Annotated in this window: 59 protein-coding genes and 1 tRNA gene (2 of these 60 running past the window's edge); 28 read left to right on the top strand and 32 right to left on the bottom strand. The window is 60.1% G+C overall.

The genetic code is table 11. The features are described from left to right. Positions 1-78 carry the final stretch of an NAD(P)H-dependent oxidoreductase gene (locus tag AC1RAC_RS01030; RefSeq protein WP_034127517.1) on the top strand. 561 nt of this gene lie to the left of the window's left edge, so the window shows 78 of its 639 coding nt (coding positions 562-639); the start codon falls outside the window, past its left edge; it ends in the stop codon at positions 76-78. Between the two features lie 156 nt (positions 79-234). On the opposite strand, the gene AC1RAC_RS01025 is transcribed toward AC1RAC_RS01030, so the two are convergent. Further along, positions 235-321 (bottom strand) — tRNA-Leu (locus AC1RAC_RS01025). Between the two features lie 223 nt (positions 322-544). Here AC1RAC_RS01025 and AC1RAC_RS01020 point away from each other — a divergent pair. Continuing rightward, positions 545-1,021 (top strand): hypothetical protein, encoded by a 477-nt coding sequence (locus tag AC1RAC_RS01020; RefSeq protein WP_198861593.1) that lies wholly within the window; start codon positions 545-547, stop codon positions 1,019-1,021. A gap of 133 nt (positions 1,022-1,154) precedes the next feature. Here the strand turns inward: AC1RAC_RS01020 and AC1RAC_RS01015 are convergent, their stop codons facing one another. Beyond that, the gene (locus AC1RAC_RS01015) at positions 1,155-1,682 is read right to left on the bottom strand and encodes a DinB family protein (RefSeq protein ID WP_054897299.1); all 528 of its coding nucleotides are present in this window, start codon (positions 1,680-1,682) and stop codon (positions 1,155-1,157) included. Between the two features lie 124 nt (positions 1,683-1,806). Between AC1RAC_RS01015 and AC1RAC_RS01010 the strand changes: the two genes are divergently transcribed. Beyond that, on the top strand, positions 1,807-2,505 hold the full coding sequence (locus AC1RAC_RS01010; RefSeq protein ID WP_034127613.1) for a tellurite resistance TerB family protein: 699 nt from the start codon (positions 1,807-1,809) through the stop codon (positions 2,503-2,505). On the opposite strand, the gene AC1RAC_RS01005 is transcribed toward AC1RAC_RS01010, so the two are convergent. The 8 genes from AC1RAC_RS01005 to AC1RAC_RS00970 all read right to left on the bottom strand — a co-directional run bounded on the left by AC1RAC_RS01005 (position 2,502) and on the right by AC1RAC_RS00970 (position 10,349). Further along, the gene (locus AC1RAC_RS01005) at positions 2,502-3,314 is read right to left on the bottom strand and encodes a PA4824 family protein (protein ID WP_186527361.1); all 813 of its coding nucleotides are present in this window, start codon (positions 3,312-3,314) and stop codon (positions 2,502-2,504) included. The genes AC1RAC_RS01010 and AC1RAC_RS01005 overlap by 4 nt on opposite strands. A gap of 18 nt (positions 3,315-3,332) precedes the next feature. Then, the gene (locus AC1RAC_RS01000; protein ID WP_003191350.1) at positions 3,333-3,680 is read right to left on the bottom strand and encodes a DUF2493 domain-containing protein; all 348 of its coding nucleotides are present in this window, start codon (positions 3,678-3,680) and stop codon (positions 3,333-3,335) included. A gap of 64 nt (positions 3,681-3,744) precedes the next feature. Next, positions 3,745-6,459: a magnesium-translocating P-type ATPase gene (gene mgtA / locus AC1RAC_RS00995; RefSeq protein ID WP_057975829.1), complete on the bottom strand. Its 2,715-nt coding sequence runs from the start codon at positions 6,457-6,459 to the stop codon at positions 3,745-3,747. Between the two features lie 236 nt (positions 6,460-6,695). Then, entirely contained in the window at positions 6,696-6,989 is a 294-nt protein-coding gene (locus AC1RAC_RS00990; protein ID WP_294204322.1) for a hypothetical protein, read from the bottom strand. 318 nt (positions 6,990-7,307) lie between these two features. Continuing rightward, positions 7,308-7,919, bottom strand: coding sequence for a LysE family transporter (locus tag AC1RAC_RS00985; protein ID WP_054897296.1), 612 nt, complete (start codon positions 7,917-7,919; stop codon positions 7,308-7,310). A 276-nt stretch (positions 7,920-8,195) separates the two neighbouring features. Next, positions 8,196-8,678 carry an arsenate reductase ArsC gene (locus tag AC1RAC_RS00980; protein WP_054919095.1) on the bottom strand — a complete coding sequence of 161 codons (483 nt, stop codon included), beginning with the start codon at positions 8,676-8,678 and terminating at the stop codon, positions 8,196-8,198. An 11-nt stretch (positions 8,679-8,689) separates the two neighbouring features. Further along, entirely contained in the window at positions 8,690-9,973 is a 1,284-nt protein-coding gene (locus AC1RAC_RS00975; RefSeq protein ID WP_089041761.1) for an arsenic transporter, read from the bottom strand. 19 nt (positions 9,974-9,992) lie between these two features. Continuing rightward, positions 9,993-10,349, bottom strand: a complete 357-nt coding sequence (locus AC1RAC_RS00970; protein WP_034127507.1) for a metalloregulator ArsR/SmtB family transcription factor — start codon at positions 10,347-10,349, stop codon at positions 9,993-9,995. Between the two features lie 177 nt (positions 10,350-10,526). Here AC1RAC_RS00970 and AC1RAC_RS00965 point away from each other — a divergent pair, with 177 nt between their 5' ends. The 4 genes from AC1RAC_RS00965 to AC1RAC_RS00950 all read left to right on the top strand — a co-directional run bounded on the left by AC1RAC_RS00965 (position 10,527) and on the right by AC1RAC_RS00950 (position 12,344). Further along, entirely contained in the window at positions 10,527-10,742 is a 216-nt protein-coding gene (locus AC1RAC_RS00965) for a hypothetical protein (protein WP_003191339.1), read from the top strand. 71 nt (positions 10,743-10,813) lie between these two features. Beyond that, on the top strand, positions 10,814-11,509 hold the full coding sequence (locus AC1RAC_RS00960; protein WP_492616015.1) for an AzlC family ABC transporter permease: 696 nt from the start codon (positions 10,814-10,816) through the stop codon (positions 11,507-11,509). Beyond that, entirely contained in the window at positions 11,506-11,817 is a 312-nt protein-coding gene (locus AC1RAC_RS00955; RefSeq protein WP_014718527.1) for an AzlD domain-containing protein, read from the top strand. The genes AC1RAC_RS00960 and AC1RAC_RS00955 overlap by 4 nt, the downstream gene beginning before the upstream one ends. Positions 11,818-11,990: 173 nt before the next feature. After that, positions 11,991-12,344, top strand: coding sequence for a hypothetical protein (locus AC1RAC_RS00950; protein WP_054897292.1), 354 nt, complete (start codon positions 11,991-11,993; stop codon positions 12,342-12,344). 148 nt (positions 12,345-12,492) lie between these two features. Here the strand turns inward: AC1RAC_RS00950 and AC1RAC_RS00945 are convergent, their stop codons facing one another. The 11 genes from AC1RAC_RS00945 to AC1RAC_RS00895 all read right to left on the bottom strand — a co-directional run bounded on the left by AC1RAC_RS00945 (position 12,493) and on the right by AC1RAC_RS00895 (position 22,230). Continuing rightward, positions 12,493-13,197, bottom strand: a complete 705-nt coding sequence (locus AC1RAC_RS00945) for a YoaK family protein (RefSeq protein WP_057975835.1) — start codon at positions 13,195-13,197, stop codon at positions 12,493-12,495. A 69-nt stretch (positions 13,198-13,266) separates the two neighbouring features. Continuing rightward, positions 13,267-14,901: an ABC-F family ATP-binding cassette domain-containing protein gene (locus AC1RAC_RS00940; RefSeq protein ID WP_054897336.1), complete on the bottom strand. Its 1,635-nt coding sequence runs from the start codon at positions 14,899-14,901 to the stop codon at positions 13,267-13,269. Between the two features lie 123 nt (positions 14,902-15,024). Beyond that, positions 15,025-16,074: a DNA topoisomerase IB gene (locus AC1RAC_RS00935; protein WP_034127504.1), complete on the bottom strand. Its 1,050-nt coding sequence runs from the start codon at positions 16,072-16,074 to the stop codon at positions 15,025-15,027. Between the two features lie 74 nt (positions 16,075-16,148). Further along, positions 16,149-17,228, bottom strand: coding sequence for a molybdenum ABC transporter ATP-binding protein (gene modC, locus AC1RAC_RS00930; protein ID WP_492616014.1), 1,080 nt, complete (start codon positions 17,226-17,228; stop codon positions 16,149-16,151). 5 nt (positions 17,229-17,233) lie between these two features. Next, positions 17,234-17,914: a molybdate ABC transporter permease subunit gene (modB, locus tag AC1RAC_RS00925; protein ID WP_003191329.1), complete on the bottom strand. Its 681-nt coding sequence runs from the start codon at positions 17,912-17,914 to the stop codon at positions 17,234-17,236. Beyond that, entirely contained in the window at positions 17,915-18,667 is a 753-nt protein-coding gene (gene modA, locus AC1RAC_RS00920; RefSeq protein ID WP_054919080.1) for a molybdate ABC transporter substrate-binding protein, read from the bottom strand. It abuts the gene before it with no gap. 112 nt (positions 18,668-18,779) lie between these two features. Continuing rightward, positions 18,780-19,844 (bottom strand): NAD(P)H-dependent flavin oxidoreductase, encoded by a 1,065-nt coding sequence (locus AC1RAC_RS00915; protein ID WP_054919079.1) that lies wholly within the window; start codon positions 19,842-19,844, stop codon positions 18,780-18,782. 71 nt (positions 19,845-19,915) lie between these two features. Continuing rightward, positions 19,916-20,989, bottom strand: a complete 1,074-nt coding sequence (ada, locus tag AC1RAC_RS00910; RefSeq protein WP_054919077.1) for a bifunctional DNA-binding transcriptional regulator/O6-methylguanine-DNA methyltransferase Ada — start codon at positions 20,987-20,989, stop codon at positions 19,916-19,918. A 75-nt stretch (positions 20,990-21,064) separates the two neighbouring features. Beyond that, positions 21,065-21,730, bottom strand: a complete 666-nt coding sequence (alkB, locus tag AC1RAC_RS00905) for a DNA oxidative demethylase AlkB (RefSeq protein WP_492616013.1) — start codon at positions 21,728-21,730, stop codon at positions 21,065-21,067. A 3-nt stretch (positions 21,731-21,733) separates the two neighbouring features. Beyond that, positions 21,734-21,901, bottom strand: coding sequence for a hypothetical protein (locus AC1RAC_RS00900; protein ID WP_087149541.1), 168 nt, complete (start codon positions 21,899-21,901; stop codon positions 21,734-21,736). A 26-nt stretch (positions 21,902-21,927) separates the two neighbouring features. Next, entirely contained in the window at positions 21,928-22,230 is a 303-nt protein-coding gene (locus AC1RAC_RS00895) for a DUF1883 domain-containing protein (RefSeq protein ID WP_003191319.1), read from the bottom strand. Positions 22,231-22,443: 213 nt separating this feature from the next. On the opposite strand from AC1RAC_RS00895, the gene AC1RAC_RS00890 reads away from it, so the two are divergent. Further along, positions 22,444-22,794: a hypothetical protein gene (locus tag AC1RAC_RS00890; protein WP_003191317.1), complete on the top strand. Its 351-nt coding sequence runs from the start codon at positions 22,444-22,446 to the stop codon at positions 22,792-22,794. A 145-nt stretch (positions 22,795-22,939) separates the two neighbouring features. Further along, complete coding sequence (locus AC1RAC_RS00885) at positions 22,940-23,170, top strand: hypothetical protein (RefSeq protein WP_034127497.1); 231 nt, start codon at positions 22,940-22,942, stop codon at positions 23,168-23,170. Positions 23,171-23,175: 5 nt separating this feature from the next. On the opposite strand, the gene AC1RAC_RS00880 is transcribed toward AC1RAC_RS00885, so the two are convergent. Together AC1RAC_RS00880 and AC1RAC_RS00875 are read right to left on the bottom strand one after the other, a co-directional pair. Then, positions 23,176-23,457, bottom strand: coding sequence for a hypothetical protein (locus AC1RAC_RS00880; RefSeq protein ID WP_003191312.1), 282 nt, complete (start codon positions 23,455-23,457; stop codon positions 23,176-23,178). A gap of 141 nt (positions 23,458-23,598) precedes the next feature. Then, a complete protein-coding gene (locus tag AC1RAC_RS00875) occupies positions 23,599-23,784 on the bottom strand; it encodes a hypothetical protein (RefSeq protein WP_034127495.1) in 186 nt (61 codons plus the stop codon). Between the two features lie 311 nt (positions 23,785-24,095). On the opposite strand from AC1RAC_RS00875, the gene galU reads away from it, so the two are divergent. Beyond that, positions 24,096-24,935 (top strand): UTP--glucose-1-phosphate uridylyltransferase GalU, encoded by an 840-nt coding sequence (gene galU / locus AC1RAC_RS00870; RefSeq protein ID WP_003173830.1) that lies wholly within the window; start codon positions 24,096-24,098, stop codon positions 24,933-24,935. Between the two features lie 105 nt (positions 24,936-25,040). After that, positions 25,041-26,399: a glutathione-disulfide reductase gene (gene gorA, locus AC1RAC_RS00865; protein ID WP_492616012.1), complete on the top strand. Its 1,359-nt coding sequence runs from the start codon at positions 25,041-25,043 to the stop codon at positions 26,397-26,399. Here gorA and AC1RAC_RS00860 read toward each other — a convergent pair whose 3' ends face one another. Then, positions 26,400-27,407: a DNA-binding protein gene (locus AC1RAC_RS00860; RefSeq protein WP_492616011.1), complete on the bottom strand. Its 1,008-nt coding sequence runs from the start codon at positions 27,405-27,407 to the stop codon at positions 26,400-26,402. It abuts the gene before it with no gap. A gap of 170 nt (positions 27,408-27,577) precedes the next feature. On the opposite strand from AC1RAC_RS00860, the gene AC1RAC_RS00855 reads away from it, so the two are divergent. The 3 genes from AC1RAC_RS00855 to ahpF all read left to right on the top strand — a co-directional run bounded on the left by AC1RAC_RS00855 (position 27,578) and on the right by ahpF (position 30,903). Then, positions 27,578-28,510, top strand: a complete 933-nt coding sequence (locus tag AC1RAC_RS00855; protein ID WP_072446581.1) for a site-specific integrase — start codon at positions 27,578-27,580, stop codon at positions 28,508-28,510. A gap of 133 nt (positions 28,511-28,643) precedes the next feature. Next, positions 28,644-29,207, top strand: a complete 564-nt coding sequence (ahpC, locus tag AC1RAC_RS00850; RefSeq protein WP_003191303.1) for an alkyl hydroperoxide reductase subunit C — start codon at positions 28,644-28,646, stop codon at positions 29,205-29,207. 130 nt (positions 29,208-29,337) lie between these two features. After that, positions 29,338-30,903: an alkyl hydroperoxide reductase subunit F gene (gene ahpF, locus AC1RAC_RS00845; RefSeq protein WP_072446583.1), complete on the top strand. Its 1,566-nt coding sequence runs from the start codon at positions 29,338-29,340 to the stop codon at positions 30,901-30,903. Positions 30,904-31,035: 132 nt separating this feature from the next. On the opposite strand, the gene gloA is transcribed toward ahpF, so the two are convergent. Beyond that, entirely contained in the window at positions 31,036-31,557 is a 522-nt protein-coding gene (gloA, locus tag AC1RAC_RS00840) for a lactoylglutathione lyase (protein WP_054919070.1), read from the bottom strand. A 178-nt stretch (positions 31,558-31,735) separates the two neighbouring features. Between gloA and AC1RAC_RS00835 the strand changes: the two genes are divergently transcribed. Further along, positions 31,736-32,272 (top strand): DUF4946 domain-containing protein, encoded by a 537-nt coding sequence (locus AC1RAC_RS00835; protein WP_054919069.1) that lies wholly within the window; start codon positions 31,736-31,738, stop codon positions 32,270-32,272. A gap of 111 nt (positions 32,273-32,383) precedes the next feature. Here the strand turns inward: AC1RAC_RS00835 and AC1RAC_RS00830 are convergent, their stop codons facing one another. Both AC1RAC_RS00830 and AC1RAC_RS00825 read right to left on the bottom strand, forming a co-directional pair. After that, positions 32,384-32,749, bottom strand: coding sequence for a histone-like nucleoid-structuring protein, MvaT/MvaU family (locus tag AC1RAC_RS00830; RefSeq protein ID WP_014718508.1), 366 nt, complete (start codon positions 32,747-32,749; stop codon positions 32,384-32,386). Between the two features lie 194 nt (positions 32,750-32,943). Next, a complete protein-coding gene (locus tag AC1RAC_RS00825) occupies positions 32,944-34,488 on the bottom strand; it encodes an EAL domain-containing protein (RefSeq protein ID WP_492616010.1) in 1,545 nt (514 codons plus the stop codon). Between the two features lie 295 nt (positions 34,489-34,783). Here AC1RAC_RS00825 and AC1RAC_RS00820 point away from each other — a divergent pair, with 295 nt between their 5' ends. Genes AC1RAC_RS00820 through AC1RAC_RS00800 form a run of 5 tightly spaced genes read left to right on the top strand, consistent with a single transcriptional unit; the run spans position 34,784 to position 40,609 of the window. Continuing rightward, positions 34,784-35,344: a fimbrial protein gene (locus AC1RAC_RS00820; RefSeq protein ID WP_198716175.1), complete on the top strand. Its 561-nt coding sequence runs from the start codon at positions 34,784-34,786 to the stop codon at positions 35,342-35,344. Between the two features lie 45 nt (positions 35,345-35,389). After that, positions 35,390-36,172 carry a fimbrial biogenesis chaperone gene (locus AC1RAC_RS00815; protein WP_034127487.1) on the top strand — a complete coding sequence of 261 codons (783 nt, stop codon included), beginning with the start codon at positions 35,390-35,392 and terminating at the stop codon, positions 36,170-36,172. A 2-nt stretch (positions 36,173-36,174) separates the two neighbouring features. Further along, positions 36,175-38,796, top strand: a complete 2,622-nt coding sequence (locus AC1RAC_RS00810; protein ID WP_492616009.1) for a fimbria/pilus outer membrane usher protein — start codon at positions 36,175-36,177, stop codon at positions 38,794-38,796. Beyond that, positions 38,796-39,545: a fimbrial biogenesis chaperone gene (locus AC1RAC_RS00805; protein WP_054919065.1), complete on the top strand. Its 750-nt coding sequence runs from the start codon at positions 38,796-38,798 to the stop codon at positions 39,543-39,545. The genes AC1RAC_RS00810 and AC1RAC_RS00805 overlap by 1 nt, the downstream gene beginning before the upstream one ends. Positions 39,546-39,562: 17 nt before the next feature. Next, positions 39,563-40,609 carry a fimbrial protein gene (locus tag AC1RAC_RS00800; RefSeq protein ID WP_492616008.1) on the top strand — a complete coding sequence of 349 codons (1,047 nt, stop codon included), beginning with the start codon at positions 39,563-39,565 and terminating at the stop codon, positions 40,607-40,609. On the opposite strand, the gene AC1RAC_RS00795 is transcribed toward AC1RAC_RS00800, so the two are convergent. Further along, complete coding sequence (locus tag AC1RAC_RS00795) at positions 40,600-41,487, bottom strand: LysR family transcriptional regulator (RefSeq protein ID WP_213153044.1); 888 nt, start codon at positions 41,485-41,487, stop codon at positions 40,600-40,602. The genes AC1RAC_RS00800 and AC1RAC_RS00795 overlap by 10 nt on opposite strands. Before the next feature lie 77 nt (positions 41,488-41,564). Between AC1RAC_RS00795 and AC1RAC_RS00790 the strand changes: the two genes are divergently transcribed. From AC1RAC_RS00790 to AC1RAC_RS00760, 7 genes are all read left to right on the top strand, one after another. Then, positions 41,565-42,485: a DMT family transporter gene (locus AC1RAC_RS00790; protein ID WP_492616007.1), complete on the top strand. Its 921-nt coding sequence runs from the start codon at positions 41,565-41,567 to the stop codon at positions 42,483-42,485. A 246-nt stretch (positions 42,486-42,731) separates the two neighbouring features. Next, the gene (gene hppD / locus AC1RAC_RS00785; protein WP_034127483.1) at positions 42,732-43,808 is read left to right on the top strand and encodes a 4-hydroxyphenylpyruvate dioxygenase; all 1,077 of its coding nucleotides are present in this window, start codon (positions 42,732-42,734) and stop codon (positions 43,806-43,808) included. Positions 43,809-44,041: 233 nt separating this feature from the next. Continuing rightward, positions 44,042-44,605, top strand: a complete 564-nt coding sequence (locus tag AC1RAC_RS00780; RefSeq protein ID WP_034127482.1) for a fimbrial protein — start codon at positions 44,042-44,044, stop codon at positions 44,603-44,605. Positions 44,606-44,698: 93 nt separating this feature from the next. Further along, positions 44,699-45,490 (top strand): fimbrial biogenesis chaperone, encoded by a 792-nt coding sequence (locus AC1RAC_RS00775; protein WP_229999370.1) that lies wholly within the window; start codon positions 44,699-44,701, stop codon positions 45,488-45,490. Between the two features lie 68 nt (positions 45,491-45,558). Next, positions 45,559-48,231 carry a fimbria/pilus outer membrane usher protein gene (locus AC1RAC_RS00770; protein ID WP_492616006.1) on the top strand — a complete coding sequence of 891 codons (2,673 nt, stop codon included), beginning with the start codon at positions 45,559-45,561 and terminating at the stop codon, positions 48,229-48,231. Between the two features lie 64 nt (positions 48,232-48,295). Beyond that, positions 48,296-49,330 carry a fimbrial protein gene (locus tag AC1RAC_RS00765; protein WP_080757688.1) on the top strand — a complete coding sequence of 345 codons (1,035 nt, stop codon included), beginning with the start codon at positions 48,296-48,298 and terminating at the stop codon, positions 49,328-49,330. Then, positions 49,327-50,109, top strand: a complete 783-nt coding sequence (locus tag AC1RAC_RS00760) for a fimbrial biogenesis chaperone (RefSeq protein ID WP_052199965.1) — start codon at positions 49,327-49,329, stop codon at positions 50,107-50,109. Before AC1RAC_RS00765 ends, AC1RAC_RS00760 begins: the two co-directional genes overlap by 4 nt. Here the strand turns inward: AC1RAC_RS00760 and rarD are convergent. The 3 genes from rarD to AC1RAC_RS00745 all read right to left on the bottom strand — a co-directional run bounded on the left by rarD (position 50,078) and on the right by AC1RAC_RS00745 (position 52,985). After that, the gene (rarD, locus tag AC1RAC_RS00755) at positions 50,078-50,959 is read right to left on the bottom strand and encodes an EamA family transporter RarD (RefSeq protein WP_034127481.1); all 882 of its coding nucleotides are present in this window, start codon (positions 50,957-50,959) and stop codon (positions 50,078-50,080) included. The genes AC1RAC_RS00760 and rarD overlap by 32 nt on opposite strands. Positions 50,960-50,995: 36 nt before the next feature. Further along, positions 50,996-52,006: an aldo/keto reductase gene (locus AC1RAC_RS00750; RefSeq protein WP_054919046.1), complete on the bottom strand. Its 1,011-nt coding sequence runs from the start codon at positions 52,004-52,006 to the stop codon at positions 50,996-50,998. Between the two features lie 76 nt (positions 52,007-52,082). Then, complete coding sequence (locus tag AC1RAC_RS00745) at positions 52,083-52,985, bottom strand: LysR family transcriptional regulator (protein WP_054898442.1); 903 nt, start codon at positions 52,983-52,985, stop codon at positions 52,083-52,085. A gap of 101 nt (positions 52,986-53,086) precedes the next feature. Here AC1RAC_RS00745 and AC1RAC_RS00740 point away from each other — a divergent pair, with 101 nt between their 5' ends. After that, complete coding sequence (locus AC1RAC_RS00740; RefSeq protein ID WP_198791295.1) at positions 53,087-53,791, top strand: SDR family oxidoreductase; 705 nt, start codon at positions 53,087-53,089, stop codon at positions 53,789-53,791. Positions 53,792-53,839: 48 nt separating this feature from the next. Here AC1RAC_RS00740 and AC1RAC_RS00735 read toward each other — a convergent pair whose 3' ends face one another. Next, on the bottom strand, positions 53,840-55,021 hold the 3' portion of the coding sequence (locus AC1RAC_RS00735; protein WP_198791294.1) for an MFS transporter. 129 nt of this gene lie beyond the right edge of the window; 1,182 of the gene's 1,311 nt are visible here — the last part of the coding sequence; its start codon lies off the right edge, out of view; its stop codon occupies positions 53,840-53,842.

Below are 55,021 nucleotides of genomic sequence, written 5' to 3'. Positions count from 1 at the left end.
GCAGCAGAGTCTGACTGGCTGGTAAACCTGAAAAAAGTACGGCGGTCTCGCGAAAACTTCGTCACTGAAATCAACTAGGGAGACCGTGCAGCCGCCTCACATTGCGGCAGTAGTGGGGTGGCGCTTCATGCGCCGAACGGATTGGGTTCGGTCGGCAGGACGCCGCTGATGAGAATTGCGGAGCAGAAAAGATAAGGGCCTGCCCAGGTTTCCCTGGCAAGCCCTTGATATCTATGGTGCCCGAACCCGGAATCGAACCGGGACGCCCTTACGAGCGGGGGATTTTAAGTCCCATGCGTCTACCAGTTTCGCCATTCGGGCGGTAGCGCGGTGTAACAGGGTTGGGAATATATAGATCCAGCCGCTTCAGCGCAACCTCCCAGCCGGTTTTCCCGCATAAAGATGCGCAGAAAAAAACGTGGCAGATCAGTGATCTACAGGGCCTTTGTACCAAGTCCTGATGAACGCTTGCAACCCAGGAACAAGCCCCATAAATGACAGTCATAGCGATATGCCATTTCGGCATTTCGCAGGGAGTCGTTTGATGCTCAGTATCCGTAAGCAGGCTTGGATCATGGCCGCAGGTGTAGCGGGGTTGTTGGGCACTGGCGCGTTCAGCTCGGCGCAGGCGGGGAGTGCGGTGCAGTGGGGCGAATTTAGTGCGTCGTCTTCAGACAAGTTGACGGCCGGCTCGATGGACGTGGGCGGTGCCTATGTGTTGAAGCCGTCGGGTGTTTCCGTGGGGGATGTCGAGGCGCTGCAAGCTGGGCAAAAACAGAGTCAAAGCGAACTGCAAAGCTTGAAAAGCAAAGTGGAGGGCCAAGAGCGTGCGTTTGATGAGTTCAAGCGCAAGGACGGTTCGAGTGCCAGTAGCAGTGACAGTCAGCTATCGAGTCTCAAGCGTACGGTGGATGAGCAGAAGAGCACGATAGAGCGGCAGAAAAGCGAGATCGACGGTCTCAAGCGCAGCCTGGATGATTTGAAGCGCAGCGTGGAGACCTTGAGCAGCAAGGTGAAGTGACAGCACTGATGCTGTGGGCAATATAGGGCAACTGTGGGAGCTGGCTTGCCTGCGATAGCGATGTGTCAGTCACAGGTATGAACCTGTTACACCATCGCAGGCAAGCCAGCTCCCACATTGACCGTGTCGGCCTTCAGTCAATCAGTGCCAGCAAGTCGGTGACCCCCACGTCCACACCCGCCTGGCTCAGCAGTGTCGTCACCTGGCCGCGGTGATGAGTCTGGTGGTTGAAAAAGTGCACCAGCAAACCGAAGAAGGGTTTCTCGGCGGCCACGCCGCGCATGTTGTGATAACGCAGGCGTTGGTCGAGGTGGGGCTCTTGCAGGCTGTGGGCCCAATCGATGATGAGTTGATCCAGCCAGGCGCGATGGGCCGCTAGTTCGGCAAGACTGGCGAAGGCCAGTTGCTTGAGGTCGCCGGGCGTGGCAACCCCGTTCAGCGGCGCCAAGGCCGCAAAGTTGGCCGGGTGTTCGGCGAAGCGCTTGAGCCAGACGGTGTCACCCAGCATCAGGTGGTTCAAGGTGCCGAAGATCGAACCGAAAAACGCTTGGCGGTCCAGGGTCAACTGCGCGTGCGTCAGGGCGGCGGCGGCGTCGTAGACCTTGCGGTTCATCCATTGGTTATAGGTGGCCATCAGCGCAATGTGCTCGATGCGGTTCACCGCGGTTCTCCCTTCTTGGCGTGATGGCGCCATCATAAAGCTTGCCCGCCCGACGGTCATGGTGTTCCATCGCGGGAGGACTATGTTTGATCAATGCCACTATTGCGCCCCGGAGGGCGACACCATGAATACCAGCGATCTACTGGAACAACTGTTGCGTGCAGGGCAGCAAGGCGGCGGGGCTTCGGGCGGCGGCCTGGGCGGGTTGCTTGGAGGGTTGTTGAAGGGCGCCGGCACCGGCAATGCGTCTGCGGCGGGTGGCGGTTTGGGTGGTTTATTAGGTGGCCTGGGCGGCTTGTTGGGCGGCGCTCCGGCAGGTGGTACCACCCAGACGCGCAGCGGCGGTGGGATGAACTACGCGGCGCTGGCGTCCCTGGGGATGGCGGCCTTCCAGGCGTATCAAGCCTGGCAACGCCAACAGGCTTCGGCACCGCAGCAAGCTATCCAGACCGTTGACCAGCTTGAAGGGCCTGAAGCCGAAGCCCATAGCCACGGCGTACTGCGTGCGTTGATCGCGGCGGCCAAGGCCGATGGCAAAATCGATGCGCAAGAGCAGCAGATGATTTCTGCCGAGATCGGCCGTCATACCGACGACCCACAACTGCAGCAGTGGCTCGACGCCGAAGTCGCCAAGCCCCTGGATGCCGCCGATTTTGCCGAGTATGCCAATGACCCCGCACTCGCTGCGGAGATTTACCTGGCGAGCGTGATGCTGGTCAACGATCAGCAGGACGCCGAGCGCAATTACCTCGACGACCTGGCCGGTCAGTTGCAAATCGATCCGCAATTGCAGCTGCATCTGGAGCAGCAGGCCAAAGCCTAGAACCTCAGCGTCGCCCCAGTGGTCAGCCACTGGGCGCGATCGCCAATCAGGCTGCGCCCGACCAGCAGGTCCACGTCAACACATTCACCAATGTGCAAACGCGGCCCAGCCTGCCAGGCCTGTTCGCCGCCTTCCTGGCCATAACGCTCGCCAATCAGCGTGAGCTTCTCTGCCAACTGATATTCGAACCCCGTGCCCCAGGTCAGGCGATGTTGTTGATCACCGTCGTTGTAGGCGTGGCTCCAGCCGGCGTTCAGGTTCAGGCGCAAGGCATCCAGGGGTTGCCATGTCAGGGGGATGTTCAGGTCTGCGCCGTCAAGCCCGTGATGGCGATCCAGCGCGACATGCGCCCCGACAGCAATCGCCAGTTCCAAGCCCAAGTCTTGCCGTGACAGCACCTGCACCTTGGCTTGCGGGCTGATCTGCGTCTCGCCTTTGCCTGCATCCACGGCCCGTGACAACGCGGCGCCCCATTGCACGGCGGGCATGGCGCTGAACGTGCAGGCGGGCGACAAGGTGCCGTTATGGGTACTGCCCGCGTGCCGCTGGGCGCTGTACCAGGCGTCGACATTGCATTCACCCGGCGTGTTGATCGCGCCGTCGTCAACCACATAAGCGCCGCCTGCGGCTTGGGCTTTTGAAATCAACGCGGCCACCAGGACAAGGCCCAGGATCACGCCGATAAAGATCAGGTTGCGCTGCAATGCGCGGCGCTTTGCTGGCGGCAGTAACAGCAGGGTGTGGCGAGAGTGGCGTGCGCGATATTTGGCAAACCCGTCGCGGCGTGCCGGCGTGTGTTTTTTGTGCATGATGCACCTCGCTTGAGTTCAGCTTTCTACGGTCAGCACCGAAATGCCGCTGGCTTTGGCCTGGCAAACCAGCTCCGAGGTATCGTCACCGCCCGGCAGGGCAATGATCAGATCGGGGCGGCTGTCGGCCAGCATGAAGTGATTGCGCTGGCGTTCCGCCTGTTTGCCATGGCGCTGCCAATTGGGTGGATAACGCACTACGTCGATACCGATTTCCCGGGCCCATTCCTCGATCTCACTGCCCAGGAACTGGTTGCCGCCGTGGATCAGTACCTGCACCGGGCGCAGGCGGTGGTAAGCGTCCAGCACATGGCGGGACTTTTTGGTGTCGGCGTAATGACGACCTGCACAGATCAACACGCGCATGAGCAAATCCTTGTATTGCACGCAGGCGACCGGGCGGCCGCCTGCGTTTGAACGGCGGGGAGGGTCAGTACCACTGTTTGAAGCGGCGGATGTAGATCGTCTTCATCAGTTGGGCGACGCAGCAGTAAGCCAGCAAGGTGCCCACCAGCCATGGGAAGTACGCCAGCGGCAGCGGTTGCAGGCCCACCAGGGTGCCCAGCGGTGAGAACGGCACGTAGATGCCCAGGGCGATCACGATGCAGGTCATCATCAACACCGGCCAGGCGGCCGTGCTCTGGAAGAACGGGATCTTGCGGGTGCGTAGCATATGTACCACCAGGGTTTGCGAGAGCAGCCCTTCGATAAACCAGCCGGACTGGAACAGCGTCTGCATTTCCACACTGTTGGCCGAGAACACGTACCACATCAGCGCAAAGGTGGTGATGTCGAAGATCGACGAGGTCGGCCCGATCCAGATCATGAAGCGGCCGATGTTTTTCGCATCCCACTTGCGTGGCTTGGCCAGGTATTCCTTGTCCATCTTGTCCCAAGGCAGGGCCAGTTGGGAGATGTCGTACATCAGGTTCTGCAGCAGCAGATGGATCGCCAGCATCGGCATGAACGGGATGAACGCACTGGCCACCAGCACCGAGAACACGTTGCCGAAGTTGGAGCTGGCAGTCATGTTCAGGTACTTCATGATATTGCCGAAGGTTTCGCGGCCCTTGAGCACGCCTTCTTCCAGCACCATCAGGCTCTTTTCCAGCAGGATGATGTCGGCCGACTCCTTGGCGATGTCGGTGCCGCTGTCCACCGAAATACCCACATCGGCATCCCGCAGCGCCGGTGCATCGTTGATACCGTCACCGAGGAAGCCGACGGTGTGCCCGTTGGTTTGCAGCGCCTTGAGCACGCGGGATTTTTGCAGCGGCGTGAGCTTGGCGAATACGGTGCGCTCTTCTACGCGGCGCAGCAGGGTGGCGTCGTCCATGGCTTCGATTTCCACACCCAGCAGCGGCTGGCCGGGTTCCAGGCCAACCTGGCGGCAGATCTTGCTGGTGACCACGGCGTTGTCGCCGGTCAACACCTTGATCGCCACGCCAATCTGTTGCAGCGCCGCAATGGCCGGGCCTGCGGTTTCCTTCGGTGGGTCCAGGAACGTCAGGAAGCCCTGGATCACCAGGTTGCGTTCGTCGCTGGTGGTGTACTGCTGGCGTGCCAGCGCTTTAGGGATATTGCGGGTCGCTACCACCAGCACGCGGAAACCGTCTTCGTTGTAATCATTGGCGAGCGCCAGTAGCGCCTCACGACGGCGGTCATCCAGGGGCAAGGCTTCGCCGGCCTCCATGACATGGGTAGAAATGCTCAGCATCTCTTCCACCGCTCCCTTGCATACCAGCAACTGATCACCGGCGGCATCCTTGACCACGATCGACAGGCGACGACGGACAAAGTCGAACGGCAATTCATCGACCTTGCTGTAGGCAAACGGCACCTGGAACTTGGGGTTCTGTTCCGAGAACTGCACCACCGCCTGGTCCATCAGGTTTTTCATGCCGCTCTGGTGAAAGCTGTTGAGCCACGCCAGGGACAGCACGGCGTCATCGCGCTGGCCAAAGGCATTGACGTGATGCTCGAGGATGATCTTGTCCTGGGTGAGGGTGCCGGTCTTGTCAGTGCACAGCACATCCATCGAGCCGAAGTTCTGGATCGCATTGAGGCGCTTGACCACCACTTTGCGCTTGGCCATGGCCGTAGCCCCCTTGGCCAGGTTGGCGCTGACGATCATCGGCAGCATTTCCGGGGTAAGGCCGACGGCTACCGCCAGGGCAAACAGGAAGGCATCGCCCCAATCGCCCTTGGAGAAGCCATTGAGGAAAAACACGATGGGTACCATCACCAGCATGAAGCGGATCAGCAGCCAGCTGACACTGTTCACGCCCCGGTCGAAGGCGGTTTGCACCCGCGAGCCGACAATCGCCTTGGCCAGGGAGCCAAAGTAAGTGCGCGGCCCTGTTGCCACCACCACTGCTTTAGCGCGGCCGCTGACCACGTTGGTGCCCATGAAGCAGATGTTCGGCAAGTCCAGCAGGTTGCCCTGGTCGGCGGCCAGCGTAGAGGCGGACTTTTGCGTGACATCGCCCAGGGTGTCGTACTTCTCCACCGGCAAGGCTTCGCCGGTCAGCACGGCCTGGCTGATAAACAGGTCGCGGGACTCGATCAGGCGGATATCGGCGGGGATCATGTCGCCGGCTGACAGCTGCACGATGTCGCCGGCCACCAGGTCGCGCATCGGCACTTCGCGCAAGACCGGCTGGGCGCCAACCTGCTCGCGGCGCAGCACGGTGGCGGTAGTGCGTACCATGGCTTTGAGGGCTTCTGCGGATTTGGCCGAGCGGTGTTCTTGCCAGAAACGCAGCAGGCTGCTGAGCAACACCATGGTCATGATGATGATGACTTTGGTCAGGTCGACTTCTTCACCTGCCTGAAGTGGCAACCAATAGTCGGTGACAAAGCTGATACCGCCCAGGGTCAACAGCACGTAGATGAAGGGGTTGTTCAGTGCCTGCAGGAACTGGACGATAGCGTGTGGCGGCTTGTCATGGGCCACTTCGTTATAGCCTTCGCGTTGCAGGCGCGCCGAGGCGTCCAGTTCGGTCAGGCCGTCCTGGGTGGCCCGTACATTGGCGAGGGTGGCCGCCAGGCCATTGTGGGCTTCGCGGGCGGCACGCATCGACAGCCTGGTGTCGGGGGCGGTGCCATTTTTCTTGTGCAGAGGCGTGTTTTTTACGGCGCTCATTGTCTGTACTCCTGTCGCCAATTCTCGACAAAACATACCCTCTACTTACCTGCAGACAGGCGAGCGAAAGCATGCCGAGCCGCGGACTTCGCGATCGGTTCAAATAAAGTATTCACATAACTTCTGAAGGGCCCGCTAACAGCAAGTTAGTTAACTAGCGTGCAGCAGGCTACTACTGGACGTGTTCATAAAGAACTCCAGGGTCATCAATAAGAAAGTTGCTGTTTCCAGCGAGGTCAGGCGGCGCGAGTACTCAGGTAGAAACCGAGCATCAAGCGCGCTTGCGCCAGGCAGGAAACCTGGGGTCTCTGCGGGTCTTGAGGGTCGGCATGATCCCAGTGCTGCACCAGGTGGCCGCTTTCAGGGCAGATACGCCAGTGCGCCAGCGGCGGGGCTGGGCGCACTTGAGGGGAGGGTGTGACAAAGGTCGAGCGGCTTGGCGAAAAGCCCGCCGGCGCTCGGCACAGCTTGGCGCGCAGGGCTGCGACCAGTGTGCGCGTATCAGGCAAAACAAGGAGTTGGAAGGTCATAACACACCTCGGGACCGGACGGGCGACCGGTGAGGCAGTTACGGTGGAGCATCAAGCTCTAGCGCAGCTTACCGGACCTGGAACGCGAGTCCTGTCATATTCTGGGTTTGGCGCCCGATGCCCGCAAAGGCGGTGCTCGGACAGCGACTAGATACTGTGTCCATTGGCTTCTTTTGTGAGGTTTAAAAAAGGCCCCAGTTGCGGGCACGGGCAATCTACTCAGGGCGTCAGTGAATGTCAACGTATGATTAATTAAATTAACCAGTGTTCAGAGTTTGTTCAGACAAGAGGCGCGCGTAAGTTGTGGGTTGAATAACTTCATACACCTTGCGCGGCGAGGAGTGCCAGATAGATCAATACTAAACCGCAGGCCGCATAACTCACACGCTGCCAAGTCGGTGATGCGTTCTTGCGTAGCAGGTTCACCAAGGCGGCGGTAAGAAAACACGAGAGTACCGACGCCAGCATGAAGCCGGCAAAAAACATCAGGGTCTGTCCGTGACTGGGGGTGGTGCCGACAATCCCCGACAGTGCGCTGCCCAAGGCGCCCCAGTAGACGATGTTTTTCGGATTAGCCAAGGAAATCGCCGCGCCCACCGCCAACGCATTTTTGCCTGAGCTGGCAGGGGCATTGTCCATTGCCGGTAACTGCCAGGCATCAATCAGGCTGCGAATGCCCAGCCAGGCCAGGTACAGCGCGCAGACGATTGTAAGTGGAACCCGCACTGCATCATGCTGGATCAGCAGTGCGATACCGGTGAGGCCAATCACGGCCCAGACGGCGTCGCCCACCAGTGAGCCGAACTGCACCAGCAACGCCGGCGTGAAGCCATGGAGCAAGCCGCGGCGCAGAGTCTCTGCCAGCACGGCGCCGGGGGAAAGGCAAAATACAAAACCGAATACCAGCGCATAGACAAAGATCGACAGCATGCTCAGTTCCTTTCGAGAAAGTGCCAGAGCATACGTCAGTCCGGGAGAGGGATACCACGCCCTCTGTAGGAACGCCCGCGATGGCGGCGCGTCAGCGACTGAATCTTCAACTGAACCACCGCTATCGCAGGCAAGCCAGCTCCCACACTGGCCGTGTATTGCCCACAGGATCAGCGCCCCCTGTAGGAGCGAGCGTGCTCGCGAAAAGCGTCAACGATAACGTGCGTTTCCTGAATGACCGCGGTGCCTATGAGTTTTTCGCGAGCAAGCTCGCTCCTACACAGGCTGCGGCGTTAAGGCAATGCGATGGAGTTCAACCTTCAATTCATCCGGCGATAGACGTGCAAAGGGCAGCGCAAAAAACGCCTCGCAGCGTGCGGTGATAATGTCGAGGGTGGCCTTGAATGCAGCCTCTACTTGCGCCTCGTCACCCTGCACTTCGGAAGGGTCCTCCAGGCCCCAATGCGTCTTCACCGCTGGGCCGAAATATACGGGGCACGCTTCACCGGCTGCTTTATCGCACACGGTGATGACCACATCCGGCGGGCTGTCTTGAAAGGCCTCATTGCCCTTGCTGTACAAACCTTCGATGCTGATGCCCGCCGCCTGCAGCGTGCTCAGGCTACGGGGCAAGACCTGGCCCTTGGGAAAACTGCCGGCGCTGATCGCTTCAAAGCCCGGCGGCGCCAGGTGGTTGAACATCGCTTCGGACAAGATGCTGCGGCAGCTGTTGGCGGTACACATGAACAGCACTTTCATTGCAGTCTCCATTAGACGCTCAGGCGCAAGGCGAGGGCGGCGAGGGTGATCAGCAGGACGGGCAGGGTCAGCACGATCCCGACCTTGAAGTAGTAACCCCAGGTGATGGTGATGCCTTTGCGTGCCAGGATATGCAACCACAACAAGGTGGCCAGGCTGCCGATGGGGGTGATTTTCGGGCCCAGGTCGCTGCCGATCACATTGGCGTAGATCATCGCGTCCTTGACCACGCCCACGGCATGGCTGGACTCGATGGACAACGCGCCAATCAGCACGGTCGGCAGGTTATTCATGGCTGATGAGAGCAGCGCTGTCAGCACCCCGGTGCCCATGGCCGCGCCCCACACACCATAGGTGGCGAAGGTGTCGAGCCAGGTGGCCAGGTAGTCGGTCAGGCCGGCGTTACGCAGGCCATAGACCACCAGGTACATGCCCAGGGAAAAAATCACGATCTGCCACGGGGCTTCCTTGAGGACTTTACGCGTGGAAATCTGATGACCTTTGGCTGCAATCACCAGCAGCAGTACCGCACAGAACGCGGAGATCGCACTGATGGGAATGCCCAATGGTTCCAGAGCGAAACAGCCGACCAGCAGAATACCGAGTACCCACCAGCCGGCACGAAAGGTCGCACGGTCATGGATGGCACTGGCGGGGTCTTCCAGGTCGGACGGGTTGTAGGTCTGCGGAATATCCCGGCGGAAAAACCACAGCAGCACCGCGAGCGTGGCGGCGACACTGACCAGGTTCACCGGCACCATCACCGCGGCGTATTCGTTGAAGCCAATCTTGAAATAGTCCGCCGAGACGATATTCACCAGGTTCGACACCACCAGCGGCAGGCTCGCCGTGTCGGCGATAAACCCTGCGCCCATGACGAAGGCCAGCGTCGCCGCCGGGGAAAAGCGCAAGGCCAGCAGCATCGACATCACGATAGGCGTCAGGATCAACGCCGCACCGTCGTTGGCAAACAGCGCCGATACCAGCGCACCCAGCAACACCATATAGGCAAACAACCGCCGGCCGCGGCCACGGCCCCAGCGCGCCACATGCAGCGCCGTCCAGGCGAAGAATCCGGCTTCGTCCAGCAACAGGCTGATGATGATCAGCGCGACGAAGGTGCCGGTGGCGTTCCAGATGATCTGCCACACCGCCGGGATGTCCGCCAGGCTGATCACCCCGCAGGCCAGCGCCAGGATCGCGCCCAGTGTGGCACTCCAGCCGACGCCCAGGCCCTTGGGTTGCCAGATGACCAGCACGATGGTGACGAGGAAAATCGCAATTGCGACAAGCATGAATAAACGCTCCGATGGCTCAGCAGCAGGTGCTGGCCCGTTGTGGTCTGTCGCCCATTGCATTCAGACGCAGTGCGTCATCCTGCAACCATGGCTGGTTGGCTTGCAGAGTGGTGTCCAGCACCTGAGTAACCCAGGCGGGCAGTGCCGGATTGATGCGGTAGTAGATCCATTGCCCTTGACGTCGGTCCACCAGTAGCCCGCAACTGCGCAATTGCGCGAGATGGCGGGAGATTTTTGGCTGGCTGTCGTCCAAGGCATGGATCAACTCACACACGCAAAGTTCGCCCTCGCGCAGGATCAGTAAGGTCACCCGTGCACGGGTGGCATCGGCCAGGCACTTGAACAGGGTGGGAGGAGAGAAGAGGTCTGACATGGTCAAGGACTTTTCAAGTGGATATATTCGAATATACGTATTTCCATATATAAAGGTCAAATCTTGTTTCAATTGATATGGATCAAATCCCTTTGAAAGCGCCACAACTGTTTGAAATTAAAATGAAACACAAATGTCCTAACGTGCCTGCCCATTGCTGATGAAGGAAGACCCCGCGTGACCCGAGCCACCCGCAACCTGCGCAAGACCCTGGATTCCGTCGCGGAAAATAACGAAACCGCGGCCTTCGACCTGATGCGCGCCGTGGAAAAACTCGGCGATGAAGTGCTGCGCCAGCGCCTGCTCAATACCATCCACCGGCTGAACCAGGATGCGTATGAATTGCGCGAAGCCCGGGATTCGGTGGAGCAGGTTTCGGTAAAGCTCGCCTGAGCAAGATCGTTCAAGACAAGATTTCGTTCGTGCTGGCATGCTTGTCGACTGTCTGTCGATGAGCCGCTTCCATGCCCACTGCATTACCTCATTACGCCTTCACCCGCGGCGCCATCGCCGTCATTCCCTTATCCCTGGCCTGTGCGCCCTGGGGGTTGCTGGCCGGCTCCATGGCCATCGACGCGCAATTTACCCCGCTGCAAGCCCAAGGCTTGTCTGCCATTGTGTTTGCCGGTGCCGCACAACTGGTGGCCATCGGCATGGTCAAGAGCGGTGCCAGCCTGATTTCCATCGTGCTGACCACCTTGCTGCTCACATCCCAGCATCTGCTCTATGGCATGCACATGCGTCCTACGCTGTCTTCGCTCAACACCCGTTGGCGCATGAGCCTGGGGTTCTTGTTGACCGATGAATTCTTTGCCCTGGTCAACCACTACGACCGCGAGACCTTCAATCGCTGGTACGCCTTGGGCGTCGGCCTGACGTTTTACCTGATCTGGAACCTCTTCACCCTCGCCGGCATTGTGCTGGGCAAAAGCATTCCCGGCCTTGATCAATTGGGGCTGGAGTTCTCGATTGCCGCGACCTTTATTGCCTTGATCACCCCCGTGGTGCGCGAAGTGCCCACGGTGGTATGCGTTGCCGTGGCACTGCTGAGCTCGGTCTGGTTGAGTTATCTGCACTGGGAGTCGGCGGTGGTGGTCTCGGGTGTGTTGGGGATGAGCGCGGGGTTTGCCTGTAAACGGCTGGGAGTGGGGCAACGATGATTTACCTGATGATTGTGGCCATGGGCCTGGTGGTGTTCTTCAACCGTTACCTGTTTATCGAGCCGCGCTTGCCAGTACGGCTCAATCGCGGTGCGCGTGAATTTCTGGGCTTCGCCGTGCCGGGCATGCTCACCGCGATCTGCGGGCCGATTATTTTCCTGGCTGACCATCGGCTCAACCTGAGCCCGAGCAACCCTTATCTGCTGGCCGGCATCTGCGCCGTGGCGTTGATGTACTGGACGCGCAGCGTGTTGACCACGGTGCTATTGAGCATGGCGCTGTTCTATCTGTTCCGTTGGTGGTTTTGACACCCGGGCAAAAAAAAAGCCCGCGGGGTGGCGGGCAGAAGGGAGACTTCTAAAAAATGAGCCTGGCCACTATAGGCGGCGTGTTTGCCCTTCACAGTGAAACAAAGTTCATGGGCGCGTCAGTTGGCAGACGCACAGTGGTAGAGTCACGGTTTTTCCAAGGAAGCAATGGCATGCACAAAGTGGTAATGGGCGCATTGATACTGGCGGCACTGACCGGTTGCGCCGGTTCGAAGATGAAGGAAGCGCGCGCAGGCAGCCCCTACAAGACCCTGGCATCAGACAAGGCCACTCTGGTCGTTGCCCAGTGCATCCAGTTCGGCTGGCAGGATGAAAGCGTGTTCGGCGTCGATGCTGGCGGCTTCAAGGAAGCGACCGAGGCGGGTGGTTTTACGGTGTATACCACCGGTGGCGATTACTTTGTCGATGTACTCAGCACCGGCGCGGGTTCTACGGTCAACTACTATGCAGCACAGGACAATATGCCGGCCAAACGTCGCCTGGCAGCACTGGCCACTTGTCTGTAAGTCGGTTGCCTTAGCCATATTCCGAAATGCCTGGCGGGACAGCCGCTGGGCATTGGCCTATGATTCACTTGCTCGTTCGACGTGATGGCTCTTTACCGGTACACGGATGTCGAGGCTTAAACGTCGAACGAGCTCCTCCACCCCAACCTCACCGGGGCATGAAACCCAAGTGCCAGCGTCGCGGAATCAACAGTGTCGCCACCCCCAAGGCCGCAGCCAACGCACCACTGACCCACAATGCGCGCAGGCCCATCTGCTGTTCCAGCAGTGCACCGATCACAGCGCCAATGAACATCCCGCCCCACGGAATCAATTGCACGCGCCAGCCATTGCGGCGCTCCCCCAATAACCAACGGCCGAGCCCGCGACCAAAGCGTGACAGCGCTCCGGTGACGTAGGTCAGCCCCACCGGCAGCCCGTTCACTTCCTCGACGGCCGCGTTGAGCATGCCCATGGCAATGATAGCTGCGAGCAACGCGGGCAAGGTGTCGGTCGATGGCCACAACGCCGCAGCGCAGAGCAAGGCGCCGATGCACAGTAATAAGGGCAACGCATGGCGCTTGCTGAAACGGCTGACCAGCACGCCCAAGGCATTGCCGACCACGAAGGTGGTGACCAGCAATACCAGGCGCCCGGTGAGCCCCAGGTCGCCCGCACTGATGGCCACCGCCAGGCGCGTGGTGTTACCACTCATGAACGAGACGAAATCGCCGCTGGCCATAAAACCGATCGCATCGGTCATGCCCGCCAGCACCGACAGGCAGGCCACCAGCATCAAGCCCACGCGCCCGCGCCAGCGCTGACGACGGGCGAGCGTGGCATTGGTGTAAGGCTTGCGGGACGAAGGCAGCATGGGGCTGGTTTCCTCGGTGAGATTATCCGGCCACTACCGTAGGGCGCTTTGCCTGTCCGCGCAATGACCTCAGACACGCTCCAGTTGCCAGCCGGTGGCGTGCCACGTCAGATGGTGAGTCGGCTCGATCGCCTGCAAGAATGCCTCGTCGTGTGATACGGCCAGCAGCGCGCCGGTAAACCCCTTCAAAGCCTGCTCAAACGCTAGCACTGACTCCAGGTCCAGGTGATTGGTGGGTTCATCCAACAACAGTAATTGCGCCGGTGTATCACGCCACAAGGCCAGGGCCATCGCGGCTTTCAAGCGCTCGCCGCCGCTGAGTTGCCCTGCCGGCTGCGTAACCCGCAGCGCGTCCAGCTGCAAAAACGCCAGACGTGTGCGCAGTTCGGCTTCGGCCAGCGGCGTGTCGAGCAGGTTGAGTTGCTCGACAAGGCTGCGCCGGTCGTCCAGCAGCGCCAGGTGCTGATCAATGTACGCACTGGGCACCGCTACGCTGCACTTGCCACTGACCGCCTGCCAGTGGCCGGCCAGCAGTTTGAGCAAGGTCGATTTGCCGCAACCGTTCGGCCCACGCACGGCAACGCGAGCCGGACCTGTCAGGTTTAGCGTCAGGTAGCTGACGGGCGCCAGGGGATCGAGCCAGGGCAATTGCGCCTGCTCCAGCACCAGTACCTGGCGGCCATTGGGGACCGTCGAGCCTGATAATGCGAGCAGTGTGGGCGTCTCATCCGCCACGCGCTCGTAAGCCTGGCGCACCTGGGCGTCGAGTTGGTTTTTGCACGCATGATGGGCGCTACGCACGCTGCTGACGATCTCCTTTGCTGCGCTTTTCCAGCGCGCCTTGGTAAAACGGTCGACGTTGGCGGTCTCGGCCTGTTTACGTGCGCGTGCGGCATGGCGCTGCAGGTCGTCGTGGTCTTTTTGCAGACGCCGACGCTCACGGCTGCGGGCCAGACGCGCCTGTTCCCACGCAGCAATCGCGGCCTGCTGGTGAGTATCGCGTTGCTGGCGATAGGCGTCGTAGTTGCCGCCGTAGACCTGAATGCCAAGGGGCGAAAGCTCAATGATGCGACCCATGACGTTGAGCAACTGTCGATCATGGCTGACCACCACCAGGCCACCTCGCCAATCGCGCAACACACGCAACAGCCAATCGCGCCCGGCAGCATCAAGGTGGTTACTGGGCTCATCCAGAATCAGCAACTGCGGCGCAGCCAACAACGCCCCGATCAGCGCGACCCTGGCGAGTTGGCCACCGCTGAGTTGATCGGCCGGGGTACTGGCACTGAGGGTCTGCAAACCCGCTGCATCCAGTGCCTGGCGCAGGCGCTCGGCGAGGTCCCAGCGATCGTCGATCAGTTCCAGGTCACCGAGGCGTGCATCGCCCTGGGCCATACGTGCAAGGGCAGCCAAGGCTGCGGCAGTTGCGGTGATATCGGCGATGGTTTGCCCTGGTTGAGCCGTGATGGCCTGGGGCACATAGGCAACGTGGGCCGGTTTTTTCAACGTGCCGGAGGAGGGCAGCAGCACGCCGGCCATCAACTTGGCCAGGATACTTTTGCCCCGTCCATTGCGCCCGACGATACCGGTAGGCGTTTGATCAATGGACAGGTTCACGTCGGCCAGCAAGGTTTCGCCATTGGCGAACTGGAAAGACAGGTGTTGCAGGGAAACAAGAGCGGGCAGCCGTTTGACGTCAGTCATCAGCACCTCCAAAAAAATGTCGAACAGGCCAACAAGCGCGCCAGCGGCTCGTTGCAGATACATTTTGGAAGGCTTAGATGTTCACGTCGGCGGTCATCCCGTGAGTCAGAAGGGAGGCAGAGCCTAACCCACCTTAACTTTGTGCGGCAAGTCTTCGGCCAGTTTTTCCAGGAACATCGCCAGCGCGACTTCTTCGGCTTTCAAGCCTTTGCGCACCCGCGGCTTGGGCAACTTCGACAATTCGCCGAGGCTGAAATGCTCGAGCACCGCCGGGTGGATATAGCACTTGCGGCACACCGCCGGCGTATTGCCCAACTGCCGGGAGACATCCTTGACCATCGCCACCACATGCCGCTTGGCGTCGGATTCGGGCTGCCACGCCAACTCGCGCAACACCGCCAGCGCCATTGCTGTACCAGCCCAGGTGCGGTAGTCCTTGGCGGTAAAGTCTTCGCCGGTCAGGCTGTGCAGGTAGTCGTTGACATCCTGGGAGCTGACGGTATGCCGCTCACCGTCTTCGTCCAGGTACTGGAACAGGTTTTGCCCTGGCAATTCCATGCAACGCTTGACCACCCGGGCCAGGCGCCGATCCTTGACGCTGACTTGGTGCTCCACGCCACTCTTGCCACGAAACTGGAACTGGATCTCACTGCCCTTGATGTCCACATGGCGGTTGCGCAAGGTGGTCAGCCCGTAGGATTTGTTTTCACGGGCATATTGGGTATTGCCGACGCGGATCAGCGTGGCGTCCAGCAACATCACCACCGTGGCCAACACCTTTTCGCGGGTAAACCCCGGCTCGGCGATTTGAGCTTCGAGCTGTTTGCGCAATTTGGGCAACGCGGCGCCAAAAGCCTGCAAGCGCGAGTACTTGTCGCTGTCGCGCACCTCGCGCCAGCGTGGGTGGTAACGGTATTGCTTGCGGCCACGGGCGTCGCGGCCGGTGGCTTGCAGGTGGCCGCGAGGGTCGGCACAGATCCACACGTCGGTGTAGGCGGGCGGCACCGCCAAGGCGTTCAGGCGTTTTATTTCGTCCGCGTCGGTAATGCGCTCGCCCTTGGCGTTCAGATACTGGAACTTGCCTCGCACTTTTTTACGGCGGATGCCGGGCTGGGTGTCATCCACATAATGCAGGTCGCGGGGCAGGTCGGCGGGTAGCGAAGAGTCAGGCATGGGGCGGGTTCCTTGGCAACAAATCAGGCCGGTATGTCTGATTGACCGCAGCACCCTGCGGTCGTGCCAAATGGTTAAGCCAGCACCGCCACCGCCTTGATTTGCGCCCACAGTGTCTGGCCCGGATGCAGTTGCAACTGGTCGTGTGAGAAGCGCGTGATGCGTGCCAGCAAGGGCGTGCCGCCGGCGTCGAGGCGCACCAGCACGTGGGCGCTGTTGTCCGCGCCAATAGTCTGGGTGACGGTCACCGGTAAGCGGTTGAGGATGCTGCTGTGTTCCTGGGCCTGCAGGCTCAGGCTTACATCCCGTGCCTGGACCTTGACCCGCAGCGGGTTGCCCACCGCCAGCGGGACATGGGCCACGCGCATCTGCAACGGGCAATCGGGTAACTGCAGAGTGAGCAACTGATAGTGCGCGTCGTAGGCAACGACGCTGCCGGCGATCACCACGCCGGCATCGTCGCCCAGCGCCAAGGGCAGGTCGAGGCGCGCCAGGGTCTCGCCGATCGGGCCGCTGGCCAGGGCCTTGCCGTCGCTGAGCAAGACAATATGGTCGGCCAGTCGCGCCACTTCGTCCTGGGCATGGCTGACGTACAGCACCGGGATATCCAGCTCGTCGTGCAGGCGTTCCAGGTAAGGCAATATCTCGCTTTTGCGCTGGCTGTCCAGCGCCGCCAGCGGTTCATCCATCAACAACAACTTGGGGCTGGTGAGCAAGGCGCGGGCGATGCCGATGCGTTGGCGCTCGCCGCCGGACAAGTGTTGCGGGTGACGCTCAAGCAAGTGCCCGATGCCCAACAGTTCGGTGGCCTGGGCCAAGTCCACGCGCTGTTGCGGGCGCGGAATACGTTTGAGGCCGAACTCCAGATTGGCGCGCACCGACAGGTGCGCAAACAGGCTCGCCTCCTGGAACACATAGCCCAGGGCGCGTTTATGCGGCGGTACAAACAGCCCTTTGCTGCTGTCTTGCCAGACCTCGCCGTTGACTTGTACAAAACCGTGTTCGGCGCGTTCCAATCCGGCGATGCAGCGCAGGCACGTGGTCTTGCCGGAGCCAGAATGCCCGTACAGCGCGCTCACGCCACGGCCGGGCAATTGCAGGTCAACATCCAGTGTGAAGGCGCAATACTTCAGGTGCAGGCGTATATCCATCATCGCGATCAGCTCCAGCCCATCTTGGTTTTACGGCTGGAATAGAGCGCCAGCAACACGAGGAAGGCGAACACCACCATGGCGCCGGCCAGCCAATGGGCCTGGGCATATTCCATGGCTTCGACGTGGTCGTAGATCTGCACTGAGACGACACGGGTCTTGTCCGGGATATTGCCGCCGATCATCAGCACCACGCCGAACTCACCGACAGTGTGGGCAAAGCCGAGGATCGAGGCGGTGATAAACCCAGGGCGTGCCAGCGGCAGGATCACCGTGAAAAACGTGTCCCACGGGTTGGCGCGCAAGGTCGCGGCCACTTCCAGCGGGCGCGTGCCGATGGCAGAAAACGCGTTCTGCAACGGCTGCACTACGAAGGGCATGGAGTAGATCACCGAGCCAATCACCAGCCCGGCGAAACTGAAGGTGAGGGTGCCCAGGCCCAGCCATTGGGTGAACTGGCCGACGTACCCGTTGGGCCCCATGGCCAACAGCAAGTAAAAGCCGATGACCGTTGGCGGCAACACCAACGGCAGTGCGACCACTGCGCCGATGGGGCCGCGCCACTTGGAACGGGTGCGTGACAGCCACAGGGCGATCGGTGTGCCGATGATCAATAGGATCAGGGTGGTCAGTGAGGCCAGTTTGAGGGTTAACCAGATCGCAGAAAAGTCAGCACTCGACAGGGGCATTTACAGCTCGTAACCGTAGGATTTGATAACGGCAGCCGCTTTCGGGCCTTTGAGGTAGTCCACCAGTGCCTTGGCGGCGGCGCTGTCCTTGCCCTTATTGAGGATTACGGCGTCCTGTTTGATCGGGTCATGCAGGGAGGCCGGAACAACCCACGCCGAACCGCCGGTGACTTTGCCGTCCTTGTAGATCTGCGACAAGGCCACAAAACCCAGCTCGGCGTTGCCGGTGGAAACAAACTGATAAGCCTGGGTGATGTTCTGGCCCTCGACGAGCTTGTCCTTGACCTTGTCGCTCAAGCCTTCCCTGGCCAGCAATTGGGTGGCGGCCAGGCCGTAGGGCGCTGTTTTGGGGTTGGCGATGGACAAGTGCTTGAATTGGTTTTTCTTCAGCACATCACCCTTGGCGTCCACATAGCCTTCTTTGGCCGACCACAGCGCCAGGGTGCCGACCGCGTAGGTGAAGCGTGAACCCTTGACGGTAGCGCCTTCGCTTTCGAGTTTTTGCGGGGTGGTGTCATCGGCGCTGAGGAACACCTCAAATGGCGCGCCGTTCTTGATCTGAGTGTAGAACTGCCCGGTGGCACCGTAAGCCGCGACCAGTTTATGGCCGGTGTCTTTCTCGAAGTCGGCGGCAATCGCCTGGATCGGGGCGGTGAAGTTGGCGGCCACGGCCACCTGCACTTCATCGGCATGGGCCGTACCCAAGGCAAAGGCGGCAAGCAGGGGGGCCAGGCGCGAAACGCGGGTCATCATGAAGCAACTCCTTGAAGGTGTACGGCAGGTTGTAGGTAAAGAGGCTTACCGCTATGTATGGGAATATATAGCGGTAGGCTATTGCCGGTACAGCATCAAGTTGCTGCGCAGGTCAGTCGCGGGTGAATCGGGTTATCGCGTGCTCGGCCAGTTCGCGGGTCAGGTCATAGGTGGACAGGTCTTTGCCCAGCCTCAGGGCCTGGCCTGCCCACAGGTTACTGAAACCGGCTTCATCCTTGGCCTTGAGCGGCATTAATGCGCCTCCGGCTTTGGGGAATGCCGGCGCCGCCGGGTTGATTGCGCCGAGTTCACGCATTACGCGGTTGACGATGCCCCGCGCCGGGCGGCCGGTAAACAGGTTGGTCAGCGCGGTTTCGCTAGCCTGGGCATGGCGCAGCGCGTGGTGATGGGAAGCGCTTACAGTGGCTTCGGGAGTGAACAGGTAGGCCGTGCCGACCTGCACGGCCGAAGCGCCGAGTGCAAAGGCGGCGACGATGCCGCGCGCATCGCCGATTCCGCCCGCAGCAATCACCGGCACGCTGACCGCGTCGACAATCTGCGGTAGCAGCGCCATCAAGCCGATCTGGCTGTTGAGGTCATCGCTGAGAAACAGGCCACGATGCCCACCAGCTTCGATGCCCATGGCGATAATCGCGTCGCAGCCGTGCTGTTCCAGCCACACGGCTTCCTCGACAGTGGTGGCCGATGACAGCACCTTGGCACCGGTGGCTTTTACCCGGTCCAGCAAAGACTTCTCTGGCAGGCCAAAATGAAAGCTCACCACTTCTGGCCGAAACGCTTCCACTACCTGGCAGGCTGCGTCATTGAACGGCGCGCGGTTGGACACCGGGGTTGGCGCATCGAAGTCGGCGCCCAGCTCATAGTAGTAAGGTTGCAGCAAGGCCTTCCAAGCCTGGTCCCGCGCGTCATCGGCATCGGGGGGTTGATGGCAGAAGAAGTTGATGTTCAGCGGCGCATGACTGGCCTGGCGAATGAGAGCCAAGGCATCGCGCAGTTGCTCCAGGCTCAGCGCCGCCGCAGGCATCGAGCCCAGGGCGCCGGCCTGCTGGGCGGCGATGACCATGGCGGTGGTCGTCGCGCCAGCCATCGGCGCCTGGATAATCGGCACCTCAATGCCCAACAGGTCAAGAATGCGGGTGTCTGGCCAGGTGCTCATGGGGTGCTTCTCCAGCGTTAGTAGGGCTTTTCGCTGTTTTAGCAGGGCAATCAGCACCCGGCCAGTCTGTTTTATTCACTGGACGGAAGCGGCGTTTTGTGGCGCTGGGTTTCGCGCTCGAGTAACTGGCGCTTGCGCTCTACGCCCCAGCGGTAGCCCGACAGCTCGCCACTGCTGCGCACCACGCGATGACAGGGAATCGCCACCGCCAGGTGGTTGGCACCGCAAGCCTGGGCCACGGCGCGAAAGGAGGAAGGTGCACCGATACGCTCGGCAATCTGCGCATAGCTGGCGGTGCTGCCCGCAGGGATTTCGCGCAACGCCTGCCACACCCGCTCCTGAAAGGCCGTGCCGCGCAGGTCCAAGGGCAAATCCAGGCCCACGGCAGGGGCCTCGACAAAGCCGACGACGTGGGCCACCAGTTGTTCGAAACCCTGATCCGCGCCGATCAACTCAGCCTTGGGAAACTGGTCTTGCAGGTCGCGCACCAGTTTGTCCGGATCATCACCCAATAAAATCGCACACACGCCACGTTGGCTTTGCGCCACCAGAATCGCCCCCAGCGAGCACTGGCCAACGGCAAAGCGGATGGTGTTATTGGCGCCGCCGCCTTTGTAGTCTCCAGGTCTCATGCCGAGCACTTGGTCGGCGGCTTCATAAAAGCGGCTATTGGAATTAAAGCCCGCGTCATACAGGGTGTCCGTCACCGAATGCTGGCCCTTGAGGCCGTCGCGCACTCTGCGCGAACGCAGGGCGCTGGCGTAACCCTTGGGGGTCAACCCGGTGTTGGCTTTGAATACGCGGTGGAAGTGAAAGGGACTCAGCCCGGCGCATCGGGCCAGCACATCCAGGCTAGGCGGAGTTTCGGCCTGCTCGATTTGCCGGCAGGCCTCGGCCACCAGTTGCCCATGGTGAGCGGCCAACTGGGTCTGGTCGCCGGCAGCGCGTTTACTGGGACGATAACCGGCGGCTTCGGCCTGCGCCGGCGTGTCGAAAAACTCGACATTCTCCGGGCGCGGCAAACGCGAAGCGCTGCTGGGGCGGCAATACACGCCGGTGGTTTTCACGCCGTAGACAAACAAGGCGTCGGCCTTGGCATCACGGGCAATAATGGCAGCCCAGCGCGGATCGTGTTCGTTGTTCATGGCCTGCACTCTTGACGGTTCAGGAGCAGATTAAGCCTGCCGCTCGCAATCGACACTCCGAAGCTTGCGGTCAAATTAACCGGCGGTGCGAAAGGTCAGGTTGATGCGCTGCGGGCCCATGACCGGATGCACGCCGTCCTTGATCGGCATCACGCCATGAAAGCGCAGGCGATCCACGCCGCCCCACACCACCACATCACCATGAAACAGCGAGACCTTTTGGGTGTTGTCGCTGCGCGCATGCCCACCGAACAGGAAAATCGCCGGCAGCCCCAGGGACACCGAGACCACGGGCGCGCTGTAGTTGCGCTCGTTCTTGTCCTGGTGCAGGGACATCTTCGCCCCCGGTACGTAACGGTTGATCAGGCAGGCATCGGGTTGAAAACCGCCAAAGCCGGCCTCGGTAGCCGCAGCCACCGCCAGTTGGCGCAATGTGTCGGGCATGACGGGCCAAGGTTGCTGGCTGCGCGGGTCGAGTGGGCTGTAGCGATAGCCATGGGCGTCGGTGGTCCAGCCCAGCTCGCCGCAACTGCTCAGCGCCGCAGACATGGTAAAGCCGCCGGGGGTGACCATCTGCCGAAACGGTGATTGAGCCAGGACACGCCGCAGTTCAGGCAATAACCGCTCGATCCAGGGCAGGGCATAGCCCCTTAGTACATAGGACTCTTCGCCAATTTGCTCGCGCCCGGCAGGCTGTTGCAGGGCCTCGTCGGCAAACAAATCGGCGGTAGGGCCAGGCATGGCTTACAGCGCCTTGCTCACGTTGATGTCGGTGATTTCGTCGCTGGCATCATGAATTTTTGCCAAGGCTTGCTTGGCTTCTTCGATGCTGTTGTTTTGCAACTGGGCAAATTCAAAGCGGCGTTCGCCGTTGAGCTTGTACTTGATGACGTATTTGGTTGTGGTGGTCACAGCTTTTTTCCTGTCAGGTGTTCAGGTCAGCTCAGCTTGCTGCTGGTACGACGAACGATACGGATCTTGTGGGACAACGCAGGTTTGCGGGTCACGCTGATGGCGCGACGGGTCACCACATCCAGGGTGATGTTCCAGAACCCGGTGCTGGGCGCGGTGATCTTGGCCGGGAATTTATCAAATGCGCCGCCGTGGTAGGTATGGCGGCCGCCATTTTTGAAGCTGCGAAAGTTCGCATCGCTCATCAGGCGAATATTGCAGGTCTGCGAGCATTCGATGACGACAATGTCTCCCTCGTTGAGGTGCTCACGCTGGTGGATGAATTTCATGGGGGTGTCTCCAGAAGGGCTTTTTCTGAAAAATCAGAACGATACGTAGGTTAAGATGGAGTTTATCAGCCCCAGCGCGTTTATTATCGGGCCGTCGTCGACGACTTCGACAATTTAAAACAGTTATTTACCGAGTTATCACAGATAAATCCTACGTTGGTGGGAGAAAATTACCATCCCCGCTGTCGTAGGGTCTTTATCGGAGGTTTTTGTATGAAGTGGAGTGTGTTGGTGCTGGCCTTGGCAATAGGTGGGTGTGCTTCGGTTGCAGATATCAAGCAGACCCCGCCAACATTGGTGGTCATCTCAGGGAAGAAACCGCAGGAATATGCGGCGTGTGTGGTACGCAAATTGGAGGCGACCCGTCGGCCGCCGCAGATCGAACCCCATAAAGACGGCATTCAGGTGATCGTGCCGCAGAAGTTTTCGGCAGACCCGTCGGCGATCTTTGAAATCGAAGACCGCTCCAGCGGTAGCAGCATCAAGCTTTATGAAAGCATGTCCAATGTGCCGATCCGCCCGGGCGACGTGAAGAAGGCTGGGGAAGAATGCATTTCCGGTTGAGCTCCAGACTCATCCCTCACACCCGATAAAAAAAGCCCTTACCCTGCAGGGACGGTATGCATCCGTTAAACTGTCGGGCATTCACTATAAAGATGCCGCTCAAACCCGGGGTTTGAGCGGCATTTGTTTTTCTGGAAAGCCGGTTATGAAACGAGAACACGTCAAAGCCCGCCATGCCGAAGGGCAGATCTCGGCCACCCATGTCATCCAGAACCCCGCCGATCTGGGCGAGTGGATCGTATTTTTCAAGAAGAGCGGCGGGCGCAGCTACTTCCTGGTGGACGAACAGGATGAGGTCGAATCATTTGCTCGCCTGGATGACTTGATCGAAATCCTGCGGGGCCTGGGGATCAAGTTCGCTGAAGTGCACTTGTAGCAACGTTACTTGCAGACCACCACCACGCTGCGGCCTTTGAAGTTGCCCACGTCCTGGCCCAGGGTCTTGTCGCTTTCCTTGAGTGCCGGCGTGCCATTGGTGCCGACGATGCGGTAACCGGTGCCCGCGCAGGAGGCGTCCGCCTTCTCGTAGCAACTGGCCCATGAATTGGCCTCGCCCGAGCAGTCGATGGTCAGGCCTTGCTCGCCATTTTTCAGCAGGGTGTCGGAGGCGGTGGTGCAGCCGGCGAGTGCCAGTACCGCGGTCAGTGCCAGGATTTTTTTCATAGAGGGGGTCGTCATCGAGGGTATTGGAAGGGCGCGCTGACACTGTCGTGGCGTTGTTGAAGATTATAGCGAACTGCCATCTAGGTACAGACAAACAAAAAAGCCCCGTTTAACGGGGCTTTCAAAGCAGTGCAAAGAGGCTTACTTGGTTTTCGGCCGCTTGCTCGATGCATGGCCTGCCTCATCCACAAACACTTCGGCGACGGCGATCGCCATGCTTTCGGACTCGAATACGCCGGCAACGCTGTCACCGTGAAAATTGATCAAGTGCCAGCCGTCTGCTCGCTTAGTGATCAGGTAGCCGTTTACACCTTTTGGTTCTGACATCTGTTGGCAATCTCGTGGTCTTGGTTCAAGGCGCCCATGATAGCGCCAAATGCCGGGGCAGGGCGCAAGTTGTTGCGGGTCAGTGCCAGGGGTGCAAAAGCGTGCTAAAACCATTGCAGCCCTTTCAAACAAGGGGTCGACGCGAGTTCTGACCAACCGTTGGTGACACCCATTGCAGGATCAGCGGAACTTACGCCGACATTTTTTCTCTATGATGACATCGCAACGCCAGCAGGACCCCATTGTAAGGTGACTGCGGCCTGATTAGACTGCGCCGAATTCCGTACGCACAGCCCTTTGTAAGGACTCATATGATCAAGAAATGCTTGTTCCCAGCAGCCGGTTACGGCACTCGCTTCTTGCCAGCGACCAAAGCCATGCCCAAAGAAATGCTGCCAGTGGTGAACAAGCCACTGATTCAGTACGGTGTGGAAGAGGCTCTGGATGCCGGTTTGAACGAGATCTCCATCGTCACTGGTCGTGGCAAGCGCGCGCTGGAAGACCACTTCGACATCAGCTATGAGCTGGAAAACCAGATCAAGGGCACCGACAAGGAAAAATACCTGGTCGGTATCCGCAAGTTGCTCGACGAGTGCTCGTTCTCCTACACCCGTCAGACTCAGATGAAAGGTCTCGGCCACGCCATCCTTACCGGTCGCCCGCTGATTGGTGACGAACCCTTCGCCGTGGTCCTGGCGGACGACTTGTGCGTCAACCTGGAAGGCGACGGTGTGCTGACCCAGATGGTCAAGCTCTACCAGAAATACCGTTGCACCATCGTTGCGGTGATGGAAGTCAACCCAACCGAAACCAATAAGTACGGTGTTATCGCCGGTGACGATATTGGCGATGGCCTGATCCGCGTACGCGACATGGTCGAGAAACCAGCGCCGGAAGACGCGCCATCGAACCTGGCGATCATCGGTCGTTACATCCTCACGCCGGACATCTTCAAGCTGATCGAAGAAACCGAGCCAGGCAAGGGTGGCGAGATCCAGATCACCGACGCTCTGCTCAAGCAAGCCAAAGACGGCTGCGTGATTGCCTACAAGTTCAAGGGCCAGCGTTTCGACTGCGGCGGCGCTGAGGGCTACATCGAAGCGACCAACTTCTGCTACGAGCATTTCTACAAGACGGGCAAGGCTTACTGATCCACGCTTGCCGGCACGTTTTAAGCGAAAGCCACCTTCGGGTGGCTTTTTCGTTTTTCAGCCCCATGTAAGTCGGTATGCTGGTGTACTGCCGAGGAGAGTGAAATGGCCTACGATTTTGACCTGTATGTAATTGGCGCCGGTTCCGGCGGTGTTCGCGCGGCGCGCTTTGCCGCGGGCTTTGGCGCCAAGGTGGCTGTGGCCGAGAGCCGCTACCTGGGCGGCACCTGTGTGAACGTCGGCTGCGTGCCAAAGAAGCTGTTGGTGTACGGCGCGCATTTTGCCGAAGATTTTGAACAGGCCAGCGGCTTTGGCTGGTCCCTGGGCGAGGCGAACTTTGATTGGGCGACCCTGATCGCCAATAAGGATCGTGAGATCAACCGCCTCAACGGTATCTATCGCAACCTGTTGGTCAACAGCGGCGTGACCCTGCATGAAGGACATGCACGCCTGGTCGATGCCCATCAGGTGGAGATCAACGGTGAGCGTTTCACTGCCAGGCACATCCTGATCGCCACCGGCGGCTGGCCGCAGATCCCTGAGATTCCAGGGCGCGAGCACGCCATTGGCTCGAACGAGGCGTTCTTCCTTAAAGAGCTGCCCAAGCGCGTGCTGGTAGTGGGTGGTGGTTATATCGCCGTTGAGTTCGCGGGCATCTTCCACGGCTTGGGCGCGCAAACCTCATTGCTGTATCGCGGTGACTTGTTCTTGCGCGGCTTTGACGGTTCGGTGCGCAAACACCTGCAAGAAGAGCTGACCAAGCGTGGCCTGGACTTGCAGTTCAATGCCGACATTGAGCGCATCGACAAACAGGCCGACGGCAGCCTCAAGGCCACTTTGAAGGATGGCCGCGTGCTGGAAGCCGATTGCGTGTTCTACGCCACTGGCCGCCGTCCAATGCTGGATAACCTGGGCCTGGAAAATACCGGGGTCAAACTGGACGGGCGCGGTTTCGTCGCGGTGGATGATCTCTATCAGACCGCCGAGCCGTCGATCCTGGCGATTGGCGATGTGATTGGTCGTGTGCAGCTGACGCCGGTGGCCCTGGCTGAAGGCATGGCCGTGGCGCGGCGGTTGTTCAAGCCCGAGCAATACCGCCCGGTGGATTACGCCAATATCGCGACGGCGGTATTCAGCCTGCCGAATATCGGCACAGTCGGCCTGACAGAAGAGGATGCACGCAAAAATGGCCACAACGTGCAGATCTTTGAAAGCCGGTTCCGGCCGATGAAGCTGACCCTGACCGATTGCCAGGAAAAGACCTTGATGAAGCTGGTGGTCGACGCCGACACCGACAAAGTACTGGGTTGCCACATGGTCGGCCCGGATGCGGGTGAGATCGTGCAAGGGCTGGCGATCGCGCTCAAGGCGGGCGCGACCAAGCAGCATTTCGATGAAACTATCGGCGTGCATCCTACGGCGGCGGAAGAATTCGTCACCATGCGCACGCCTGTAGCGGACTGATCAGGTTGGCTCTGCTGCCTCTGGCGCCGTTGCAACGACGGTCGCCAAGCGCAGGGCTTCGATGCTTGCCTGGGCCTTGATCAGGTCCAGCTCAAGCGCCTTGTTGTGCTGCTGATACTCCAGCAGTGACGCTTGGCGCGATTGGCTGTCCAGCACGGCAACCCGTAGGCGCTCCTGGAGCAGGGTGCGCTCGCTGTCGATCTGGCTGAGCTGCTCCTTGAGTTTCAGCTGTAGCCCCTGGTCCTGGCGAGCTTGCTCCTGCAGCGTATTCAATTCCTTGGTTGTCACTCGCTGCTCACTCAGCAGGCGCTCGTTGTCGCGATGCAGTTGGGTGATTTCGTCCTGGCGCACCAGAGCGCTTTGCTGTGCCTGACGCAATTCGGCCTGTACCTGTTGCAACTGGCCCTCATGGCGACGCTGTTCCTGTTCACGCTGCTCCTTGATGGCAGTGCGGTAATGCTCAAGCGCATCGCGGGCGTGCAGGTGTTTTTCTTCCAGTGAGCGAATCTGCTCGTCTTTGTCGTTGAGCCTTAGCTCGTAGTCGCTGCACGCCTGGCTCAGCCCGGCGTTACGGGTTTGCTCGGTCTGCAGGCTGGTGCTGGCGGTTTGCAGCGCCGCGCTTTCTTCAGCGAGGGCAGCGGCCTGGATATCAAATTGCTGTTTGAGCTGGGTGTGCGCTTCTTCCAGGGTTTCTACCTGGGCGAGCAGGGCGGCTTTTTGTTGCTCGAATTGCGCCAGGGCCAGGTCGATCGGCTCTTGGGCCTTCTCTTTCAGGCGTTGGGACAGGCGTGCAACTAGCTCGCCCAGCTCATCATCAATCGGTGCTTGGGTGATGGTCTGGCGCGTCTCGCTTTCGTCCAGCTCTTTCAAATAGCGATGAATGGTGGTTTTCGAGCCGGTATTGCCCATTTCGATACGCACCGCATCGATGCTGGGGTTTTCGCCACGGGCGAGGATCGCCAGGCGTGCCGTTTGCACTACTGCTTTGTTTATGCCGCCGCGAGCCATGGGGTCTCCGTCGATTTAGTACTGTGGTACATAGTATGTATATACATACTATATCATGATTGAAATCTGGTTGAAATTCATGATTTAACAGATGGGATATTGGCGTATTATCCCGTGTCATAAGCATTTTCATCAGCCATCCACCCCTTCAGCAGTACGAAAACACGCCTATGAGCGACCTCGACCGATATCTCAACGCCGCCACTCGCGACAACACGCGCCGCAGCTACCGCGCGGCGATCGAGCATTTCGAAGTCAGTTGGGGAGGGTTCCTGCCGGCCACCAGCGAGAGTGTGGCGCGCTACCTCGTGGCGCATGCCGGGGTATTGGCAGTCAACACCTTGAAATTGCGGCTCTCGGCCTTGGCGCAATGGCATACCAGCCAAGGGTTTGCCGACCCGACGAAGGCGCCGGTGGTACGCAAGGTGCTCAAGGGCATCCGCGCCGTGCACCCGGCGCGGGAGCGGCAGGCCGAGCCTTTGCAGCTCACGCAGTTGGAGCAAGTAATCGCTGCTTTGGACATTGAAGCCAAACAGGCCAGCGAGCGTCACGACCAGCCGCGCTTGCTGCGGGCCAAGCGCGACGCTGCGCTGATTCTGCTGGGCTTCTGGCGCGGCTTTCGCAGTGATGAGCTGTGCCGATTAAGCATTGAGCACGTGCAAGCCGTGCCAGGCGCAGGCATCAGCCTGTACTTGCCACGCAGCAAAAGTGACCGTGACAACCTCGGCAAAACCTACCAGACCCCAGCGTTGCTGCGGCTGTGCCCGGTGCAGGCTTATAGCGAGTGGCTCAGCGCCTCGGCGTTGGTGCGCGGCCCGGTATTCCGTGGGATTGATCGCTGGGGCAACCTGGGTGAGGAGGGCTTGCACCCCAACAGTGTGATCCCGTTATTGCGCCAGGCCCTTGAGCGCGCAGGCATCCCCGCCGATCAATACACCAGCCACTCCCTGCGTCGGGGTTTCGCCACTTGGGCGCATCGAAGTGGTTGGGATTTGAAGTCGCTGATGAGTTACGTCGGCTGGAACGACATGAAATCTGCGATGCGCTATGTTGAAGCGACGCCGTTTCTAGGCATGACCCTGGCAACACAACCGCTGATTTGAGATTTTTTCTATTAATAGCGTCACCTGATAGAGAAACCCAATCGTCAGCATCAGGTTTGCCAATGAGCCATCGACCGAGAGAGCCGGTAGGATTCACCTCATCAACTTCTTAACCCCTGACGGAGAGTCAACGATGCCTATCATCAACAGCCAAGTAAAACCGTTTAAAGCCACCGCTTTCAAAAACGGCAGCTTCGTCGATGTGACCGACGCTGACCTGAAAGGCAAGTGGTCGGTTGTCTTCTTCTACCCAGCCGATTTCACCTTCGTCTGCCCGACCGAACTGGAAGACCTGGCTGACAACTACGCCGAATTCCAGAAGCTGGGCGTCGAAATCTACAGCGTTTCCACCGACACCCACTTCGCCCACGCTGCCTGGCACAACACTTCGCCAGCCATCGGCAAAATCCAGTACACCATGATCGGCGACCCAACCCTGACCATCTCCCGCAACTTCGACGTACTGATCGAAGAAGCTGGCCTGGCAGACCGCGGCACCTTTGTGATCAACCCAGAAGGTCAGATCAAGATCGTTGAACTGAACGATGGTGGTGTAGGCCGTGACGCTTCCGAGCTGCTGCGCAAGATCAAGGCTGCTCAGTACGTTGCCGCCCACCCGGGTGAAGTGTGCCCAGCCAAGTGGAAAGAAGGCGAGGCCACTCTGGCGCCGTCTCTGGATCTGGTCGGCAAGATCTAAGTCTGTGAACGCGTATCAAGGGCGGGTATCCGCACTTAAGTAAGCTGCATCCGCCCTCAAAACGCCCGGGCGAGATTCGCTCGGGCGTTTTTTTGTCTGCAATAAACCGAATGAACAGGAAATCGCCCGTATGTTGGACGCCAATCTTAAAGCTCAGTTGAAGTCATACCTGGAACGGGTCACCCAGCCGATCGAGATCGTCGCCTCCCTCGACGACGGTGCGAAATCCCAGGAAATGCTTGCTCTTTTGCAGGACGTAACCAGCCTATCCACGCTGATTACTCTGAACACCGATGGCAATGATGCGCGCAAGCCATCGTTTTCCATCAACCGCCCGGGTGCCGAGATCAGCCTGCGTTTCGCCGGTATCCCCATGGGCCATGAATTCACTTCGCTGGTGCTGGCCCTGCTGCAAGTCGGTGGCCACCCGTCGAAGGCCAGTGTCGAAGTGATTGAACAGATCCGCGCCCTCAAAGGCGAGTTCAGCTTCGAGACTTACTTCTCGCTGTCGTGCCAGAACTGCCCGGACGTGGTTCAGGCGCTGAACCTGATGGCCGTGCTGAACCCGAACATCCGCCACGTTGCGATTGATGGCGCGCTGTTCCAGGCTGAAGTCGATGAGCGCCAGATCATGGCGGTCCCGAGTGTCTACTTGAACGGGGTCAACTTTGGCCAAGGCCGTATGGGCCTTGAAGAAATCCTCGCCAAGCTCGACACCAGCGGTATCGAGAAAGCCGCGGAGAAAATCAGCGCCAAGGATGCCTTCGACGTCCTGGTAGTTGGCGGTGGCCCGGCCGGGTCTTCGGCTGCCATCTATGCGGCACGTAAAGGTATTCGTACCGGTGTGGCGGCTGAACGCTTTGGTGGCCAGGTGCTGGACACCATGTCCATCGAGAACTTTATCTCGGTACAGGAAACCGAAGGGCCGAAACTGGCCAGCGCACTGGAAGCCCATGTGCGTCAGTACGACGTGGACATCATGAACCTGCAACGCGCCAGTAGCTTGATTCCGGCAAAAAATGCCGGTGAGCTGCACGAAATTCGCTTCGAAAGCGGTGCGACCCTCAAGTCCAAGACCGTGATCCTGGCCACAGGCGCGCGCTGGAGAGAGATGGGTGTGCCCGGTGAGCAGGAATACAAGGCCAAGGGCGTATGCTTCTGCCCGCATTGCGATGGCCCGCTGTTCAAGGGCAAGCGTGTGGCGGTGATCGGCGGCGGTAACTCCGGCGTAGAAGCGGCCATTGACCTTGCCGGTATCGTCAGCCATGTCACCTTGCTTGAATTCGACAGCAAGCTGCGCGCCGATGCCGTGTTGCAACGCAAGCTCTACAGCCTGCCGAACGTGGATGTGATCACCAGCGCGCTGACCAGTGAAGTCAAAGGCGATGGCCAGAAAGTCACCGGCCTTGCCTACAAGGACCGCGACACTGGTGAGTTCAAGACCATCGACCTGGAAGGCATCTTTGTGCAGATTGGCTTGCTGCCCAACACCGACTGGCTCAAAGGCAGCGTAGAGCTGTCGCCGCGTGGCGAGATCATTGTCGATGCCCGTGGCGAGACTTCACTGCCTGGCGTGTTCGCCGCCGGAGACGTAACGACTGTGCCGTACAAGCAGATCGTGATAGCAGTAGGCGAGGGCGCCAAGGCTTCGTTGAGCGCGTTCGATCACTTGATCCGCGCCTCTGCTCCGGCGTAATCCTGGGCTGCAAATAAAAAACCCCATGAGCGATCATGGGGTTTTTCTCGTTCCCACGCCCGGCGCGGGATTCTCGTTCCCACGCTCCGCATGGGAATGCATCCGGTGACGCTCCCCGTCACGCAGTGCTTATTACATCGGCGCCGGCTGGATGATCTCCACCCAATAAGCATCCGGGTCTTTGATGAACGCGAGGCTCTTCATACGGCCATCCGTCAGGCGTTTCTGGAAGTCGCAACCCAAGGCTTCGAAACGTTCGCACGCCGCGACAATGTCCGGCACCGAGATGCAGATATGACCAAAACCACGCGGGTCGGTGTTGCCGTTGTGGTAGGCAAAGTCGGCATCGTTTTCGGTGCCGTGGTTGTGGGTCAGTTCGAGAATGCCCGGAATCGACTTCATCCACTGAGTGCGCTCGGCCGCGTCGGCCGGGATCTGGGCCTTGTCCACCAGGGCCAGGAAGTACAGGCTGAATTCGGCTTCCGGGAAGTCACGTTTCTCGACCAGGGAGAAACCCAGGATGCGCGTGTAGAAGTCCAGCGACTTGGTGATGTCCTTGACCCGCAACATGGTGTGGTTGAACACAAAGTTCGCCGTGGCGCTGTCGGGTTGGGCAGTGACGCCCGGGAAGGTGTTCAATTCGTGCAGGCTCATGGGCCCTCCAGAAAAAATGTGAGATGAGCGGTCCATTGGCTTGCGGCCTGCGTCCATGCAGGCGGGCCATGATACGCAAGCCGCACCGGGTGCGCCAAATGTAAAAGCGCGCCCAACCCTTGCAGTCAGCGCGTGCCGGGCCGCACACTTTGCCGCTGGAACCTTGGGTGTTTTTGCAATGATCGAGTTTCGTAGGCCACTGTTGAGTGCTGTGTGCGTGTTGTTGGGCAGCCCGTTTGTGCTGGCCGCCGAGCCGGAAGTCCATTGGCCCAGCGGTTGGCAGGTCGAGGAAGTAGTGCCTGACGGCGAGCTCCTTGCCAAACCCCAAGCAGTGTCCCGGCAGCGAGCGATCAAGAATGATGAAAATGGCGCCACGTTGATGGTGATGGAGTTGACCGGAACGCCGATTGAGGCCGGCCATAAAGTTAATCTTCCCGGCGTGTTGCTGGAGATGCGCAAGTCGATCCAGAAAGACTTTGCCCGTGGTGGTTATCAAAGCGTGTGCAGCAAAATGCACCCCACGACATTGAGTCGTCTTGATGCGCTGGAAACTACCTGTGTGATTACCGAGAACGGTCGACACGTATTGTCGCAAACATTAGTCGGTGCGCTGGATGTCGACAAAGCCTATGTTTTTTCATACGCAGGCCAGGCGCAAGCGTACGAGGCGAGCAAGGAGGAAGTCAGTCTGGTGCGCAACAGTCTGAAACTTTGACAGGTTCAAGCTGAGCGAATTTGAACAATACGAACCCTGAGTTAAGTTCGATTCCGAACCGTTAGAGCAAAAAAAGCCCCGCGTATGCGGGGCTATTTTTTAGTACATGTTTCAGCCACGAAGCCAGGAGTCTACAGTGGCGGCGCCGTACTGCTCTTTCCAGGCTTTGAGGCCGCGGTGGTTGCCACCTTTGGTCTCGATCAGCTCGCCGGTGTGCGGGTTGTGGTAAACCTTGACCACCCGTGCGCGGCGCTGTTTTGGCGCCGCGGCGGCCGGTGCGCCGCCTTTGCGTGGCGCTGGATCGAGGATGGCGATCACATCGCGCAGGCTTTTGTCGTATTTGCCCATCAGCGTCTTGAGCTTTTCTTCGAATTCGATTTCTTTCTTCAGGCCAGCGTCGTTCTTCAAGGATTCCAGCTGGGCAAGCTGCTCTTGAAGGGCTTTTTCTGCTGCGCGAAATTCGGCGAGTCTGGACAAAATATATACTCCAATAATGTAGTTGCTGATATCAACTGCAGACAAAGCTATAAGCCAAGAACGTTAAGCCACGTCAACGAAAAAGACCCTTCTGCGAGTTCTGCACAGGCAGAAAAAATTGTAGTAGTTAATTCATCTCGAGTAAATCATGTCTTTTAAAGAAAGACCAATCTTTCATGGTAGGTGGTACGCAGCTATTCAACGATACCCAACGATTTAATGAATTCATCGCAGGGTAATGGTCGACCAAACAGGTAACCCTGTAGGAAATCCACGCCCTGGGCAACGAGGTATTCACACTGTTGGGCTGTTTCTACGCCTTCGGCAACAATGCCTAGATCCAGCTTGACCGACAACTCTATGATGCTGTCTAGAATATGCCGCGACAGCGCATCCGCACCGATCATGGCGACAAAGCTTTGATCGATCTTCAAGTAGTCGACATTGAAATTGCGCAAATAGCCCAAGCTGGAGTGGCCGGTGCCGAAGTCATCAATGGCGATCATGACCCCCATTTGATGCAGCGCCTCGAACAGGCGGCGGGTGGTCTCGGTGGGTTCGATCAGTTCCCGCTCGGTCAACTCCAGCACCAGGGTGACCTGGCCGGGTGGGAACGCGGCGAGGAATTCCCGGCAGTCCTGCACCAGCGCCATGTCCTGGCAATGGCGGGCTGTGATGTTCACGCCGATATGAAAGCCAGGGCTGAAGCGTGCGGCATGGGGCGCCAATTGCACGGCGGTCTGGCGCAGCAGGGCACGGGTCATCGGCACGATCAGGCCAGAGTCTTCGGCCAGGGGAATAAACAGGTCCGGGCGCACCAGGCCTTCTTTGGGATGCTTCCAGCGCATCAGGACCTCACAGCCGGCCCATTGGCGTGTGTCACCCCGTATCACCGGTTGGAAATACGGGATGAACTCATTGGCTCCCAAGGCGCGTTGTAACTCGTGGGTCGGCGCGGACGAGCGTTTTTGCAGCCAGTGAGCGAGCAGCCCCGCCAATATCCCGAAGAACACCACCAGGCTGAACAGCGCCGGATACCGCGCCTGCATGTAGCGCCAGACTTCACCCTCGGGCATCCCGGCCTCGACACTGTATTGATAGCGCTCGGAAGCCAGGCGTTGTGGCGCCACGGCAAATACCGGCAGCGCGCCTTGATGCACCTTGCCGTCGGCACCCAGCCAGTTCGGGCCGACGTGCAGTACCAAGTGCGCGTAACGGCTGATCAGGCGCAAGGCGTTGGTGAGGTGGTAACCGTCAACCGAGGCAAACGCGCCTTGATCGCCTTCCACCAGGCGATACACCAATAGCGCGGTATCGGGTGTAACGGGGTTGCCATTCATCAACCACAGGCGCCCATCGACATAGTCGTCCGGGTTGACGGGCGATTGGTAGCGACCGCCAAACAACGAACTGCAATAGATGTTTTTCTGCCAGGACAGCGTCGTGGCCCGCACAAACGGCCGGCGCGTGACTTGTTCACGTAGCGCCAACTTGGCGACGCTGTCACAAGGTTTACCGGCCAGCGGCAGCAAAGCTTGGGCAGCGATGGCGGTATTGTCCAGCATCAGGTCGAACTGGCGCACCGCTTCTTGAGCGGTTTGCGCTGTGCTTTGCTCGAGCGTGCGTTCGGCTTGCCAGTAAAGAATTACCACCCCCAACAGAATGGGCAGCAGCCCGCACAGGGTGCTGATGAAATAGCGTGCGGCTCGGCTTCGTGGGCCTTTGACGGTCAGGGGCATGGGAGCAGTCAATCGTGAAAAAGAGAGTGGACTCTGCCGATGATAGATGGCATTGCACGGGGCTGCTCACTTGTTTAACGCCTACTGACCTAGCCGTTCGGTCAGTTGTGGCGGGCACTTCAACTTGGCAACATAAACTTCATTGCAAAACGTAAGAGACTCGGTAGCCCTTAATCCCTACAGCCTCTTTCATAGCCGCTCAGCCCAATTTTGGCGGGAGGGCCGCGTCTCGCCCTTCGATTGATGAGTCATGGCTTGCAACTCTTTCACTGACATTCACGAGGAAGTATCTGTAATGAAAACTATCGCATTGGCCGTTGTATTTCTGGCGGTCACCGGCGTTGCCGCTCTGCCTGCTGTTGCCGCAGACGGCAAGATCACCTTGACCGGTGAAATCACCGGCACCACTTGCAGCATCAGTGGTGGCACGGGCTCTGCGCCCGGCACCAGCCCGGACTTTTCGGTGCCACTCAACAAGGTCCAGGCCAGCGCGCTCAAGGCGCCCGGCCAGACTGCCGGGGCGAAACCCTATTACATCCATGTCGGTTCCTGCCCGAAGGATACGACCGTCGCCGTGATGTATGAGAGCAGCAGCCCCGCGATCAATCCGGCGACCGGTAACCTGGTCAACCAGGCACCCGCCAAGCCGACGCCTGCCACCCTCGTTGAGGTGCAACTTGTGGATGGCGTCACCCACCAGCCCATGGATTTGCGCCTGGGCCAGAACTCCAGCCCCGCGAAAGTCCCGGCAAGCGGCGAGGTGTCGCTGCCCTTTGCTGCCCAATACATTGCCACGGGCACTGCTACGCCAGGCCCGGTCAGTACGCAAGTGCTGTATTCGGTGACGTTCCCCTGATCGAGGCCCCGTTGCCTGGCCGTGCGCCAGGCAAGGACAGACGAAATGCTTGCCCGGACATTGCTAGTGACCCCCCTGCTGAGCGCACTGCTGACCAGTGTCGGGTTGCTGTCCGCCGCTCACGCCGGCGTAGTGATCGACGGCACGCGGCACATCTATCCGCAGCAGCGTCGAGAAATCACGCTGCGCCTGACCAATGACGATCAGCGAGCGCCGCGCCTGGTCCAGGTGTGGCTGGACCAGGGCGACCCGGCGCAAGACCCCACCGGCAGCGACGTGCCGTTCAGCCTGTCGCCGCCTGTGTTTCGCATGGACGCGGGCAAAAGCCAGGTAGTGCGACTGGTGTATACCCAGGACCCACTGCCGGATGACCGCGAATCGTTGTTCTGGCTCAACGCCCTGGAGATACCGCCCAAGGTCAACGTGGCACCGGGCAGCCCGCAAGAGGCCCCTTCGAACCACCTGCAGTTCGCTTTTCGTATCCGCACCAAAGTGTTTTTCCGCCCGGCCCAATTGCCGGGCTCCGCGGACGAGGCGCCCACCCACTTACGCTGGACCCTGCACCGGAGTGCCCAGGGACCGCTACTGGAAGTGCACAACCCATCGGCTTATCACGTGACCTTCAATGAGGTTGCCTTGGCCATGGGCTCGGGCCCGGGTGCTCGCCTGTTACCGGCGGGAGAGGGCATGGTGCCCCCCGGCGGCAGCCTGAAGCTGCCCGTCAAGGATGTCGCACAAGCAATACCCGCCGACGCCCAGGTGCATTTCAAATACATCAATGATTACGGCGCATTCTCCGTGCCGCAGCGTGCTCCCCTGAAGTTCTGATCATGTATGCCTTATTGCAAATACCCGTTCACCGCTTTACGGCCTGGCTGTTTGCCAACCCCAACTTACTGCTGTGGCTGGGCCTGCTCAGTACCTTATTGATGTCGGCAGAAGCCGCGCCACTGGTGTTTGACATCGAGGCGTTCGCCAGCGGGCTGTCCTCTTCGGCAGATATCTCACGCTTCAATACCAGCAACGTGTTGGCGCCAGGTGTCTACCGCGTAGATGTGATGCTCAACGGGCAATCGATGGGACGCCGCGAGATCACCTTCGTCCCCCTTGCCGGACAGGACGACGCCCAGCCTTGCCTGAACGCTGCCGAGCTTGGCCAACTGGGGGTTTCTGTGCAGGCGCTGGCGGATAACACCGAGCATGCCTGCCGGGATTTTGCCGAGTGGATACCCATGGCCAGCAGCCGCGTCGATATCGAGACCCTGACCCTGGATGTCAGCATCCCGCAGATCTATATCAACCGTTCCGCGCGCGGCTCCATTGACCCGTCTGAATGGGACAATGGCATTGACGCCGCGCTGCTCAACTACAACTTCAGTGCCGCGACGGCGACAGCGGGCGCCGGTGAGGATCGTGGCTACCTGGGCCTCAACGGCGGTCTCAACCTGGGCGACTGGCGACTGCGCCATCAGGGTGGGCAGGCGTGGGCATCCGGTAGCGGCCTGGCGCGTTATCAACACACCGCCACCTACCTGCAACGGTCCCTTGCCGCCTGGCGTTCACAACTGACCGTCGGTGACAGCTTCAGCAGTGGCCAGATCCTCGACGGTGTGCGTATACGCGGCATCACCCTGGCCACCGATGACCGCATGCTTGCCCAGTCGCAACAAGGCTATGCGCCTCAGGTGCGAGGCATTGCCGACAGCAATGCAACGGTGACAGTGCGCCAGAACGGCTACACCCTTTACGAAACCACAGTGGCCCCGGGGCCGTTTGTCATCGATGACCTGTACCCCACCGGGTATGGCGGCGACCTGCACGTCAGTGTCACCGAGGTCGACGGCCGGCGCAGCAGCTTCGTGGTGCCTTACGCCGTGGTGCCTTACCTGCTGCGTGACGGTGCCAGCCACTACAGTGTGACCTTGGGGCAGTTGCAGCAATACGGCGTCAGCGATGCCAGCCCGCTGATCTTGCAGGGTACGCTGCAGCATGGCCTGGGCGATCGTCTGAGCGCCTATGGTGGCAGTACGCTTTCCCAAGGCTACGGCCAGGCCAAGGCCGGCCTGGCGATGAGCACTCCGATTGGCGCGTTCTCCCTCGACAGCACCTACTCGCGCACTCAGGTTCGGGGGCTGGGCGTAGTCGGCGGGCAAAGCTGGGGCCTGGCTTATAACAAGAACCTGCCGTTCTCGGGAACGCACTTTGCGCTGGGCGCCTATCGTTTCTCCACGGACGGGTACCTGAACCTGCCTGATGCGCTCAATGTGCGGGAACTGGCCCGCCAAGGCGGGAGTATCAACAGTTACGCGAGGCAGAAAAGCCGCCTCGACCTGACAATCAGCCAGCAGTTGGGCGCAGGCTCGCTGAGCCTGTATGGCAGCTCCATCGACTACTGGGCGGGCCGCCAAGGGCGCCAGACATCCTTCACCCTCAGTTATGCGGCTAATTGGAAGTCACTCAACTGGAACCTTTCGGCGCAGCGCTCGCGTGTCAGTGAAACCCATCAATTGAACGATCACGAGCGCAGCGACGAAATCTTTTTTGGCCGGTCGGCGCAAGCCGGGCGCGTGGATAATCACCTGGTTCTGACACTGTCCATGCCATTGGGCGCAGGAACGCGTGCGCCAACCCTGAGCAGCAGCCTGTCGCACGATGCTGGCGATTCACGCGGCAGCCAGCATCAGGTGGGAATCAATGGTTTGCTGGGTGACACCGGTGAAGCCAGCTACGGGCTGACTGGCAGCCGTGGCACGGGCCACCAGCAAGGCTCCAGCTTCAATGCCTACGCGGGCTATCGCAGCCGGGCTGCGAGCCTGCGGGCCGGCTACGCCCAGGCCCGCGACAGTTCGCAACTATCCATGAGTGCCGATGGCGGGCTGATAGCCCACGAGGGTGGCGTGACCTTCGCGCAAAACCTCGGTGAAGCCTCGGCACTGGTGTATGCGCCGGATGCACAAGGTGCCCGGCTCGGCAGCAGCGGGGCGCGTATCGATAAGCAGGGTTATGCGGTGCTGCCAGCCCTCAGGGCTTATCAGCGCAATGAAGTAGATATCGATCCCGAGGGCATGCCCATGGATGTCGAACTCAAGGAATCGAGTCACGCCGTGGTGCCGACGCTGGGAGCCGTCTCACTGGTCAGGTTCGAGACCGTCAGTGGCCGTGCCGTGGTGATCAAGGCCACTCATCTGGGTGGCAAGCCGTTGCCATTTGCCGCGCAAGTGTTTGACGAGCGCGGCGTCGAAATCGGCGTGATCGGCCAGGCTGGCAAAGCTTTTGTGCGCGGGGTTGCCGACCAGGGGCGCTTGACGGTGCGCTGGAATGCAGGGGCGGCTGACCAGTGCTTCATCCATTACCGTCTGCCGCCGCGCAGGCCCGAGCAACGCCAGGAAAGCGCGGACCAGTTGGTCAGTCAATGTGCCGACCATGGTGATGCGGACGAGGAGCGCAGTTGATGACTCATCGATTGCTCCGCGTGCTGCTTGGCCTGGCCCTGGCGGTGCAGACAGTATTGGCCCATGGGGAAATCGTCATTGACCGCACGCGCATCATTTACCCGGCCAGCGCCGCTGGGGTAACGGTCAACCTGCACAATGAGGCCGACGGCCCGCGATTGGCCCAGGTGTGGATCGATGCGGGGGACCCGCAGGTCGCGCCCGAGTCCAGTGATGTGCCCTTTACGGTGACCCCGCCGATCCTGCGCCTGGATGCCGGCAAGCACCGCGCATTGCGGGTGATGTATCACGCGACCCAAGACAAGGCCATGGCCGTGCCTCAGGAGTTGGTGTACTGGCTGAATGTGCTGGGGATCCGCCCGTCTGTCGACACCGGCAACCAGCTGCAATTTGCCTTTCGCACACGGATCAAGCTCTTCCTGCGCCCGGACGCGTTGCCAGGCCAAGCGCAGCAGGCGGTGGATACGTTGCAGTGGCGCCTGGCAGGCGACGGCCCGGTCCTGCAGGTGCGCAATCCCAGTGCCTTTCATGTGACGCTTTCCAGCGTGTTGCTGACCGTCGATGGCGTCGAGTACCACAGTGAGGCCCCGCCGATGCTGTTGCCGCGCTCGGTTGCCCGCATCGTGCTGGAGGGCCCGGCGCCGTGGGGGCAGGGTACGGTCGCGCTGCGATTTACCACCCTGGATGACCATGGCATGACGCGTACGCACACAGTGTCTTTGGGGCACACGAAGGATTTGGCGATATGAACGGTGTCCGGCAATTTATGTTCAGGTTTTTACAGATTGGCGTGTGCTTGAGTATTTGCGCAGTCGCGATGGACGCACAGGCGCATTTCAATGCGGGCGTCTGTACCCCCCAAGCCCCGGTGACGCTGTTCGTCCCGCCCATCACCCTGCCTGACAACCTGCAGGTGGGCGAGGCGATTGGCTACCCAAGTGGCTATGACTTCGCCGGCAATGGCTTTGTCATGCGGTGCCGCTATACCGACTGGCCATTGTCGCAGCCGGTGTCGGCCAACCTCAGCGTGGTCAATTCGCAGGCAACCGGCATGACGTTCAACGCAAATGGGCTGACGTTGCCCGTCTATGCGACCAGCTACCCTGGCGTCGGGTTCGTCATGATGGCCGGGGATCCGTCCCAGCATTTGAAGGTCATCACCCACACCGGCGTCACGCTGTTGGACACCAAGCACAACAAACCCAATGGCTGGGGCCTGCAAGGGCGCGTGTATCTGGTGGCGACGGGCCCGATCACCTCGGGCACCATCCCTGGGAACACAGTCGCCAGGTATATGCTGACCAATGTCAATATCGAAAGCCCCGGCGCTGCCTCGGTCAACTTTGCCGATACGGTGATATTGCCGCCGAAAAAGCCAACTTGCCGGGTGACCACGCCGTCGCTTGCAATGCCGCTGGGGCAGGTGCCCAGCCGTGATTTCAAGGGAGTCGGCAGCAGCGCCGGCAGCGTTAGTCGCGACATAACCCTGGACTGTGCCGGCGGCACCGGCGGCATCCTGGATGTATGGATCACCGTGACTGACCAGACGGAACCCGGCAACCGCAGTAACCAGTTGTCCTTGACCCGCAACTCGCACGCCCGCGGCGTCGCCCTGCAATTGCTCAGTGGCGATCGGTTGGTAAGCTATGGGCCCGATTCCTCCGGCGTGGGCAACCCGAACCAATGGCAGGTCGCAAACACGGGCAACGGCACCCTGACGATTCCCTTGACCGCCCGTTACGTTCAGACCGCGTCGACCATCAAGCCTGGGACCGCCAACGGCCTGGCCTCGTTTACCCTGAGTTACCGGTGAGCCCCGGGATCAGGGTAGAGCGTTTGCGCCAGTGCGATAAACGCCAGGGTTGCGGGAGAGGCCTGGCGGCGATCCAGCACCGCCAGGCCTATGCGGCGCGGTACGCCCGGCGACAACGGACGGGCAACGTAGCGCTGGTCGGCATCGGCCGGCAGTGAGCCCTGGGCCACGATACTCAGGCCGTCGCCGCGGCTGACCGCCTCCAGGGTAGTGAGTAGCTGGGTACAGCGATAACGCACTTTAGGTTGCAACTGCGCTTCACCAAACAAACGCGTGACCAGCTCTGCTGAGCCTGCCTCGGTCAGGATGAACGGGTCATCGCACAACGCTTTCAAAGGTACCGCCATGCTTGCCGCCAAGGCATGGCCGACCGGTATCAGCGCCACCAGTTGGTCTTCGAGCAGGGCCACGGTGTCGAAGCGTTCCTGCTCCAGTACCACGAAGCCCACATCCACCCGGCGCTGATCCAGCCATTGAATGACCTGCCGGTCCGGCCCTTCGTCTACATGCACCTCGATACCCGGATAGTCCCTTCGAAAGTGGCTGAGAATGGTTGGTAGCAAACGGTTCGAAGCGGTGGGGCCGAACGACCCTATACGCAATGTACCGCGCTTCATCCCGCGGGCATCGGCGGCTTCCTGCTGCAAGGTGTTGGCCAGGCCCAGCATGCCCCGTGCGCGCCCAAGTAACTGCGCGCCGATATCGCTCAGTTCCACCAGGGTCTGGTGCCGGCGAAACAACTCTACCCCCAGTTCCTGCTCCAGGGCCTTGATCGCATGGGACACCGCCGATTGGCTGATGCCCAGGCGATGCGCCGCACTGGTGAAGCCTCGGAGTTCGGCGACCAGGGAGAAGATTTCCAGCTGAGTCAGGGTCATGAGTAAAGCCTTGTTTTACGATGACAGATCATTAGTAAAAGAATAGTCCCATCCTTTCTCACGTTGAGCACATTCTTATGCATGCCCGCGAAGGCCTCACTTACCTGAAGCTGGCGGCTGTCACCATGATCTGGGGCGGGACCTTCGTCGCCGGGCGCTTTCTGGCCGATCACGTGGACCCGCTGCTCGCGGCCTGCCTGCGGTTTATCCTGGCCAGCCTCGCGTTGCTGCTGTTCCTGGCCTGCGCGCGCATCCCACTGGCGCGCCCAACTACAGGGCAAATGGCGCGGCTGGTACTGCTGGGCCTATGCGGCATCTTTTTCTACAACCTGTGTTTTTTCTATGGCCTTCACTACATCAATGCGTCGCGGGCCTCGTTGATCGTGGCATTGAACCCGGCAGTGATCGGCCTGGCGTCCTGGTTGTTGTTCAAGGAGCGCCTGGGCCGGGCCAAGTGGCTGGGTATCGGGCTGTGCCTGCTGGGGGCGGCTGTGGTGATCGTGAGCCGCAATCCCAACCTCATGCAGGGGGCCCGCAACGCTTGGATCGGTGACCTGTTGATCCTGGGCTGCGTAATGGCCTGGGGGGCCTATTCGCTGCTGTCTCGGGAACTCAACCAGACGTTGGGGCCGGTGCAAACCGTCACTTGGTCGGTGCTGTGGGGTACGCTGATGTTGACCCTTGCCACCCTCGCCACCGGTCGGCTGACGCTGCAAGGTTTCAGCGCGCTGCAGCTGGCGCAGTGGTACAGCCTGCTGTACCTGGGCGTGCTGGGTTCGGCCCTGGCCTATATTGGTTACTACGACGGCATCCGGCGAATCGGCGCGACCCGCTCCGGGGTGTTCATCGCCCTCAACCCGCTGACAGCGGTGATATGTAGCGCGTTGCTGCTGGACGAAGCCTTGACGGTGCCGATGCTGGCGGGTGGCGCGGTCATCCTGTTGGGCATCTACCTGTGCAACAAACCCCTTGCGCGGGGCAGGGCAATGGGGATTTGATAAGAGTACGGACAAACCTGGTTACGCTGTGTAGAATCAGTTTACGCATACAAGAATATGGACTTGCGCTCACGCAAGCCTCGGCCGTCAGAGACTGATGACACCATGAAGCTACTTGGCTCCCCCCTCATCTTTGGTGACTTCCTCGCCCGCAGCGTGCGAGGCCTTTCTTGTGCGCCACCCTCCAGCCTCATCCTTGCTTGCAACTAAACAATTGCTACCCACAAGAATGATGAGGCACCGAACATGACCGACCAACTCGACAACCCAATGGGCCTGATGGGCTTTGAATTCATCGAATTTGCATCGCCCACCCCAGGCACGCTGGAGCCGATCTTCGAGATCATGGGTTTCACCAAAGTGGCGACCCACCGTTCCAAGAACGTGCACCTGTATCGCCAGGGCGAGATCAACCTGATCCTCAACAACGAACCCGATAGCCTCGCTTCTTACTTCGCGGCCGAGCATGGCCCGTCGGTGTGCGGCATGGCGTTCCGCGTCAAGGACTCGCAACAGGCCTACAAACGTGCCCTGGAGCTGGGCGCCCAGCCGATCCACATCGACACCGGCCCGATGGAGCTGAACCTGCCGGCGATCAAAGGCATTGGCGGTTCGCCGTTGTACCTGATCGACCGGTTCGGCGAAGGCAACTCGATCTACGACATCGACTTCGTCTACCTCGAAGGTGTTGATCGCAACCCGGTAGGCGCTGGCCTGAAGGTCATCGACCACCTGACCCACAACGTCTATCGCGGGCGCATGATCTATTGGGCCAACTTCTACGAGAAGCTGTTCAACTTCCGCGAAGCGCGTTATTTCGATATCAAGGGCGAGTACACCGGCCTGACCTCCAAGGCCATGAGCGCGCCGGACGGCAAGATCCGTATCCCGTTGAACGAGGAGTCGTCCAAGGGGGCCGGGCAGATCGAAGAGTTCCTGATGCAGTTCAACGGTGAGGGTATCCAGCACGTCGCGTTCCTCACCGACGACCTGGTCAAGACCTGGGATGCACTGAAGAAGATCGGCATGCGCTTCATGACGGCGCCGCCAGACACGTATTACGAAATGCTCGAAGGCCGCCTGCCGAACCACGGTGAACCAGTGGACCAGTTGCAATCGCGCGGCATCCTGCTGGACGGCTCGTCGATTGCCGGTGACAAGCGTCTTCTGTTGCAGATCTTCTCGGAAACCCTGATGGGCCCGGTGTTCTTCGAGTTCATCCAGCGCAAAGGCGACGATGGGTTTGGCGAGGGCAACTTCAAGGCACTGTTCGAGTCGATCGAGCGCGACCAGGTGCGTCGTGGCGTATTGACCGCCGACTGATCCATGTGAGGCCGGGCAGGCTGTTCCGGCGCTTCACGCACAGGCTCCGTATCGAAAGGTACGGAGCCTTTTTTTGCCTGCCAAACAGGTCTGACCGATCTTGTAACAGACAAATCCTCGGGGCAGGGGAACGGAGTCGACATGGCTTCCACTCAGGAGTGACGCAAGAGCTGATCTTCTCCTGTGTCGCAACCTTGCGTTTCGCGAACCCCAATTGTGAGGAAAGACTGATTATGACAAAACAAACTCTGGCGGCTGCAGTGCTCGCTTTGTGCGGCTTCGCTGCCAGCTCCGCGCATGCGGCAGACGGTACCATCACGATCACCGGCTCGGTCAGTGGCACCACCTGCACCATCAGCGGCGGTACCGGGGCCTCGCCAGGCTCAGGCGCCAACTTTCCGGTAGTGCTTGACCGCGTACAAACCTCGGCTCTCAAGGCAGCAGGCGATACGGCAGGCGCCAAGCGCTACTTTGTGTATGTGGGCGGCTCGGGCGGGTGTCCGGACGGTACCAAGGTCGCCGTACGTTATGAACCGACCAGCCCTGGCATCAACCCGGCAACCGGCAACCTGCGTAACACGGCAACGGCGACACCCGCCTCCCGGGTAGAGGTACAAATTCTCGATGGGGCTTCCAACACGCCAATGGACTTGCGCACAGGTAATAACTCGACCGTTGCCACCGTTACCAGTGGTCTGGCGACCTTGCCGTTTTACGCACGCTACATCGCCAACGGCGGAGCGGCAGGCGCGGGCAATGTCACCAGCAGCGTGCAGTACTCGGTCACCTTTCCTTGATGCAGCCAGGCTGATGACCACTGCGTTTGTTGCCTGAGATCCTCGCTCGACCCAGTGGTCGGGCGCAGGACAACCGTTTTCAAGGATTACCTGATGCAGGATTTACTGATGATCTTGAGTCGTCGTGTGGTGCGGGTCGCGCTGAGCCTGGCCTTGGGGATGGCATCGCACACGGTGCACGCGGGAGTGGTTATCGACGGTACGCGACAGATTTACCCCGAGCCGCGACGTGAGGTCACCGTGCGAGTAACCAATGATGACAAACACGCGCCCCGCCTGGTCCAGGCGTGGCTGGACGCGGGTGACGCGCAGGAAGCGCCGACACTGAGCGATGTGCCTTTCGTCCTGTCTCCTCCGGTATTTCGCCTGGACGCCGGCAAAAGTCAGTCCATGCGCCTGTCCTACACCAAGGCACCGCTGCCGACGGATAGAGAGTCGCTGTTCTGGTTGAACGTACTCGAAGTGCCTGGCGCTGCCAGTGAGTTTGACCCCACGCTTGAAGACAGCCAGCGGAATCACTTCAAGTTCGCGTTTCGTATCCGCACCAAAGTGTTTTTTCGTCCGGCGCAGTTACCTGGAACACCCGAGGAGGCGCCTGGGCTGTTGCGCTGGTCCGTGGAACGGGGCGCCCAAGGCAGCGTGATACAGGTGCATAACCCCTCGGCGTATCACGTCACCTTCAACGACATTGTCCTGCTCATGGGCTCTGGTCCCGAAGCGGAAAAACTGTCCCTGACGGAGGGCATGGTGGAGCCAGGAGGCACGTTGAAGGTGCCGGTGCCGAAAGCCGCGAAGGTAATACCCGCCGATGCGCGGGTGGATTTCACTTACATCAACGATTTCGGCGGCTTTTCATCCGCGCAGCCTGCTGTATTGCACCGCTGAACGCGGCCCCTAAACGTTGCTGATGGCAAGCAAACGTACATTTCTCAGCGTCCACTGAAGTCATAACTATGCCTAGTCACATCCAAGTACGGGTGCATCGCTGCGCCCCGATTTTGCCATTCCAGCATCGCACGATAATGCTGGGCGGTTTGATGAGTGCGGCCGTGATCGCCAGCGATGTCGCGCTTGCGTCTGAGTTGAGCTTTGATCTGAACGCATTCTCCAGTGGCCTGGCGTCATCGGTTGACACGTCACGGTTCAATACCAGCAACCAGATGAGCCCTGGCATATACCGCGTAGATATCGTAGTCAACGGCCAGACCCTGGGGCGCAGGGAGGTGGAGTTTGTTGCGGCCCATGCAAAGACCGGGGCGCAGCCGTGCTTGAGTCGTGAAGTATTGGAAAAAATCGGTATCGCGATGGATAAAGTCGATACTGATGCCCATGGGCGCGAACTCTCGAACCCTGCCGCCGCCGGCCAGTACTGCGGCGACCTGGGGCAGTGGATTCCGATGGCATCCAGCACGTTCGATCCGGGTGCACTCGAGTTGGCGGCCAGCGTGCCGCAGGCCTACATGAAGCGTTCCATGCGCGGCTACATTGACCCCGAGTTGTTGGATGAGGGCATTGCCGCCGGGCTGCTCAATTACAACTTCAGTACCAATACGGTCACCGCAGGTGAAGGTGACGGTCGTACTTACCTGGGCCTCAATGCCGGTATCAACCTGGGTGCATGGCGCTTGCGACATCAGGGCGCCCAGGCCTGGGGCAACCGCACTGGCTTTGAGACTTATCAGAACACGTCCACTTATGTACAGCGCAGCATCATCCCCTGGCAGTCACAACTGACCCTCGGAGACACCTTCAGCAACGGACAGATTGTCGACGGGGTGCGCGTGCGGGGCGTCACTCTGGCCACCGACGACCGGATGCGCCCGCAGACGCAGCAAGGTTACGCACCGCAGGTTCGGGGGACGGCCGACAGTAATGCAACGGTCACGGTCAGCCAGAACGGCTACACCATTTATGAGACCACGGTGCCGCCCGGCCCCTTTGTTATCAGTGACCTGCATGCCACCGGCTACGGTGGTGATTTGATCGTCAGCGTGACCGAAGTCGACGGGCGTCGGAACACCTTCGTCGTGCCGTACTCGGTGGCCCCGCAGTTATTGCGCGCCGACGCGACAAAGTACAGCGCCACCTTGGGTAAGGTGCAGCAAAAGGGCGTTGACGCGAAGGGCGCCAACGTCTTTCAAGGCACTTTGCAGCACGGTTTGACCGATGATCTGACGGTCTACGGTGGCGGTAGTGTTTCCAAAGGCTATGAACAGGGAAAGCTCGGTATCGCGTTGAATACGTCCTTCGGTGCGTTCTCTCTGGACACTGCCACCTCCCATACCGAGGTGCCCGATCATGGGCGCCAGTCCGGGCAAAGCCTGGGGCTGGGTTACAACAAAAGCCTGCCGGCCTCGGGTACGCATTTTGCGCTGGGTGCGTATCGGTTCTCCACCGAGGGTTACCTGAACCTGCAGGATGCACTGAATGTGCGCGAAATCGCGAGCCGGGCAGGTGACATCAACAGCTATGCCCGGCAAAAAAGCCGGCTCGACATGACAGTCAGCCAGCAGTTGGGTATCGGCACCTTGAGCTTGTACGGCAGCTCCGTCGACTATTGGGGAGGACAGGAAGGGCGCCAGGTTTCATTCACCGCCAGCTATGGCTCGACCTGGAACAAGGTCAACTGGAACCTGTCGGCACAGCGTTCCAGGGTCCAGGACACGCGACAACTGACCCAAAGCGAGCTCAGCGACGATGTGTTTTTCGGGCGTATCGGCCAACCCGGGCGTATCGATAACCGCTACATGCTCACACTGTCGATGCCGCTGGGGGGCGAATCGCGAGCGCCGACGATCAATACTTCGTTCTCCCGGGACACCGGTGATACACGGGGCAGCCAGCAGCAGGTGGGCATCAACGGGTTCCTGGGCGAGGACACCGCGCTCAACTACGGTGTTTCAGCCAGCCGCGCAACCAGTGAAAGCACGCACACCGGCCAGTTCAACACCTATGCCGGCTATCGCACGGATGCCACCCAACTGCGTGCCGGATATAGCCAGAGCCGCGATAGCTCGCAGCTTTCGTTTGGCGCCGATGGTGGGGTGGTCGTTCATGCCGAAGGTATCGCGTTCTCGCAAAGCCTAGGCGAAGCCTCGGCGCTGGTGCATGTGCCAGGTGCAGAAGGGGCCAGGCTCGGGGGGAGCAGCGGTGCACGGGTCAACAGCAGCGGGTTCGCTGTCGTGCCCAATCTGACGGCGGTCCAGAATAATACGGTGGAAATCGATCCGGAAGGCATGTCGATGGATGTAGAGCTCCAGGAGTCGACGCGCAACGTCGTACCGACCTCGGGCGCAGTATCGCTGGTCAAGTTCGACACGCTCAGTGGTCGGGCGGTACTGGTCAAGGGCGTCCACGAGAATGGCAGCCCGCTGCCATTTGCAGCACAGGTATTTGATGCGCAAGGGCGTGAGGTAGGCGTGGTGGGGCAGGCCAGTAAAGCCTTCGTCCGAGACATCCCGCAGGAAGGTCGTCTGACCGTCAAGTGGGGCAGCAAAATCGCCGAGCAGTGCGATATCTACTACCACATGCCGCCAATCACCGAGGGCCAACGACAGGCCACTACCGATTACCTTCAGGGGGTGTGCGTGGCAAGCCAAGGGCGCCAGGTTGCGGGGCAGCTATGAGTGAGTGCCGATGGATGACTGTTGCGGCGCATGACTTATTCGATATGACAGAGGTGTTGTTTTCATGACTAGGTTTTCACTTGCCAGCGTGGTGCTGGGAGGATGGATGGTGGCGCTGGAAGCTCAAGCGATCACCTGTGCCCCCGGCCCGGCGGTGAATATTTCCATTCCCCCGATCACGGTTGCGGCCGGGCAGCAAATCGGGCAGGTGGTCGGGTCCGCCAATGGCTATCGCTTCGACAGTCCTCCATCGTCCGCGCTTCGGTGTACCACACGAATTGCTTTAGGGGCACAGGCCAGGCTGGCACTGGTCAATAGCACGCCGACGGGCCGGACATTTTTCGCTAGCGGGCTTTCAATGCCAGTGTATGCCACCAATGTGCCTGGGGTGGGGTTTGCCCTGATGGCGAGGGACCCGAACCGGCCGTTCATGGCCATCAACACGGCAGGTGTCACACTCATTGTTGGAGATGCCAGAGCAAGGCCCATCGTCCTTGGGCTTGATACCCGAATTTATTTTGTCGCCACAGGCGCCATAACGGGTGGCACGATCACCGCCAGAAACATTGCAAGGTATACGATCACCGGCACGCCCATCACCGGCGCTGGCTATTACGCAGTGAACTTCTCCAACGTCACCATCAATGCGCCACGAAAACCCACCTGCAGGGTCTCAACACCTTCGGTCGCCATGCCTATGCCGGCCGTGGCTGCTCGTGATTTTCGCGGCGTGGGCAGCTTCGCCGGCAGCGTGACCCGCAATATCACACTGTCATGTGCGGGTGGCATCGGCGGGGCAACGCGTGACGTATTTGTGACGGTGACAGACCAGACCGTGCCGGCTAATCGCAGCGATGTACTGTCCTTGACCCGTACCTCTATGGCCAGTGGCGTTGCTCTGCAATTACTACGGGGGAACACGCTGGTGCGCTACGGGGCTGACTCCACGACGATTGGGAACCCTAATCAGTGGCTGGTCGGCAGTACTGGCAATGCGACTGTCCAGATCCCTTTGACCGCACGTTATATCCAGACCGCCTCCTCGATCCGTCCCGGCAGCGCGAACGGGTTGGCGTCATTCACAATGAGCTACCGATGAGCAGCGCGCTTTGGCGCGGGGGCCTGGGCGTGCTGATGAGCTTGCAGGCAATCGCCGTGCAGGGCGAAATCGTGATTGACCGCACGCGTGTCATCTACCCGGTTACCGCGCGCACGGTGGTGGTCAATCTGCACAATGAGGCTGACGGTCCGCGCCTAGTGCAAGCGTGGATCGATGATGGCGATGCGATGGCGGCACCCGAGAACAGTGATGTGCCGTTCACGATTACGCCACCCATCGCCCGTATGAACGCGGGTACCGGGCGCGCCTTGCGGATCATGCATGATCAAACGCCAAAACAGGTGGCAGACCGGGAGTCGGTGTACTGGCTGAACGTACTGGCAATCAGACCGAGCGTTGAGGCATCCGATGAAACCAACGCCCTGCAATTTGCCTTTCGTACGCGGATCAAGCTTTTCCTCCGGCCCGCCCAATTGCCGGGAAAGGTGCAGGACGTGGTTCATGCGCTTCAATGGTGCCTAAGCCGAGGGGACGACGTGGGGTTGGAGGTGCTCAACCCCACGGCGTATCACGTGACCTTGTCTGGTGTGGTTTTGACACTCGGTGGTGTGGAGCATCACAGCGAAGATCCGCCGATGGTTGCACCTTATGCTACTGCACGGGTTGCGATACCTGAGTTGCCTAGCGGCGACCTATCCGGCCCGCAATTACAGTTCACCACCTTGGATGATGATGGGGCTACTCAACATCATCAAGCACAGTTGCAGTTTGTCGACTGTTCGTCGGTCAAACCCTACGCTGCCGCACCAGATGCTTGAACCCTTCGAACACCAGCACCATGACCGCGATCCAGATCGGGATGTAGGTCAGCCATTGGCCTGCCTTGATCCCTTCACCCAGCAGCAGCGCCACCACCAGCAACAGCACTGGCTCGACATAACTGAGCAGCCCGAACAGGCTGAACGCAAGCAGCCGGCTGGCGATGATATAGCTCACCAACGCCGAAGCGCTGATCAGACCCAGTATCGGGATCAGCGCATACAAATTGGGGTGAGCATCCATCACTGCAAAGCCCTGTTCGCCGCTTTGCACAAACCACCATGCCACCGGCAGCATCAGCGCCATGTCCAGCCACAGGCCGCCCAGGTGGTCGGTCTTGAGGTATTTACGCACGATAAAGTACAGCGGGTAACCGATGATCACCACCAGCGTCGCCCAGGAGAACCCACCGGCCTGGTATAACTCGTTGAGTACCCCGAGCCCGGCAAAAAACACCGCGATCTTTTGCAGGTAGGAAAGCTGTTCGCCCCACACCAGGCGCCCGGTGAGCACCATGGTCAGCGGCAGCAGGAAGTAACCGACCGACACATCCAGGCTGCGCCCGTTCAGTGGCGCCCACATGAACAACCACAGCTGCACACCGAGCAAGGCCGACGACACCAGCACACCGCCGATCAGCCGTGGCTTGGCCGCGAGCATGCGCAGCAGTTCCCAGACCCGGCGCCACTCGCCGCTGACAAGCATGAACACCGTCATGCAGGGCACGGTGAGCAACATGCGCCAGCCGAAAATCTCCAGGCCACTCAAGGGCGTTAGCAGTGATGTGAAGTAATACATCACGGCAAACAACACCGAAGCCAAGACCGATAACACCACACCTTTAGACACGTTGTCCTCGCGAAAGCCAATTATTGCGCGGGTAGTCTACAGGCGTGCCAATCGACCGGATACAAAATGCCCGACATCGTTGAACCCGGGCGAGGACGAATGCCCCGGCGTGACCAGCGAATCAATGAACGCCTCGTCTTCAGCGCTGATCTTCACCGCCAGCGCCCCGGTGTAGGCGTCCCACTGCGCCTCGGTCCGTGGCCCGACAATCGCCGAGCTTACCGCCGCATTGTTCAGCACCCAGGCGATTGCGAACTCGACGATCCCCACGCCACGCCCTTGGGTGTATTGCTGGATCTGCTGGGCAATGCGCAGTGATTCAATTCGCCACTCGGTTTCCAGGATGCGTTTATCCTGGCGCGCGGCACGGCTGCCGGGCTCGGGCGTGACATCCGGTGCGTACTTGCCGCTGAGGACCCCTCGGGCCAGTGGACTGTACGGCACCACTCCCAGGCCGTAGGCCGCTGCAGCGGTGATCTGCTCGACCTCGGCCTGGCGATTGACGATGTTATACAACGGCTGGCTGATGATGGGTTTATCGACGCCCAGGCGTTCGGCCACGCGAATCACTTCAGCGATGCGCCAACCCCGGTAATTGGACAGGCCCCAATAGCGGACCTTGCCCTGGCGGATCAGGTCACCCATGGCGGACACGGTGACCTCCAACGGCGTGTCGTGGTCTTCGCGGTGCAGGTAGTAGATGTCCAGGTAGTCGGTATCCAGGCGTGCCAGGCTGGCGTCCAGCGCGTTGAACAGACGCTTGCGACTCAAACCGCTGCGGTTGGGCACGCCGTCGGTAGGGCCGAAGCCGACCTTGGAGGCCACCACCCAGTCCTGGCGGTTGCGTGCAATCGCCTCGCCGACGATTTCTTCGGAGCGCCCGCCTGTATACAGGTCCGCCGTGTCGATGAAATTGATGCCCTGGTCCCAGGCCTTGTCGATGATGCGCAGCGAATCTTCGGTGCTGGTCTGTTCGCCAAACATCATGGTGCCGAGGGTCAGAGCGCTGACCTTTAACCCGGACTGGCCCAATGTGCGGTAATTCATGCAAAGCTCCTCACGCAAATGTAAGTGATGCAATACCAGACCCGAGCGCTCTGGAACAAGGCCTGGAGGCATTTCTTCATGTGCGTAGCAAAGTCAGGCAGCGGGCCTGTAAAAAGCGGTGCAGCACTTTCACGCGTTCCGACACTTGCAGGCGGTGCGGGCACATCAGGTTGAACGGCGCGGGTTCGCCTTGCCAGTCGGGTAGCAAGGGTACCAACCGCCCAGCCTGAATATCACGGGCCACATCCAGGTTGGCCTTATAGGCAATGCCATGCCCCGCCAACGCCCAGCGGCGGACAATCTCGCCGTCATCGCTGAGGTAGTCACCGCTCACCTCGACTTCTTGAAGCAACGCCCCCTGGCGGAAATACCAGGTGCTATTGGCCTGGCCCCGGCGCATATAGCGCAGCGTGCTGTGGTGGGCCAAATCTTCGGGCGTATGCGGAGTACCGTGGCGCGCCAGGTAGTCGGGGCTGGCGCAGGCAATGCGATGGTGATCGGGTACCACCGGCAGGGCCACCAGGCTGGAGTCTCTAGGCACGCCAAAGCGCAAGGCGATGTCGACCGTGTCGCGAAACAAGTCGGCATTGCTGTCATTGAGCAACAGTTGCAGACGGATGGTGGGGTGCTCCAGCTTGAACTCATCCAGCCAGCCCAGCAGCACATTGCGACCAAAGTCCGAGGGCGCGGCCAACTGCAATAAACCACTGAGGCTCTGGCCCTGTTGCTTGATGGCGTGCTCGCCGTCCGACAGCGCCTCCAGTGCCACCCGCACACTGTCCAGGTAACGCCGGCCTTCTTCGGTCAGGCGCATGCTGCGGGTGGAGCGGGCGAGCAGGCGGATGCCGAGGCGGGTTTCAAGGCGCTTGAGGGCAATGCTGGCCGCCGCCGGCGTGAGGCCAAGGCCACGGGCGGCGGCCGTCAGGCTGCCGGTGTCCGCGCTGCGCACGAAGACTTCAAGGTCGAGAATCGAACTCATTGATAAAAATCCTTTAAAGATCTTGTCGTTTTACCCGGATTTTTCATCGATTACCAAGCTGGGAAGATGAACGTTCACTTTCTGACCCAGGTAGTTTTCTCATGACCTCTTCTTTGAGCGGTAAAACCATCATCGTCATCGGCGGCAGCAGCGGTATCGGCGCGGCAGTGGCCCAGGCAGCCTTGGCGCGAGGCGCGCATGTGATCGTGGCCGGGCGCCGCTTGGCGCCAGGTTCCGACAACGGGCTGCGTAGCGAGCCGGTGGACGTCACCGACAGCGCCTCGTTAAAGCAACTGTTCGAAACCGTGGGGCGCTTTGACCATCTGGTCTACACCTCGGGGCCTTCGGTGCGGGCCAAGCCTTTGATCGAAACAGACCTGGATGAAGCCCGGGACAACTTCGATGTGAAGCTCTGGGGCGCACTACGCGCCATTCAACACGCGCTGCCCTTTTTGCACGAACAGGGCAGCATCACCCTGACCTCGGGCCAGTTGGGGCGCAAGTTGGCGACAGGGCAGTTCATCAAGACGGGCATTAACGCTGCGACCGAGGCCTTGGGCAAGCAACTGGCCAAAGAACTGGCGCCGCGTCGAGTCAATGTGATCAGCCCAGGGGTGATAGACACACCGGCCTATGCAGGGCTTGGCCAAGAGCAACGTTTGGCAATGTTTGCCAAGGCGGGCCAAGGGTTGCCGGTTGGGCGGGTGGGGCAGGCTGAAGAAGTGGCGGCGGGGTATGTACTGGCCATGGAAAATGGTTTTATGACCGGTGCGGTAGTTGATATCGACGGTGGCGGCCTGTTGTAAATACATGGCCCAAGTGGGAGGGAGCAGATCCCTCCCACGTTGAAGGCGTCAGGCCTTGAGCGTGCGCGTCATCCGCAATGCCAGAACACTGCCGCCCACAATCACCGCCGCCAGCAGGTACAACGCCAAATCCGTAGACCCGGTGGCATCCTTCACAAAACCCACGATATACGGGCTGAGAAAACCCGCCATCTGCCCCATGGAGTTGATCAACGCCAAGCCACCCGCCGCCGCACCCGCGCTGAGCATGGCGGTGGGCACCGGCCAGAACATCGGCAGGCCGGTCAGGGCGCCCATGGTGGCGATGGTCAGGCCGAGAATGGCGATAGCGGGCGTAGTGGCGAAGTTAACGGCGATCACCAGGCCAATGGCGCCCATCAACATCGGTACCACCAAATGCCAGCGGCGCTCCTTGCGCAGGTCGGCGGAGCGGCCCACCAGCAACATGAACACCGCCGCCAATAGATACGGAATCGCGCTGAGCCAGCCAATCACCAGGTTGTCGCTGAAGCCCATGTTCTTGATGATCGACGGCAGCCAGAAGTTGATCGCATACACGCCACTCTGGATGCAGAAGTAGATCAGACCGAATGCCCAGATCGCCGGGTTCTTGAACACTTCGGCCAGGGAGTCGCTGGTGGTTTTCGGCTTGTTTGCCAGGTCTGTGGCCTGGTCCGCTTCCAGTACCGCACGCTCGTGGGGTTTGAGCCACTTGGCGTTGGCGAAGCTGTCACTGAGCAGGAAGTAGGCGAGGGCGCCGAGGATCACGGTCGGGATGCCTTGCAGCAGGAACATCCACTGCCAGCCCGCCAAGCCACCTTGGCCTGCGGCAAAGTGATTGAGAATCCAGCCGGAAAACGGGCTGCCGAGCAAACCGGACACCGGTATCGCCGACATGAACAGTGCCATGATTCGCCCACGGCGGAAGGTCGGGAACCACTGCGAAAGGTACAACACCACGCCGGGGAAGAAGCCCGCTTCAGCGGCACCGGTGAGCAGGCGCAGGGTGTAGAAATGCGTGGGCGTGGTCACAAACAGCAGGCATGTGGAGAGCGTACCCCACACGATCATCATCAATGCGATCCAGCGCCGCGGGCCAAAACGGGTCAGCGCCAGGTTGCTCGGCACGCCGCATAGCACGTAGCCGATAAAGAAAATCCCGGCTCCCAGGCCGTATACGGTTTCACTGAATTTCAACGCGTCGAGCATCTGCAGCTTGGCAAAGCCAAC

The organism is Pseudomonas sp. GW823-FHT02F05, assembly GCF_058797315.1.
This window is presented reverse-complemented; position numbering and strand designations above follow the sequence as displayed.

Excerpts from the sequence above, each read along its gene's own strand:
- AC1RAC_RS00740 (WP_198791295.1), top strand. The coding sequence starts at position 53,087 with ATGACCTCTTCTTTGAGCGGTAAAACCATCATCGTCATCGGCGGCAGC.
- AC1RAC_RS00775 (WP_229999370.1), top strand. The coding sequence starts at position 44,699 with ATGCAGGATTTACTGATGATCTTGAGTCGTCGTGTGGTGCGGGTCGCG.
- AC1RAC_RS01005 (WP_186527361.1), bottom strand. The coding sequence starts at position 3,314 with ATGCACAAAAAACACACGCCGGCACGCCGCGACGGGTTTGCCAAATAT.
- AC1RAC_RS00880 (WP_003191312.1), bottom strand. The coding sequence starts at position 23,457 with ATGAAAAAAATCCTGGCACTGACCGCGGTACTGGCACTCGCCGGCTGC.
- AC1RAC_RS00935 (WP_034127504.1), bottom strand. The coding sequence starts at position 16,074 with ATGCCTGACTCTTCGCTACCCGCCGACCTGCCCCGCGACCTGCATTAT.
- AC1RAC_RS00745 (WP_054898442.1), bottom strand. The coding sequence starts at position 52,985 with ATGAGTTCGATTCTCGACCTTGAAGTCTTCGTGCGCAGCGCGGACACC.
- AC1RAC_RS00780 (WP_034127482.1), top strand. The coding sequence starts at position 44,042 with ATGACAAAACAAACTCTGGCGGCTGCAGTGCTCGCTTTGTGCGGCTTC.
- gloA (WP_054919070.1), bottom strand. The coding sequence starts at position 31,557 with ATGAGCCTGCACGAATTGAACACCTTCCCGGGCGTCACTGCCCAACCC.
- mgtA (WP_057975829.1), bottom strand. The coding sequence starts at position 6,459 with ATGAGCGCCGTAAAAAACACGCCTCTGCACAAGAAAAATGGCACCGCC.
- modB (WP_003191329.1), bottom strand. The coding sequence starts at position 17,914 with ATGCCCCTGTCGAGTGCTGACTTTTCTGCGATCTGGTTAACCCTCAAA.
- AC1RAC_RS00820 (WP_198716175.1), top strand. The coding sequence starts at position 34,784 with ATGAAAACTATCGCATTGGCCGTTGTATTTCTGGCGGTCACCGGCGTT.
- AC1RAC_RS00790 (WP_492616007.1), top strand. The coding sequence starts at position 41,565 with ATGCATGCCCGCGAAGGCCTCACTTACCTGAAGCTGGCGGCTGTCACC.
- gorA (WP_492616012.1), top strand. The coding sequence starts at position 25,041 with ATGGCCTACGATTTTGACCTGTATGTAATTGGCGCCGGTTCCGGCGGT.
- AC1RAC_RS00805 (WP_054919065.1), top strand. The coding sequence starts at position 38,796 with ATGACTCATCGATTGCTCCGCGTGCTGCTTGGCCTGGCCCTGGCGGTG.
- AC1RAC_RS00980 (WP_054919095.1), bottom strand. The coding sequence starts at position 8,678 with ATGAAAGTGCTGTTCATGTGTACCGCCAACAGCTGCCGCAGCATCTTG.
- AC1RAC_RS00825 (WP_492616010.1), bottom strand. The coding sequence starts at position 34,488 with ATGCCCCTGACCGTCAAAGGCCCACGAAGCCGAGCCGCACGCTATTTC.
- AC1RAC_RS00765 (WP_080757688.1), top strand. The coding sequence starts at position 48,296 with ATGACTAGGTTTTCACTTGCCAGCGTGGTGCTGGGAGGATGGATGGTG.
- AC1RAC_RS00795 (WP_213153044.1), bottom strand. The coding sequence starts at position 41,487 with ATGACCCTGACTCAGCTGGAAATCTTCTCCCTGGTCGCCGAACTCCGA.
- AC1RAC_RS00860 (WP_492616011.1), bottom strand. The coding sequence starts at position 27,407 with ATGGCTCGCGGCGGCATAAACAAAGCAGTAGTGCAAACGGCACGCCTG.
- AC1RAC_RS01010 (WP_034127613.1), top strand. The coding sequence starts at position 1,807 with ATGAATACCAGCGATCTACTGGAACAACTGTTGCGTGCAGGGCAGCAA.
- AC1RAC_RS00970 (WP_034127507.1), bottom strand. The coding sequence starts at position 10,349 with ATGTCAGACCTCTTCTCTCCTCCCACCCTGTTCAAGTGCCTGGCCGAT.
- AC1RAC_RS00760 (WP_052199965.1), top strand. The coding sequence starts at position 49,327 with ATGAGCAGCGCGCTTTGGCGCGGGGGCCTGGGCGTGCTGATGAGCTTG.
- ahpC (WP_003191303.1), top strand. The coding sequence starts at position 28,644 with ATGCCTATCATCAACAGCCAAGTAAAACCGTTTAAAGCCACCGCTTTC.
- AC1RAC_RS00985 (WP_054897296.1), bottom strand. The coding sequence starts at position 7,919 with ATGCTGTCGATCTTTGTCTATGCGCTGGTATTCGGTTTTGTATTTTGC.
- AC1RAC_RS00855 (WP_072446581.1), top strand. The coding sequence starts at position 27,578 with ATGAGCGACCTCGACCGATATCTCAACGCCGCCACTCGCGACAACACG.
- AC1RAC_RS00950 (WP_054897292.1), top strand. The coding sequence starts at position 11,991 with ATGCACAAAGTGGTAATGGGCGCATTGATACTGGCGGCACTGACCGGT.
- AC1RAC_RS00915 (WP_054919079.1), bottom strand. The coding sequence starts at position 19,844 with ATGAGCACCTGGCCAGACACCCGCATTCTTGACCTGTTGGGCATTGAG.
- AC1RAC_RS00810 (WP_492616009.1), top strand. The coding sequence starts at position 36,175 with ATGTATGCCTTATTGCAAATACCCGTTCACCGCTTTACGGCCTGGCTG.
- AC1RAC_RS00940 (WP_054897336.1), bottom strand. The coding sequence starts at position 14,901 with ATGACTGACGTCAAACGGCTGCCCGCTCTTGTTTCCCTGCAACACCTG.
- AC1RAC_RS00885 (WP_034127497.1), top strand. The coding sequence starts at position 22,940 with ATGAAACGAGAACACGTCAAAGCCCGCCATGCCGAAGGGCAGATCTCG.
- alkB (WP_492616013.1), bottom strand. The coding sequence starts at position 21,730 with ATGCCTGGCCCTACCGCCGATTTGTTTGCCGACGAGGCCCTGCAACAG.
- AC1RAC_RS01000 (WP_003191350.1), bottom strand. The coding sequence starts at position 3,680 with ATGCGCGTGTTGATCTGTGCAGGTCGTCATTACGCCGACACCAAAAAG.
- AC1RAC_RS00890 (WP_003191317.1), top strand. The coding sequence starts at position 22,444 with ATGAAGTGGAGTGTGTTGGTGCTGGCCTTGGCAATAGGTGGGTGTGCT.
- AC1RAC_RS00800 (WP_492616008.1), top strand. The coding sequence starts at position 39,563 with ATGTTCAGGTTTTTACAGATTGGCGTGTGCTTGAGTATTTGCGCAGTC.
- AC1RAC_RS00895 (WP_003191319.1), bottom strand. The coding sequence starts at position 22,230 with ATGAAATTCATCCACCAGCGTGAGCACCTCAACGAGGGAGACATTGTC.
- galU (WP_003173830.1), top strand. The coding sequence starts at position 24,096 with ATGATCAAGAAATGCTTGTTCCCAGCAGCCGGTTACGGCACTCGCTTC.
- AC1RAC_RS00815 (WP_034127487.1), top strand. The coding sequence starts at position 35,390 with ATGCTTGCCCGGACATTGCTAGTGACCCCCCTGCTGAGCGCACTGCTG.
- AC1RAC_RS00835 (WP_054919069.1), top strand. The coding sequence starts at position 31,736 with ATGATCGAGTTTCGTAGGCCACTGTTGAGTGCTGTGTGCGTGTTGTTG.
- AC1RAC_RS00990 (WP_294204322.1), bottom strand. The coding sequence starts at position 6,989 with ATGACCTTCCAACTCCTTGTTTTGCCTGATACGCGCACACTGGTCGCA.
- AC1RAC_RS00875 (WP_034127495.1), bottom strand. The coding sequence starts at position 23,784 with ATGTCAGAACCAAAAGGTGTAAACGGCTACCTGATCACTAAGCGAGCA.
- modC (WP_492616014.1), bottom strand. The coding sequence starts at position 17,228 with ATGATGGATATACGCCTGCACCTGAAGTATTGCGCCTTCACACTGGAT.
- AC1RAC_RS00960 (WP_492616015.1), top strand. The coding sequence starts at position 10,814 with ATGCCCACTGCATTACCTCATTACGCCTTCACCCGCGGCGCCATCGCC.
- AC1RAC_RS00955 (WP_014718527.1), top strand. The coding sequence starts at position 11,506 with ATGATTTACCTGATGATTGTGGCCATGGGCCTGGTGGTGTTCTTCAAC.
- hppD (WP_034127483.1), top strand. The coding sequence starts at position 42,732 with ATGACCGACCAACTCGACAACCCAATGGGCCTGATGGGCTTTGAATTC.
- ahpF (WP_072446583.1), top strand. The coding sequence starts at position 29,338 with ATGTTGGACGCCAATCTTAAAGCTCAGTTGAAGTCATACCTGGAACGG.
- AC1RAC_RS00945 (WP_057975835.1), bottom strand. The coding sequence starts at position 13,197 with ATGCTGCCTTCGTCCCGCAAGCCTTACACCAATGCCACGCTCGCCCGT.
- AC1RAC_RS00750 (WP_054919046.1), bottom strand. The coding sequence starts at position 52,006 with ATGAATTACCGCACATTGGGCCAGTCCGGGTTAAAGGTCAGCGCTCTG.
- modA (WP_054919080.1), bottom strand. The coding sequence starts at position 18,667 with ATGATGACCCGCGTTTCGCGCCTGGCCCCCCTGCTTGCCGCCTTTGCC.
- AC1RAC_RS01020 (WP_198861593.1), top strand. The coding sequence starts at position 545 with ATGCTCAGTATCCGTAAGCAGGCTTGGATCATGGCCGCAGGTGTAGCG.
- ada (WP_054919077.1), bottom strand. The coding sequence starts at position 20,989 with ATGAACAACGAACACGATCCGCGCTGGGCTGCCATTATTGCCCGTGAT.
- AC1RAC_RS00975 (WP_089041761.1), bottom strand. The coding sequence starts at position 9,973 with ATGCTTGTCGCAATTGCGATTTTCCTCGTCACCATCGTGCTGGTCATC.
- AC1RAC_RS00770 (WP_492616006.1), top strand. The coding sequence starts at position 45,559 with ATGCCTAGTCACATCCAAGTACGGGTGCATCGCTGCGCCCCGATTTTG.